Origin of the sequence: Leminorella grimontii ATCC 33999 = DSM 5078, from assembly GCF_000439085.1 — a bacterium.
Taxonomy (GTDB): domain Bacteria; phylum Pseudomonadota; class Gammaproteobacteria; order Enterobacterales; family Enterobacteriaceae; genus Leminorella; species Leminorella grimontii.
On record NZ_AUUA01000005.1, the window covers coordinates 115344 to 173014 of the forward strand.

General features: G+C 56.6%; 51 protein-coding genes and 1 riboswitch (2 of these 52 cut by a window edge). Of the genes, 19 read left to right on the forward strand and 32 right to left on the reverse strand.

The window, feature by feature from the left end; genetic code table 11:
- Positions 1–1931: the 5' portion of a preprotein translocase subunit SecA gene (gene secA, locus G544_RS0111145; RefSeq protein WP_027274678.1), read on the reverse strand. It extends 784 nt beyond the left edge of the window; only the first 1931 of its 2715 coding nucleotides appear in the window; its start codon is at positions 1929–1931; its stop codon lies beyond the left edge, outside the window.
- A gap of 106 nt (positions 1932–2037) precedes the next feature.
- Positions 2038–2556 carry a secA translation cis-regulator SecM gene (gene secM / locus G544_RS0111150; protein ID WP_134389154.1) on the reverse strand — a complete coding sequence of 173 codons (519 nt, stop codon included), beginning with the start codon at positions 2554–2556 and terminating at the stop codon, positions 2038–2040.
- A 35-nt stretch (positions 2557–2591) separates the two neighbouring features.
- On the opposite strand from secM, the gene G544_RS0111155 reads away from it, so the two are divergent.
- Positions 2592–3101, forward strand: coding sequence for a DUF721 domain-containing protein (locus G544_RS0111155; protein WP_027274680.1), 510 nt, complete (start codon positions 2592–2594; stop codon positions 3099–3101).
- 8 nt (positions 3102–3109) lie between these two features.
- Here G544_RS0111155 and lpxC read toward each other — a convergent pair whose 3' ends face one another.
- The 22 genes from lpxC to cybC form a co-directional block, all read right to left on the reverse strand.
- On the reverse strand, positions 3110–4027 hold the full coding sequence (gene lpxC, locus G544_RS0111160; RefSeq protein ID WP_027274681.1) for a UDP-3-O-acyl-N-acetylglucosamine deacetylase: 918 nt from the start codon (positions 4025–4027) through the stop codon (positions 3110–3112).
- 109 nt (positions 4028–4136) lie between these two features.
- The gene (gene ftsZ, locus G544_RS0111165) at positions 4137–5294 is read right to left on the reverse strand and encodes a cell division protein FtsZ (RefSeq protein WP_027274682.1); all 1158 of its coding nucleotides are present in this window, start codon (positions 5292–5294) and stop codon (positions 4137–4139) included.
- Between the two features lie 67 nt (positions 5295–5361).
- On the reverse strand, positions 5362–6618 hold the full coding sequence (gene ftsA / locus G544_RS0111170) for a cell division protein FtsA (RefSeq protein ID WP_027274683.1): 1257 nt from the start codon (positions 6616–6618) through the stop codon (positions 5362–5364).
- Positions 6615–7451 (reverse strand): cell division protein FtsQ, encoded by an 837-nt coding sequence (gene ftsQ, locus G544_RS0111175; RefSeq protein ID WP_027274684.1) that lies wholly within the window; start codon positions 7449–7451, stop codon positions 6615–6617. The genes ftsA and ftsQ overlap by 4 nt, the downstream gene beginning before the upstream one ends.
- A 1-nt stretch (position 7452) precedes the next feature.
- A complete protein-coding gene (locus tag G544_RS0111180) occupies positions 7453–8364 on the reverse strand; it encodes a D-alanine--D-alanine ligase (RefSeq protein WP_027274685.1) in 912 nt (303 codons plus the stop codon).
- Entirely contained in the window at positions 8357–9784 is a 1428-nt protein-coding gene (gene murC / locus G544_RS0111185; protein WP_036023871.1) for a UDP-N-acetylmuramate--L-alanine ligase, read from the reverse strand. Before murC ends, G544_RS0111180 begins: the two co-directional genes overlap by 8 nt.
- A 97-nt stretch (positions 9785–9881) precedes the next feature.
- Positions 9882–10940 carry an undecaprenyldiphospho-muramoylpentapeptide beta-N-acetylglucosaminyltransferase gene (gene murG, locus G544_RS0111190; RefSeq protein ID WP_036023872.1) on the reverse strand — a complete coding sequence of 353 codons (1059 nt, stop codon included), beginning with the start codon at positions 10938–10940 and terminating at the stop codon, positions 9882–9884.
- Positions 10937–12145, reverse strand: a complete 1209-nt coding sequence (gene ftsW / locus G544_RS0111195) for a cell division protein FtsW (protein WP_027274688.1) — start codon at positions 12143–12145, stop codon at positions 10937–10939. The genes murG and ftsW overlap by 4 nt, the downstream gene beginning before the upstream one ends.
- Entirely contained in the window at positions 12146–13465 is a 1320-nt protein-coding gene (gene murD, locus G544_RS0111200) for a UDP-N-acetylmuramoyl-L-alanine--D-glutamate ligase (RefSeq protein WP_036023874.1), read from the reverse strand.
- Between the two features lie 2 nt (positions 13466–13467).
- The gene (mraY, locus tag G544_RS0111205) at positions 13468–14550 is read right to left on the reverse strand and encodes a phospho-N-acetylmuramoyl-pentapeptide-transferase (protein WP_027274690.1); all 1083 of its coding nucleotides are present in this window, start codon (positions 14548–14550) and stop codon (positions 13468–13470) included.
- Complete coding sequence (murF, locus tag G544_RS0111210) at positions 14544–15920, reverse strand: UDP-N-acetylmuramoyl-tripeptide--D-alanyl-D-alanine ligase (protein WP_027274691.1); 1377 nt, start codon at positions 15918–15920, stop codon at positions 14544–14546. Before murF ends, mraY begins: the two co-directional genes overlap by 7 nt.
- Positions 15917–17416, reverse strand: a complete 1500-nt coding sequence (gene murE, locus G544_RS0111215; protein WP_036023877.1) for a UDP-N-acetylmuramoyl-L-alanyl-D-glutamate--2,6-diaminopimelate ligase — start codon at positions 17414–17416, stop codon at positions 15917–15919. Before murE ends, murF begins: the two co-directional genes overlap by 4 nt.
- Positions 17403–19175 (reverse strand): peptidoglycan glycosyltransferase FtsI, encoded by a 1773-nt coding sequence (ftsI, locus tag G544_RS0111220; protein ID WP_027274693.1) that lies wholly within the window; start codon positions 19173–19175, stop codon positions 17403–17405. The genes murE and ftsI overlap by 14 nt, the downstream gene beginning before the upstream one ends.
- Before the next feature lie 65 nt (positions 19176–19240).
- Positions 19241–19561 carry a cell division protein FtsL gene (gene ftsL / locus G544_RS0111225; protein WP_027274694.1) on the reverse strand — a complete coding sequence of 107 codons (321 nt, stop codon included), beginning with the start codon at positions 19559–19561 and terminating at the stop codon, positions 19241–19243.
- Complete coding sequence (gene rsmH, locus G544_RS0111230) at positions 19558–20499, reverse strand: 16S rRNA (cytosine(1402)-N(4))-methyltransferase RsmH (RefSeq protein WP_027274695.1); 942 nt, start codon at positions 20497–20499, stop codon at positions 19558–19560. Before rsmH ends, ftsL begins: the two co-directional genes overlap by 4 nt.
- Before the next feature lie 2 nt (positions 20500–20501).
- Positions 20502–20960, reverse strand: coding sequence for a division/cell wall cluster transcriptional repressor MraZ (gene mraZ, locus G544_RS0111235; protein WP_027274696.1), 459 nt, complete (start codon positions 20958–20960; stop codon positions 20502–20504).
- Positions 20961–21425: 465 nt separating this feature from the next.
- Positions 21426–22430 (reverse strand): catabolite repressor/activator, encoded by a 1005-nt coding sequence (gene cra, locus G544_RS0111240; RefSeq protein ID WP_027274697.1) that lies wholly within the window; start codon positions 22428–22430, stop codon positions 21426–21428.
- A 157-nt stretch (positions 22431–22587) separates the two neighbouring features.
- Entirely contained in the window at positions 22588–23658 is a 1071-nt protein-coding gene (locus G544_RS0111245; RefSeq protein ID WP_027274698.1) for a hypothetical protein, read from the reverse strand.
- A gap of 115 nt (positions 23659–23773) precedes the next feature.
- Positions 23774–24265 carry an acetolactate synthase small subunit gene (gene ilvN, locus G544_RS0111250; RefSeq protein ID WP_036023881.1) on the reverse strand — a complete coding sequence of 164 codons (492 nt, stop codon included), beginning with the start codon at positions 24263–24265 and terminating at the stop codon, positions 23774–23776.
- Between the two features lie 2 nt (positions 24266–24267).
- Complete coding sequence (gene ilvI, locus G544_RS0111255; protein ID WP_027274700.1) at positions 24268–25986, reverse strand: acetolactate synthase 3 large subunit; 1719 nt, start codon at positions 25984–25986, stop codon at positions 24268–24270.
- 199 nt (positions 25987–26185) lie between these two features.
- Positions 26186–26692, reverse strand: coding sequence for a cytochrome b/b6 domain-containing protein (locus G544_RS22180; RefSeq protein WP_027274701.1), 507 nt, complete (start codon positions 26690–26692; stop codon positions 26186–26188).
- Complete coding sequence (cybC, locus tag G544_RS22185; RefSeq protein ID WP_027274702.1) at positions 26693–27079, reverse strand: cytochrome b562; 387 nt, start codon at positions 27077–27079, stop codon at positions 26693–26695.
- A gap of 369 nt (positions 27080–27448) precedes the next feature.
- Here cybC and leuA point away from each other — a divergent pair, with 369 nt between their 5' ends.
- From leuA to thiQ, 9 genes are all read left to right on the forward strand, one after another.
- Positions 27449–28996, forward strand: coding sequence for a 2-isopropylmalate synthase (gene leuA, locus G544_RS0111270; protein ID WP_027274703.1), 1548 nt, complete (start codon positions 27449–27451; stop codon positions 28994–28996).
- A 70-nt stretch (positions 28997–29066) separates the two neighbouring features.
- The gene (gene leuB, locus G544_RS0111275; RefSeq protein ID WP_027274704.1) at positions 29067–30158 is read left to right on the forward strand and encodes a 3-isopropylmalate dehydrogenase; all 1092 of its coding nucleotides are present in this window, start codon (positions 29067–29069) and stop codon (positions 30156–30158) included.
- A 2-nt stretch (positions 30159–30160) separates the two neighbouring features.
- On the forward strand, positions 30161–31573 hold the full coding sequence (gene leuC, locus G544_RS0111280; protein ID WP_134389156.1) for a 3-isopropylmalate dehydratase large subunit: 1413 nt from the start codon (positions 30161–30163) through the stop codon (positions 31571–31573).
- A gap of 12 nt (positions 31574–31585) precedes the next feature.
- Positions 31586–32188, forward strand: coding sequence for a 3-isopropylmalate dehydratase small subunit (gene leuD / locus G544_RS0111285; protein WP_027274706.1), 603 nt, complete (start codon positions 31586–31588; stop codon positions 32186–32188).
- A 690-nt stretch (positions 32189–32878) separates the two neighbouring features.
- Complete coding sequence (locus tag G544_RS21340; RefSeq protein WP_051155704.1) at positions 32879–33610, forward strand: winged helix-turn-helix domain-containing protein; 732 nt, start codon at positions 32879–32881, stop codon at positions 33608–33610.
- A 281-nt stretch (positions 33611–33891) separates the two neighbouring features.
- Entirely contained in the window at positions 33892–34608 is a 717-nt protein-coding gene (locus G544_RS0111295; RefSeq protein WP_027274707.1) for a DUF554 domain-containing protein, read from the forward strand.
- A 67-nt stretch (positions 34609–34675) separates the two neighbouring features.
- Positions 34676–34789, forward strand: a riboswitch (TPP riboswitch).
- A gap of 107 nt (positions 34790–34896) precedes the next feature.
- On the forward strand, positions 34897–35901 hold the full coding sequence (gene thiB / locus G544_RS0111300) for a thiamine ABC transporter substrate binding subunit (protein WP_036023885.1): 1005 nt from the start codon (positions 34897–34899) through the stop codon (positions 35899–35901).
- On the forward strand, positions 35877–37481 hold the full coding sequence (gene thiP / locus G544_RS0111305) for a thiamine/thiamine pyrophosphate ABC transporter permease ThiP (protein ID WP_027274709.1): 1605 nt from the start codon (positions 35877–35879) through the stop codon (positions 37479–37481). Before thiB ends, thiP begins: the two co-directional genes overlap by 25 nt.
- Positions 37468–38163 (forward strand): thiamine ABC transporter ATP-binding protein ThiQ, encoded by a 696-nt coding sequence (gene thiQ, locus G544_RS0111310; protein ID WP_027274710.1) that lies wholly within the window; start codon positions 37468–37470, stop codon positions 38161–38163. Before thiP ends, thiQ begins: the two co-directional genes overlap by 14 nt.
- An 11-nt stretch (positions 38164–38174) precedes the next feature.
- Here the strand turns inward: thiQ and G544_RS20395 are convergent, their stop codons facing one another.
- Together G544_RS20395 and G544_RS0111320 are read right to left on the reverse strand one after the other, a co-directional pair.
- Positions 38175–38864: a DsbA family oxidoreductase gene (locus tag G544_RS20395; protein WP_051155705.1), complete on the reverse strand. Its 690-nt coding sequence runs from the start codon at positions 38862–38864 to the stop codon at positions 38175–38177.
- A 256-nt stretch (positions 38865–39120) separates the two neighbouring features.
- A complete protein-coding gene (locus tag G544_RS0111320; protein ID WP_027274711.1) occupies positions 39121–39699 on the reverse strand; it encodes a hypothetical protein in 579 nt (192 codons plus the stop codon).
- A gap of 203 nt (positions 39700–39902) precedes the next feature.
- On the opposite strand from G544_RS0111320, the gene G544_RS0111325 reads away from it, so the two are divergent.
- From G544_RS0111325 to rluA, 3 genes are all read left to right on the forward strand, one after another.
- A complete protein-coding gene (locus G544_RS0111325; RefSeq protein ID WP_027274712.1) occupies positions 39903–42269 on the forward strand; it encodes a DNA polymerase II in 2367 nt (788 codons plus the stop codon).
- A gap of 116 nt (positions 42270–42385) precedes the next feature.
- Positions 42386–45298, forward strand: a complete 2913-nt coding sequence (gene rapA / locus G544_RS0111330; RefSeq protein WP_027274713.1) for an RNA polymerase-associated protein RapA — start codon at positions 42386–42388, stop codon at positions 45296–45298.
- Positions 45299–45318: 20 nt separating this feature from the next.
- Positions 45319–45972 carry a bifunctional tRNA pseudouridine(32) synthase/23S rRNA pseudouridine(746) synthase RluA gene (gene rluA / locus G544_RS0111335; RefSeq protein WP_027274714.1) on the forward strand — a complete coding sequence of 218 codons (654 nt, stop codon included), beginning with the start codon at positions 45319–45321 and terminating at the stop codon, positions 45970–45972.
- A gap of 5 nt (positions 45973–45977) precedes the next feature.
- On the opposite strand, the gene G544_RS0111340 is transcribed toward rluA, so the two are convergent.
- Both G544_RS0111340 and djlA read right to left on the reverse strand, forming a co-directional pair.
- Positions 45978–46505: a P-loop nucleotide/nucleoside kinase family protein gene (locus G544_RS0111340; protein WP_245614592.1), complete on the reverse strand. Its 528-nt coding sequence runs from the start codon at positions 46503–46505 to the stop codon at positions 45978–45980.
- 35 nt (positions 46506–46540) lie between these two features.
- Entirely contained in the window at positions 46541–47350 is an 810-nt protein-coding gene (gene djlA, locus G544_RS0111345) for a co-chaperone DjlA (protein WP_027274716.1), read from the reverse strand.
- Positions 47351–47640: 290 nt separating this feature from the next.
- Between djlA and lptD the strand changes: the two genes are divergently transcribed.
- From lptD to apaH, 6 genes are all read left to right on the forward strand, one after another.
- Positions 47641–50001, forward strand: a complete 2361-nt coding sequence (gene lptD, locus G544_RS0111350; RefSeq protein WP_027274717.1) for an LPS assembly protein LptD — start codon at positions 47641–47643, stop codon at positions 49999–50001.
- 77 nt (positions 50002–50078) lie between these two features.
- Positions 50079–51416 carry a peptidylprolyl isomerase SurA gene (surA, locus tag G544_RS0111355; protein WP_027274718.1) on the forward strand — a complete coding sequence of 446 codons (1338 nt, stop codon included), beginning with the start codon at positions 50079–50081 and terminating at the stop codon, positions 51414–51416.
- Positions 51406–52401 (forward strand): 4-hydroxythreonine-4-phosphate dehydrogenase PdxA, encoded by a 996-nt coding sequence (gene pdxA, locus G544_RS0111360; RefSeq protein WP_027274719.1) that lies wholly within the window; start codon positions 51406–51408, stop codon positions 52399–52401. The genes surA and pdxA overlap by 11 nt, the downstream gene beginning before the upstream one ends.
- The gene (gene rsmA / locus G544_RS0111365) at positions 52394–53224 is read left to right on the forward strand and encodes a 16S rRNA (adenine(1518)-N(6)/adenine(1519)-N(6))-dimethyltransferase RsmA (protein ID WP_027274720.1); all 831 of its coding nucleotides are present in this window, start codon (positions 52394–52396) and stop codon (positions 53222–53224) included. The genes pdxA and rsmA overlap by 8 nt, the downstream gene beginning before the upstream one ends.
- A gap of 5 nt (positions 53225–53229) precedes the next feature.
- Positions 53230–53607, forward strand: coding sequence for a Co2+/Mg2+ efflux protein ApaG (gene apaG / locus G544_RS0111370; RefSeq protein ID WP_027274721.1), 378 nt, complete (start codon positions 53230–53232; stop codon positions 53605–53607).
- Positions 53608–53655: 48 nt separating this feature from the next.
- A complete protein-coding gene (gene apaH, locus G544_RS0111375) occupies positions 53656–54489 on the forward strand; it encodes a bis(5'-nucleosyl)-tetraphosphatase (symmetrical) ApaH (protein WP_027274722.1) in 834 nt (277 codons plus the stop codon).
- A gap of 47 nt (positions 54490–54536) precedes the next feature.
- Here apaH and folA read toward each other — a convergent pair whose 3' ends face one another.
- From folA to carB, 4 genes are all read right to left on the reverse strand, one after another.
- A complete protein-coding gene (folA, locus tag G544_RS0111380) occupies positions 54537–55022 on the reverse strand; it encodes a type 3 dihydrofolate reductase (RefSeq protein ID WP_027274723.1) in 486 nt (161 codons plus the stop codon).
- A 31-nt stretch (positions 55023–55053) separates the two neighbouring features.
- Positions 55054–55518 carry a threonine/serine exporter family protein gene (locus G544_RS0111385; protein ID WP_036023889.1) on the reverse strand — a complete coding sequence of 155 codons (465 nt, stop codon included), beginning with the start codon at positions 55516–55518 and terminating at the stop codon, positions 55054–55056.
- Positions 55515–56294 (reverse strand): threonine/serine exporter family protein, encoded by a 780-nt coding sequence (locus G544_RS0111390; RefSeq protein ID WP_027274725.1) that lies wholly within the window; start codon positions 56292–56294, stop codon positions 55515–55517. The genes G544_RS0111385 and G544_RS0111390 overlap by 4 nt, the downstream gene beginning before the upstream one ends.
- Positions 56295–56800: 506 nt before the next feature.
- A protein-coding gene (gene carB, locus G544_RS0111400; protein ID WP_027274727.1) for a carbamoyl-phosphate synthase large subunit crosses the window boundary here: on the reverse strand, positions 56801–57671 show its final stretch. 2351 nt of this gene lie beyond the right edge of the window; the window shows 871 of its 3222 coding nt (coding positions 2352–3222); its start codon lies beyond the right edge, outside the window; the stop codon is at positions 56801–56803.

The following is a 57671-nucleotide window of genomic DNA, read 5'->3' on the forward strand; positions in this document are numbered from 1 at the left end:
TGCTTACGAATATCAAAGTTACGGCTTTCCACCTTACGCTGGGCGTTAGCGATAGCCTTGGTTACCCATGGGTGCTCAATGGCTTCTCCCGGCTTCATGCCAAGCTTGCGCATCATGCCCGCGACGCGGTCGGAGGCAAAAATACGCATTAGCGCATCTTCCAAGGAGAGGTAGAAGCGAGATGAGCCCGGGTCGCCCTGACGGCCCGAACGGCCGCGCAGCTGGTTGTCGATACGGCGAGATTCGTGGCGTTCGGTACCGATAATATGCAGGCCGCCCGCCGCCAGAACGCGGTCGTGACGAACCTGCCAGGCGTCTTTAATCGCCTTGATTTGCTCTTCCGTCGGCGACTCCAGCTCGGCGATTTCGCTTTGCCAGCTGCCGCCCAGCACGATGTCGGTACCGCGGCCGGCCATGTTGGTTGCGATAGTCACAGCCCCTTCCTGGCCCGCATTAGCGACGATTTCCGCCTCTTTCGCGTGGAATTTTGCGTTCAACACCTGGTGAGCGATTCCGGCTTTCTTCAGCTCGCGGGAAACCACTTCAGACTTCTCGATAGAGATAGTACCTACCAGCACCGGCTGCCCGCTAGCGCTGCGTTCCTTGATGTCTTCAATAATCGCGTCGATTTTCTCTTTTTCCGTCATATAGACCAGATCGGGCAGGTCTTTACGGATCATCGGACGGTTCGTCGGCACGACGATGGTATCGAGACGATAGATCTGGCGGAATTCGAAAGCTTCCGTATCCGCCGTACCGGTCATACCCGCCAGCTTTTCGTACAGGCGGAAGTAGTTTTGGAAAGTAATGGACGCCAGCGTCTGGTTTTCATTTTGAATGTCGACGCCTTCTTTCGCCTCGACGGCCTGATGCAGGCCGTCTGACCAGCGGCGGCCTTCCATCGTACGGCCGGTGTGTTCGTCAACGATAATGACTTCGCCGTCCTTCACGATGTAGTCCACGTCGCGGGTAAACAGCGCGTGAGCGCGCAGCGCAGCGGTTACGTGGTGCATAAGCACGATGTTGGTCGGAGAATAGAGAGACTCGCCCTCGGTCATCAGGCCGATGTCCATCAGCAGGTTTTCTACCAGCACCAGACCGCGCTCGGTCAGGTTGACCTGGCGGCTCTTTTCATCAACGGAGAAGTGGCCTTCGCCCTGGAAAGTGTCTGAATCTTCTTTTTCCTGGCGCTCTAACTTGGGAATAATTTTATCGACTTTACGATAAAGCTCGGAGCTGTCTTCCGCAGGGCCGGAGATAATCAGCGGCGTACGGGCTTCGTCGATCAGGATGGAGTCCACTTCGTCCACCAGCGCGTAGTGAAGCGGACGCTGTACGCGCTCTTCCGGGCTAAACGCCATGTTGTCGCGCAGGTAGTCGAAGCCGTATTCGTTGTTGGTGCCGTAGGTAATATCGGCCGCGTAGGCCTCGCGCTTGGCGACCGGCGGCATGCCCGGCAGGTTGATGCCGACCGACAGGCCCAGGAATTCAAACAGCGGGCGGTTGTTTTCGGCGTCTCGGCGCGCCAGATAGTCGTTGACGGTTACGACGTGAACGCCGCGGCCGGTGATGGCGTTCAGGTAAGCGGGCAGCGTCGCGGTCAGGGTTTTACCTTCACCGGTACGCATCTCTGCGATGCAGCGATCGTTTAGCACCATGCCACCGATAAGCTGTACGTCAAAGTGGCGCATGCCGAATACGCGCTTGCTGGCCTCGCGGACTACGGCAAACGCTTCAGGGATTAGCGACTCCAGTGATTCGCCTTTTTCAAGACGCTCGCGAAACTCTACGGTCTTCGCCCTAAGCTGCTCGTCGCTCAGCGCTTCGAATTCAGGCTCAAGGCGGTTGATAGCCTCAACGTTTTTGCGCATGCGGCGCAGGGTACGATCGTTGCGGCTACCGAAAATCTTGGTCATCATTTTGGTTAACATGGATATAGAACCTCTTTATTACCGCCCGCTGCGCGGACGTAAAAAACTAAAATCGTTACGTCAAATATTCAAATCGCTCAAAAAAATGAAGCGATTAGATAAGAAATCACGCAAACGAAAGAGGCCCCGCACGAATACCCTGTGCGCGGGATAACCAAGACCTGACGGGATGGGGAGAGTAAAAAATATCTGCGGGCGACAGCCTTGTCAGCGTCTGCGGCAGATAGCGTTTAACCGCTGAAGAAACGGAGAGAAAGTCCAGCAGCGCATAGTGGCTAAGCGTCGTTTCAGCCTTCTGCCCGGCCTTTTCGGCCATCGGATCCGCATCCACCTGCTGGAGAGACCCGCCCAGGCGAGTCAAATAGTTGCGTAGCGCAAAGCGCTGCCAGGAGTTTAAATTCTGTAGAGGGCGAGAGTCGGCGCCGTGAGACAGTACCAGATGCCCTATTCCAGGAACGGCAGTATTAACGGAGTCGAGCCTGGCCAGAGCCGTTGACAGAGAAACCTGCTGGGGAAGACCGTTCAGATTGACGGGCATGCCGACGCTGGCCGCTACCACCCCGAACAGAAGGTGAGGCCAAAAATAACGCCTGCCAAATTGTCGCCAACGATTTAGAATGCCCATTATCAACTAACCGTTTTACTACCGTGGAACTTACTATGCGAGACAGCCGCCCGCTATTATTAGATACGCTGTTTGACGATGCAAATTTATTGCGCGATCTTCAACAACGCGCCATCGCCCTGCTAAAGCTAAACAAAGCGGTCAAGGCTCTGCTGCCTAAAGCTATGCATGAACACTGTCGCGTAGCCAACTATCGCCATAGCGTACTGGTGCTGGAAGTTTCCAACGCCAGCTGGCTTACTCGCCTTCGCTACGAACAGCCCGCCCTTCTTACGGCGCTCAGACATGAAATTTTACCATCATTAGCCTCAATCGACATAAAGATTAATCCATCTCTGAGTACAAAAATTCAGCATCCGGCAGCGCCACGCTCTAATCTGCCTGAAAATAAGCCCGAACCCGTTCGCAGGCTCAGCGAGCAAAGTGCGGAACAAATCAGGGAACTAGCGGCAAGAAGCAAGGGAAAGCTGAAAGAGAAATTAGAACGACTCGCAGCGCTGGCGGAGAGAGGAGCCAGCACGGCGAGCCGTGATGAAAAGCCGTAATCGGCGCGTTAGGCCAGAACGGTTCTTGACGTTTTGAAAGCCAAAGGCATTTCTGCTTCGTCTTCGAAAGTCACGAATTCCCAAGCTTCCTGCTTGGCCAATACGGCCTGCAGCAGCTTGTTGTTCAGCGCATGACCAGACTTAAAGGCGGTAAACGCGCCGATAATGTTGTGGCCGCACATAAACAGGTCGCCGATAGCATCCAGCATCTTGTGGCGAACGAACTCGTCTTCAAAGCGCAGGCCGTCTTCGTTCAGAACGCGATAGTCGTCAACGACGATTGCGCAGTCGAAGCTGCCGCCCAGGCAAAGCCCTTTAGACTGAAGATATTCAATATCGCGCATGAAGCCGAAGGTACGAGCCCGGCTGATCTGACGTACGAACGCGTCCGCCGAGAAGTCCATGCGATAACGCTGTGAACCTGAATCGATAACCGGATGCTTGAAGTCGATAGTAAAGTCAAGGCTGAAGCCGTTGTACGGCGTCAGTTCGGCCCACTTGTCGCCGTCTTCAATGCGCACTGGCTTAGTGATGCGAATAAACTTCTTCGCCACGTTAAGCTCTTCAATGCCCGCATCCAGCAGCAGATAGACAAACGGTGCCGCGCTGCCGTCCATAATCGGAATTTCAGGCGCGTCGACTTCGATAACGATGTTATCAATACCCAGCCCCGCTAAAGCGGCGTTCAGGTGTTCAACCGTCGAGATACGTACGTCATCCTCGTTTACCAGACAGGTACACAGCATGGTATCACGCACGGATTTAGCGTCCGCAGGAAAATCGACCGGCGGAGTCAAGTCAGTACGACGATAGATGACACCCGTATTCGCTGCAGCTGGGCGCAGCGTCAGGGTGACTTTACGGCCGGTATGAAGACCGACGCCAGTCGCCTGAATAATGCGTTTAAGTGTCCGCTGTTTAATCATCGTAATATCTCGCAACGTTAGTTGAATATCCCATAGTATAGGCTATGGTCTCCGCAATACTTTAACATAAAAAGCGGAGAATCAAAATCATTCAGCGCATTTAGCCAAATCAGTCGGCTTGCTTACGCAAAAATGCCGGAATGTCCAAATAGTCTGGTTCTTTACTCGGCTGAACGCTCTGGTCGTTAACCACTTTCGCCGCCGCAGGCTTAGCTTCCTGCTGTTGCAGCGGAGCCAGGCCGTGCTGGCCGTAGCGGTGGTCAACGGTTTGAGCGGCCGGAGACTTGGAAACCAGCGTAATTTCCGGACGCTTGTCCATGCCGATGCCGGTCGCGACCACGGTCACGCGCAGCTCGTCGCTCATATCCGGATCCAGCGACGTACCGATAACTACGGTCGCATTGTCGGATGCAAAAGCGCGGATAGTGTTGCCGACGGTTTCGAACTCATCCAAACGCAGGTCAAAGCCAGCGGTGATGTTAACCAACACGCCGCGCGCGCCGGACAGATCGATATCTTCCAGCAGCGGGCTGGAAATAGCCATTTCGGCCGCTTCTTCCGCACGGTCTTCACCACTCGCAACGCCAGAACCCATCATGGCGTAGCCCATTTCCGACATCACTGTGCGCACGTCGGCAAAGTCTACGTTCATCAGGCCCGGACGCGTAATCAGTTCAGCGATACCCTGAACGGCGCCCTTAAGAACGTCGTTAGCCGCGCCGAAGGCGTCCAGCAGGGAGATACCGCGGCCCAGAACTTTCAGCAGCTTGTCGTTAGGGATGGTAATCAGCGAGTCGACGTGCTTGGAGAGCTCGGCAATGCCCTGCTCTGCAAACGTCATGCGCTTCTTGCCTTCAAAGTTGAACGGTTTGGTGACAACTGCAACCGTCAAAATGCCGAGGTCCTTAGCCACTTCGGCAACAACCGGAGCCGCGCCGGTACCCGTACCGCCGCCCATACCGGCTGCGATAAAGACCATATCGGCCCCTTCCAGCGCGGCGCGGATCTGCTCGCGGTCTTCTTCGGCGGAGTTGCGGCCCACTTCAGGGTTTGCACCGGCGCCAAGACCTTTGGTCACGCCGCTGCCGATTTGAATAGTCTGGCCTACGGCCGTTTTACGCAACGCTTGAGCATCGGTATTGACGGCGAAGAACTCTACGCCCTCAATGTGCTCGCGCACCATATGTTCGACGGCGTTACCGCCGCCGCCGCCAACGCCGATGACTTTAATCACCGCATCGTTGGTTAGCTCCATCGGTTCAAACATAGTTTCTCTCTCCGTTTTAATACTTAGCGGTGAATTATCGCCTAAAATGCACCAATTGCACCACTGATTAAAATTCTTTACGTAGCCAGCCGCTAATGCGCTGCGCCCAGCTGCGTACAGACGTTCTTTTTTCTACTTCAGATTCTCCCCGCAGGTGAGACTCTTTACCGTAGTGCAGAAGGCCTACCGCCGTTGAGTAGTAAGGCTCCTGCGCATAATCCGTTAGTCCCGTGATGTTCAGCGGCTGCCCGATACGCACCTGCGTATGGAACACTCGCTGAGCACACTCCGCCAGGCCGTCGATTTGCGCGGCCCCGCCGGTTAATACGATACCGGCTGCTAAATGATGCTTTACGCCCTGTTGGCGCAGCTGTTCCTGAACCTGCAAAATCTCATCGTTCACCAGGTTGAGCAGTTCGGTATAGCGCGGCTCGATAACGTCGGCCAGGGTCTGACGCTGAAGGCTGCGCGGCGGACGACCGCCAACGCTTGGCACTTCGACCGTTTCGTCTTTGCTGACCAAAGAGCCCAGCGCGCATCCGTGACGCACCTTGATGGCCTCTGCGTCAGTCGGCGGCGTGCCAAAAGCGTAGGCGATATCGCTGGTCACCACGTTGCCCGCATAGGGGATAACTTTAGTATGGCGCAGCGCGCCGCCGGTGTAGATCGCAATATCCATCGTGCCGCCGCCGATGTCGATCACGCAAACGCCCAGTTCTCGCTCGTCTTCGGTAAGCACGGCATAGCTTGCGGCCAGTCCGGCAAATATAAGTTGGTCAACTTTCAAACCGCAGCGTTCCACGGCTTTAACAATATTTTTCGCCATATCATTATGGCAGGTAATCAGATGCACCTTAGCCTGCATCCGAACGCCGGACAGGCCGACCGGATTCTTGATGCCTTCCTGATAGTCGATGGCGTATTCTTGCGGAATAACGTGCAGAATGCGGTGTTCGTCGCGCACGCGGACGGATTTGGCGGTATGTACCACGCTCTCAACGTCTTCCTGCGTTACCTCTTCTTCCGAAATCGGCACCATGCCGATTTCATTTTGGCAGCTGATATGCTTACCGGACAGCGCCAGATAAACCGACGCAATCTGGCAATCCGCCATCAGTTCGGCCTGATCGATAGCTCGCTGGACCGACTTCACCACCGACTCAAGGTCGTTAACGCCGCCCTTGTCCATCCCTCTGGATGGGCAACTGCCGACGCCGATAATATTGACCATACCGTCAGGCAGCACCTCGCCAACCAGCGCCGCGACTTTCGCCGTGCCGATTTCCAGTCCAACCACCAGCTTTCTGTCTGTCGATTTGATCATTGTTGCTCTGCCTGACCCTGTTGTTGTGTCCAATCAGATAAAAAATTCTGACCATCAATAAATGCGGGCGCCCAACCCACCGCCGCGCCGGTGTCGTAACGCATATCCAAAGAGGCGATGCGTTTGTCCGCCGGAGCCTGCTTAAGCAGCGTTGGATAGAGCGCGATAAACCGCGTCAGCCGCTTAGTGCGGTTTTCTCTACCCAGCTCAATTCGGACATCGTTGTCTAACATCAGCTGCCATGAGCGACGTTCGCTCATCGACACCGTCTTTAACTTAAACTTTGCCTCCGCCAGCGCGCTGCTCATGCTGTTATAGCCTTCCAGCACCTCTTTTTCGCTGCCCTCCGGCCCGTACAGCAGCGGAAGGGAGCGATCGCTCACCCGCTCTGCCGGCACGCTGAATACGTTACCTTCTTTATCCATCAGCTGGAGGTCGTTCCAGCGGGCATAGGGCACGTATTCAACGATGTGTATCTTCAGCTCATCCGGCCACTGCTTGCGCACGCTGGCCTGCTTAATCCATCTCAAGTGCAGTATCTGCTGCTGCAGGACGTCGACGTCCTGCGACATAAAGGTTCCCGGCGATCCGGACGACAGCACCGCCTGGCGAATATCGTCATCGGTAGTGATAGCTCGTTCTCCCGTCACCACCAAACGCGACAGCGGTAGCCGCTGTGCGTCATCCATCCACTGAACTACCGCCCAGCATCCCCATACCACGGTGCCTATCACCATCAGTAAGAAGATAATGCCGATAATCTGCGTTCCATTGCTGCGCCCGGAACGCGTTTTCTCCTGCTCTTCCCGGACGTTTCGAGCCGCCTGAGACATACTAATCAGCCAACGCCAAAATCTTTACGACCAATTGAGAAAAACTCAGGCCGCTTTCGCGCGCCGCCATGGGCACAAGGCTATGATTCGTCATACCGGGCGCCGTATTCACTTCCAGCAGATAAAACTGCCCGTCGCTGTCCTGCATGACGTCCACACGCCCCCAGCCCCGGCAGCCGACGGCCCGATAGGCAGACATCGCCAGCGCGCGCAGCGCCTGCTCTTTCTCATCGTTAAGGCCGCTTGGGCAAAAGTATTGCGTCTCATCGGACAGATACTTCGCCTGATAGTCGTAAAACACGCCGGCGGGCTGAATGCGAATCGACGGTAAAACATCTCCGCCCAGAATGGCGACCGTGAATTCCGGGCCGCTCAGCCATTTCTCCACCAGCACGCAGGTATCGTGCAAAAATGCGTTTTCCAGAGCCGGTATCAGCTCTTCTACCGCGTTGACCTTGCTCATGCCGACGCTGGAGCCTTCGCTGCTCGGCTTGACGATCAGCGGCAGGCCGAGACGAGCAACGATCTTCTGAGGATCAACCTGCGTCAGCTCTTCACTTTGCAGCGCGACGTAGGGAGAAACCGGCAGATTCGCACCCTGCCACAGCAGCTTGGTGCGCAATTTGTCCATCGTCAGCGCAGAAGCCATTACGCCGCTGCCGGTATAGGGCAGCCCGAGGAATTCCAGTACGCCCTGTAAGGTGCCGTCTTCACCGCCGCGCCCGTGCAGCGCAATAAATACTTTGTCGAATCCGTCCGCTTTTAATTGAGCAACGGGATACTCTTTCGGATCGATAGGGTGCGCATCGACGCCAGCCTCTTTCAGCCCCGCCAGCACCGCAGCGCCTGAATTAAGCGAGACTTCGCGCTCTGCCGATGTTCCTCCAAAAAGTACCGCTACTTTCTCAGCCATGACTTTCCTCGTTTGTATTTATTGGTTGTAACTTTAATTCCGCTAACCGGCGCGCCATGCGCCCAATGTTGCCGGCGCCCTGCATCAGCACCAGATCGCCGCCGGATATAACCTGCGACAGCATCTGCGGCAGTTCGTCCGCGTTAGTCACTAAAATAGGGTCCAGCTTGCCGCGGCCGCGAATGGTACGGCACAGCGAGCGGCTGTCAGCACCCGGGATCGGCGCTTCGCCGGCCGGATACACGTCAAGCATAAGCAGCACGTCAACCTGCGACAGCACGTTGGCGAAATCGTCGTACAGATCGCGCGTTCTGGTATAGCGATGGGGTTGGAACACCATCACCAGCCGGCGCTCTTTCCAACCGGCCCGCGCGGCCTTGATGGTGACGTCCACCTCGCTGGGATGATGGCCGTAGTCATCAACCAGCATGACGTCTCCGCCCTCGCGCTCAAAGCTTCCCAAAAAGTCGAACCGACGACCGGTTCCCTGGAAGTTGGCCAGTGCGCGAATAATGGCCTCGTCGTCAATGCCTTCTTCCGTCGCCGTGGCAACCGCCGCCGCCGCGTTCAGGGCGTTATGGCGACCGGGCGCGTTCAGCATGACTTTCAGATCGCTGCGATCCTGACGGCAAATAGTAAAGAATCCCTGTGAGCGGACCTGCTCATAGTCCTTCACTCTGACGTCGGCGTCTTCGCTAAAGCCGTAGGTGATTACCTGACGCCCAACTTCAGGGATCAGCTCACGCACAACCGGATCGTCGATACACATCACTGCGCGACCGTAAAACGGCAGGTTGTGCAAGAACGTAATAAACGTCTGCTTTAAGTTTTCGAAGTCGCCCTGGTAGGTATCCATGTGGTCGGCTTCAATGTTGGTCACGATCGCTACCATCGGCTGCAGGTGTAGGAAGGAAGCGTCGCTTTCATCCGCTTCTGCAATCAGGTAGCGGCTACAGCCAAGCGCAGCGTGCGTTCCCGCCGCCTTCACCAGGCCCCCGTTAACGAAGGTCGGATCGAGCCCGGCCTGTGCGTAGATCCCCGTCACCATCGCCGTAGTGGTCGTTTTGCCATGCGTGCCGGCAATCGCAATGCCGTGACGAAAGCGCATGATCTCCGCCAGCATCTCCGCGCGGCGAATAACCGGAATGCGGGCTTCGCGGGCGGCAACCACCTCTACGTTGTCGGCCGGGATCGCCGTAGAAACGACGACGACGCTTGCGCCCTGCACGTTCTCCGGGCGGTGGTTAAAATGAATTTCAGCCCCCAGCTCGCTGAGCTGCTGCGTGACGGCGTTCGGCGCCAGATCGGATCCGCTGATGTGATATCCTTCGTTGGCCAGCACCTCTGCAATCCCGCCCATGCCCGCGCCGCCGATGCCGACAAAGTGGATATGTCGGACGCGATGCATCTCGGGCACCATGGTGCGAAGCTTTGTCAGTCGCTGTCTGTCTACACACTCGTTCACTGTATTCTTTTTACTCTCGTTAAACCGCGGGTTCTGCCCGCTAAAATCTCATTTATTTAGCGACGCTTTTAACCACGTCGGCCACCCTCTTGGTGGCATCGGGGATCGCCGTTGTTTTCGCCTGCATCGCCATCGCCAAAAGGCCGGAACGATTAAGATCTTCCAGCGCGGCCGTCAGCGTTTCGACGTTAAACTGAGGCTGTTCAATAATCTTCGCTGCGCCGGCTTTCTCCAACGGCAGCGCGTTCCAGTACTGCTGGCGGTCTTTGTGCATAAAGGGCACGAAGATAGCCGGCAAGCCCGCCGCCGCAATTTCGCTAACGGTCAGCGCGCCGGAACGGCAAACGACGACATCAGCCCACGCATAGGCGTTAGCCATGTCGTCAATAAATTCCGTCACTTTATGGTGGGCCATCCCACGCTGTTCATAATCCTTTTGCACGCTTTCCTGCGCGCCTTTACCCACCTGGTGCCAAATAACCACCCGATCGCCCAGCCGTTCAGCCGCCTGGGGAACCGTTTGGTTCAACACTCTGGCGCCCTGACTTCCGCCGACGACCAAAACGCGGATCGGCCCGCTACGCTCGGACAGGCGAACTTCCGGCGCGGGCAGATCCAAAACGTCGGTACGAACCGGGTTCCCTACCACTTGGGCATTGGGGAACGCACCGGGAAACGCCTGCAGCACGCGGGTCGCGATTTTAGCCAGCCAGCGGTTAGTCAGGCCGGCAATGCCGTTTTGCTCATGCAGCACGACGGGGATGCCGCAGCGCCACGCCGCCAGCCCGCCGGGGCCGGAAACGTAGCCGCCCATGCCGAGCACGACGTCGGGCTGATAGCTGCGCATGATGGCTTTGGCCTGACGCACGGCGCGAAAAATGCGAAACGGTGCGCATAATAGCGCAATTACGCCCTTACCGCGAAGGCCTGAGATCGTAATGAAGTCAATATCGATTCCGTGCTTAGGCACCAAATCCGCTTCCATTCTGTCCGCCGTACCCAACCAGCGAACCTCCCAGCCCTGCGCCATCAGGTCATGAGCGACGGCCAGCCCGGGGAATACGTGCCCGCCAGTGCCTCCCGCCATAACCATTAAACGCTTCTGCTTCATCGTGAACCCCTTACGTGCGCCTGACAGTTGGCCAAGCGCGTCTCATAATCTATCCGCAGCAGCAGCACCAGCGCGGTCGACATGACCAGAAGGCTTGAACCACCGTAGCTAATTAGCGGCAGAGTAAGCCCCTTAGTCGGCAGAATTCCCGCCGCGGCGCCGACGTTAACCAGCGTTTGAAAGCTAAACCACAGTCCGATTTCACAGGCTAAAAATCCGGCAAAGCGCTGGTTGGCTTCCAGAGCGCGTCGGCCAATCTGCATGGCCCTAAAAGCGACGAAGAATACCATTAAGAGCACTAAAACCACACCAAAATAGCCCAATTCTTCACCGATAATGGCAAAAATAAAGTCGGTATGCGCTTCGGGCAGATACTCCAGCTTCTGAATCGAATTGCCTAGCCCCTGCCCCCAGATATCTCCACGGCCAAACGCCATCAGGGATTGCGTCAGCTGATAGCCTGCGCCAAACGGGTCGTCCCACGGTTTCCAGAACGACGCGACGCGCTTCATTCGGTAAGGTTCAGTAATAATCAACAGAGTGACCGCGAATATGCCGGTGCCGATAATCGCCAAAAATTGCCACAGCTTCGCCCCGGCTAAAAACAGCACGCCCAGCGTGGTGACAAACAGCACGACTACCGTTCCCAGGTCAGGCTGAGCCAGAAGCAGAACGGCCAGCACCACCATCACGCCCATCGGTTTGCAGAAGCCCCAAAAGTTATTTCGAACCTCGTCAACCTTGCGCACCAGATAGCTGGCCAGATAGAAAAACAGCGCCAGCTTCGACAGCTCCGCCGGCTGAATTCTTATCGGACCAAGCGCAATCCAGCGCGACGCACCGTTTACCGAGCTGCCGACAACCAGCACGAGCAGCAGCATGACGATCGCAACCATCAAAATAATCGGACTGTATTTTTGCCAAAACGACAGAGGAATACGAATAGAAACCAGCGCAGCGGCAAATGCTAGCCCAATATAAATCGCATCGCGCTTGGCGAACAAAAACGGGTCTTCCGTATAGCGCTGCGCAATGGGCATCGACGCTGAGGTCACCATCACAAAACCGATAATCGCTAAACCGAACGTCAGCCACAGCAGCGTACGATCGTACATGACGTCGTAGTCCGATGCGCCGTTTTGGCGGCTGCCGCTTACCCACTGGGTAAAGCGCGCCAGCGGCTGGTTAAGGTTTAGCAGACTCATTTAGCCTAACTCCTGAGCCAACCGGGCGAATTCGTGCCCCCGCTGCTCGTAATTCTTAAACTGGTCCAAACTGGCGCAGGCGGGCGACAGTAGCACCGTATCGCCGCGCTTCACGCGACCGGCAACCTTCGCCATCGCTTCCGCCATCGTTTCCGTCATTTCGGCGATCTCCGGACGCAGGTTAAACAGCGCCTCGCGGTCCCTGCCGAAGCAGTAAATCCGCACGTTATCGCCCATCAGGTGCGCGCGCAGGGACGAGAAATCGGCCGATTTGCCGTCTCCCCCCAAAAGCAGGTGCAGCACACCGTCAACGTGAATGCCGTTGAGCGCCGCCTCGGTGCTGCCGACGTTAGTCGCCTTGGAATCGTTAATCCAACGCACGCCGTCGTTCTCCCAAACCAGCTGGAAGCGGTGCTCCAGCCCGCGAAACTCGGTTATCGCCTGAAGGCTGGACGCACGAGGCAGAGAAACCGCATCAGCCAGCGCCAGCGCGGCTAAGGCGTTAAGATAATTATGCTGGCCAACGACGTTCATTTCTGCCGTATTCAGCACCTTTTCACCGCGAACACGCAGCCAGATTTCTCCCTGCTGGCGGCTAAGGTGATAGTCGCCGATATCCGCGCCAAAGCTGACGCAGCGCTCGTCCGCGCCGTGCAGCGGCATAGTCAGGGCATCGTCGGCATTAACGACGCAGACTTTAGCGCCGTTGTAGATGCGAAGCTTAGCGTCGCGATACTGGCTCATGCCATGCGGATAGCGGTCCATATGGTCTTCGGTGACGTTGAGGATCGTTGCCGCCGCAGCCTGCAGGCTAAAGGTGGTCTCCAACTGGAAGCTGGACAGCTCCAGCACATACAGCTGACATTCGTCATTCAGCAGCGAAAGGGCAACCTGCCCTAAATTACCGCCTACGCCGACGTGCAAACCGGCCGCCTTTGCCATGTCGCCAACCAGCGTGGTCACCGTACTTTTACCGTTTGAACCGGTAATCGCGACGATCGGCGCCTGCGCTTCACGGCAGAACAGCTCAATATCGCCAACGATTTCAATGCCGGCCTCGGCCGCTTCTTTCAAAACCGGCGTCGCCAGCGCGATGCCGGGGCTGACGACCAGCAGGTCCGCCCCCAGGATCCAATCGCGGTTAAGGCTGCCCGCGTGGCATTCAACGCCTTCGGGAAGCTTGTCCATTCCCGGCGGCGTCGCTCGGGTGTCCACTACGCGAGGCATTACGCCGCGCGCCGTAAAATAATCGACACAGGATAAACCCGTGAGGCCTAATCCGATGATAACAACCTGCTTACCCTGATAGTCGATTGCCATAATTAACGCACCTTAAGCGTGGCTAAGCCAATGAGCACCAGCATTAATGAAATGATCCAAAAGCGCACGATAACGCGCGGTTCCGGCCAGCCCTTGAGCTCATAGTGGTGGTGAATCGGCGCCATGCGGAAAATGCGCTGACCGCGCAGCTTAAACGAGCCGACCTGCAAAATAACCGACAGGGTCTCCACCACGAACACGCCGCCCATAATGACCAGCAGGAACTCCTGACGCAGCAGTACGGCCAAAATACCCAGCGCGCCGCCGAGCGCCAAGGAGCCCACGTCGCCCATAAACACCTGCGCCGGGTAGGTGTTAAACCACAAAAAGCCTAAACCTGCGCCGACGATGGCGGTACAGAAAATCACAAGCTCCCCGGCGTGGCGAATGTAGGGAATGTGCAAATAGGCGGCAAAATTGACGTTGCCCGTGGCCCACGCCACCAGCCCGAAGCCTGCAGCGACAAACACCGTCGGCATAATCGCCAGCCCGTCCAGGCCGTCCGTTAGGTTGACGGCGTTGCTGGTGCCGACGATAACAAAGTAGGCCAGCAGAATATAAAAGGCCCCCAGCTGCGGCATAACGTCCTTAAAGAACGGAACGACCAGCTGAGTCGCCGCGGTGTCTTTACCCGATGCGTACATCACAAACGCCACGATAAGCGCGATCACCGACTGCCAGAAATATTTCCAGCGGGCAATCAGCCCCTTGGTGTCTTTACGCACCACCTTGCGATAGTCGTCAACAAAGCCTACGGCGCCGTAGCCCAACAGCACGAACAGCGCGCACCAGATGTACGGGTTGCTCAAGTTGGCCCACAGCAGCACGGACACGGTTATAGAAGCCAGGATCATGATGCCGCCCATGGTGGGCGTGCCGCGCTTGCTGAAGTGCGACTCTGGACCATCGTTACGCACGACCTGCCCTATTTGCAGCTTTTGCAAATAGGCAATCAGGCGCGGCCCCATCCATAAGGAGAGAAACAGAGCGGTCAGCAGGCTGACGATGGCGCGAAACGTCAAATAAGAAAAGACGTTGAAGCCTGAATAAAGGGAAGCCAAAAGATCGGCCAGCCATACTAACATTGAACTGTCTCCTGTACTCGATGCACGACCTGCTCCATTGCGGAGCTGCGTGAACCCTTAACTAAAATCGTGATAACTGCGTGCTCAGACAACAACTGCTTCAAACGTTCGGCAACCGCTTCTTTATCATGAAAGTGTTCACCACGCCCGCTGGCCGTACTTATCGTTTCGCTTAACGCGCCAACGCTCAGCACCTTGTCAACGCCGGCAAGGCGGGCAGCCTCACCGACCTGACGATGGCAATCCACCGCGTCGTCGCCTAATTCGCCCATATCGCCCACTACCATAACCCGGTAGCCGGGCATCGCCGCCAGCGTATGCGCCGCGGCCGTCATCGATCCCACGTTGGCGTTATAGCTGTCGTCCAGCAGCAGCTTGCCTTCACCCAAAGGAATGGGAAACAGCCTGCCGGGCACCGCGCCAAGGGTTGCCAGCCCCGCCCTCACCGCGTCCAACGTTGCCCCGACGGACAGCGCCAGCGCGGCAGCGGCGAGCGCATTCGCTACGTTGTGCGGCCCCGGCAGAGGCAGAGTTACCGCAACGTTGCCCAAAGGCGTATGCATTAAAAACTGCGAGCCCAGTGGGTTAGCGACGACGTTTGTTGCATAAAAATCGATGCCTTCGGTTTGCTTTGCCGAAAACAGCCACACGCGCTTATCCGCTAATGCGTTTTGCCAACCTTTTAGGTCGTTGCTGTCCGCATTGACGATGGCGACGCCTTCAGGAGGCAGCCCGCCAAAAATTTCGCCCTTGGCCTTCGCCACGCCCGCCAGGGAACCAAATCCCTCGAGGTGAGCGGCGGCCAGGTTATTTACCAGCGCCGTTTCGGGCTGCGCCAGATTGACGGTATAGGCGATTTCGCCCGCGTGGTTCGCGCCCAGCTCAATCACCGCAAAGCGATGAGACTTCGTCAGGCGCAGGAGCGTCAGCGGCGCGCCGATGTCGTTATTTAAGTTCCCTGCCGTATAGAGCACTTCGCCGCACTGCTGCAAAATCGCCGCACTCATCTCTTTCACGCTGGTTTTCCCCGAAGAACCGGTCAGCGCCACCACTCTGGCAGGCACCTGCTGCCTGACCCAAGCGCCTAAACGCCCCAGCGCAATGCGGGTGTCCTGTACCACTATCTGGGCCACGTCCAGCGGTAAATGGCGGTCAACCACCAGCGCCGCCGCGCCGCCCTTTATCGCCTCAGCGGCAAAATCATGCGCGTCAAAACGCTCGCCTTTGAGCGCAATGAACAGGCAACCGTCTTCAACCTTTCTCGTATCGGTCGTTACCGCCGTAAACTGGCGGCCGATAATGTCCTGCGTCCCGGCAATCAGCCTGCCGTCAACGGCCTGGGCCAGCTGAGTCAGCGTTGCGGGGATCATGCCAAAACTCCTTTTGCCATGCCCAACAGGCTGGCGACGGTCTCGCGGTCGGAATAGTCGAGGCGGCGAGAGCCGATAATCTGATAGTCTTCGTGGCCTTTACCGGCGATCAGCACGACGTCATCCGCACCGGCCTGCATGATAGTGCTGGCTACCGCTTCGGCGCGGCCTGAAATGGCCTGAGCGCGACCGGCGTCGACAAACCCGGTTAAGATATCGGCCACGATAGCCTGCGGCTCTTCGCTGCGCGGGTTGTCGTCGGTCACGACTACGCGGTCGGCCAGCCGTTCGGCGACGCCGCCCATCAGCGGGCGCTTGCCTCGGTCGCGATCGCCGCCGCAGCCGAATACGCACCAAAGCTGGCCCTTACAGTGCAGGCGAGCGGCCTCAAGGGCTTTTTCCAGCGCGTCCGGCGTGTGGGCATAGTCAACCACTACCGTTGGGCGGCCCGGTGCGCTAAAGACTTCCATACGACCACAAACCGGCTGCAGCTTCGAAGACGCTTCAACCAGTTCGGAAAGTTCATATCCCAGCGACAGCATGACGCCAAAAGCGACCAGCAGGTTGCTGACGTTAAACGCCCCCATCAGGCGGCTTTCCAATACGCCGGTTCCCCAGCTTGAATCAAACGCTACCGTCGCGCCGTTATCGTGATAGCTGACGCTGGTGGCTTTCAGCCAGCGCCCGTTCCAGCCTTCCGGCAGGTTATCTTCCATCGTAACGGCGACGGCGTTCGGGATCTCAACGATGCGGCGATGCCCTACCGGGTCATCAACGTTAATCACCGCTTGGCCAACCTGATGTTCGGTAAACAGCCGCCACTTGGCCGCTTCGTACTCTTCCATGCTGCCGTGGTAGTCCAGATGGTCGCGGCTCAGGTTGGTAAACGCGGCGGCGGCAAAGCGCAGCGCCGCTACGCGGGCCTGTACCAGGCCGTGGGAAGAGACTTCCATTGCAGTAAAGGTCGCCTTAGCGCTCGCCAGTTCGTCAAGTTCGCGCTGTATGTCTACCGCAGAGCCGGTCGTATTTTCGCTGGGGATAACCTGCCCCAGCAGGCCGTTGCCGACGGTGCCCATGACCGCGCTGCGCTCGCCCAGAAGCTGCCCCCACTGGGCCAACAGCTGGGTCGTCGTGGTTTTGCCGTTAGTGCCGGTTACGCCAACCAGCCGCATGCGGGCGGAAGGTTCGTCGTAAAAACGCCCAGCGATTTTAGACAGCTGCTGGTTAAGCCCCTGTAGGTATACGACGGGAATGCCGTGAGAAAGAACGACGCTGCCGTTTTCCGCTTCGCCTTCCGCTTCGGCAAGCACTGCCGAAACGCCCTGCGCGATCGCTTGGGCGATATAGCGTCGGCCGTCGGTCTGATGACCTTTTACCGCCAGAAACAGATCGCCTGCAGCCGCCTGACGGCTGTCGAGCGTCATTTCTTTTAAGCGGCACTCTGGGACGTCAATACGCCACGGAGCAAGCAGATCTTTCAAACTAAGACTCTCCACCGGCAGCTCCTTTCTGATTTATCACAAGTTGGGTCTTTTCATCTTCGGGCAGGGCATCGGGCTTCACGTTCATCGTTCTCAGCACGCCGCCCATAATGGCGCCGAATACCGGCGCGGAAACCGCACCGCCGTAATATTGACCGGCTGAGGGATCGTTGATAACGACCACCAGCGCATAGCGCGGGTTGCTGGCCGGCGCGACGCCTGCAGTATAGGCGATGTATTTGTTAACATAGCCGCCGTTTGGCCCGACCTTCTTGGCCGTACCTGTCTTGATGGCGATACGATAGCCTTTTACTGCCGCCTTAGTGCCGCCGCCGCCCGGCAGCGCAACGGATTCCATCATGTGCACTACGGTGCGCACCGTGCTTTCCGGGAACACGCGCTTACCCTGTACCGGCGGGTCTATCTTGGTAATCGACAGCGGTCGATAAATACCGCCGCTGCCAAGCGTTGCGTAGGCACGCGCTAACTGTAACGGAGTCACCATTAGCCCATACCCAAATGAAAGGGTGGCCCGCTCTATGTCGGCCCACCGTTTTCTTTCTTTATGAAATATGCCACTACTTTCTCCAACCAGCCCTAAATTGGTCGGCTGCCCCAGTCCAAAACGCGTGTAGGTGTCTACCAACGCTTCAGGAGGCATATCCAGCGCCAGGTGAGAAACCCCGACGTTGCTGGATTTTTGTAGAATACCCGTAATCGAAAGCTCGGGATAAAGGGCCACGTCCTTGATTTCGTGACCGTTTACCCGATAAGGACGAGTATTCAAAACGCTGTTTTCTTTGATGATGCCGCGATCGAGCGCCGTCAGCACTACCAGCGGCTTAACGGTAGAACCCGGTTCAAAAATGTCAGTAATCGCACGGTTACGGAAGAAGTCGGCCGGCGTACCTACGCGGTTATTGGGGTTATAGGAGGGACTGTTGACCATCGCAAGCACTTCGCCGGTATTCACGTCCACCAGCACTGCGCTGCCGGATTCCGCCTTGTTCGTCGCGACGGCGTTGCTCAGCTCGCGATAAACCAGCGCCTGCAGGCGTTCGTCGATGCTCAGCGTCAGGTTGTGGGCCGCCTGGCTGTCTACGGAAGAAATGTCCTCAATAACGCGGCCATAGCGATCTTTGCGCACGGTGCGCTCGCCGGATTTGCCCACCAGGTTGCTTTCAAAGCTCTTTTCAATGCCCTCGGTGCCCCGATCGTCGATGTCGGTAAAGCCGACAATGTGGGCGGTGACGGAACCGGCGGGATAGAAGCGGCGGGATTCGCGCTTAAGGTAGATGCCGGGCAGCTTAAGCTGGCGGACGTAGTCCGCCGTTTCAGAACTAACCTGACGCGCCAAATAGACAAAACGCCCCTTGGGATTGGCGTTAATGCGTTCAGACAGTTTTTCCAGCGGCATGCCGGCGACGTCGGCCAGCGCTTTCCACTTCATATCGGAAGAGACGCCGCCGCGCTCGTTCAGCTCTTTGGGGTCGGCCCAGATGGCGTTAACCGGCACGCTGACCGCCAGCGGCCGCCCTTGGCGATCGGTGATCATGCCGCGCGCTGTAGGCACTTCCTGCACGCGCAGAGAGCGCATATCGCCCTCTTTTACCAGCATCTCCGGCTCAATGACCTGTAGCCAGGCCGCGCGCGCCATCAGACCAACCATAGCCAATAAAATGAACAGGCTGAGCAAACCAAAACGCCAGCTTACAAAGCCGGCCTCGTTTTCGGGTCGCTTGACCTTAATTTTATTGGTACGCGCTGCTTTCATCGTATTTTTAGCCAAAGTTGTTTTTCATTCCGTTAACTTTCTAATTCGCACTCCGTGCGCGTTTTTTATTTCTGGATAACAATCTGTTCCTGATCGGGCGTCACGTGCTGCATGTGCAGTTTTTCCGCAGCAAGCCGTTCAATGCGGCTGTGGTCGGCCAGAGCGTTCTCTTCCAGAATCAGATTGCGCCACTCAATTTCTAACGAATCACGTTCTAAAATCATCTGTTCCCGCTCGGCGGTCAAAAGCCTGGTTCGGTGGCTGGACAGCACAACCGCAATGGCGGAAGCCAGAACGAGCACGGTCAGCAGCATCGGCAGCTTGGCGTGAAGCAGGAGGTCGTCCTTAACGATCGCCGCCAGACTGTGGCGCTCGTTGGGGATCATTCCGCCGTCCTCTGCGCAATGCGCAGTACCGAACTGCGCGCCCGCGCGTTGTCGCCGATTTCCCGCTCGGAGGGCATCATTTTGCCCAACGCTTTGAGCTTTCTACCGCCGTGCTGTCTTAGCTGTTCTTCCGTAAGCGGGATGCCGGCGGGTACTTTAGGCCCCTGGCTGTGCTGACGGATAAAACGCTTCACGATGCGGTCTTCCAGCGAATGGAAGCTGATGACCGACAGGCGACCGCCTTCGGCCAGCGCCGTAAGGGAGCCGTCCAGCGCGCGTTCAATCTCTTCCAGCTCGCTGTTGATATAAATGCGAATCGCCTGAAAGCTGCGGGTCGCCGGATGCTTGTGCCGGTCTTTAATCGGCGTCGCGGCGGCGATAAGCTCCGCCAGCTCCCTGGTGCGCGTCAGCGGCTGTTCCCGGTTGCGCTCCACAATGGCGCGAGCGATGCGTTTAGCAAAGCGCTCTTCGCCGAACGTCTTCAATACCCAGGCGATGTCCTCTTCTTCCGCTTTCAGCAGCCATTCCGAAGCCGACAGCCCGCGCGTAGGATCCATGCGCATGTCCAGCGGACCGTCGCGCATGAAAGAAAATCCCCTTTCGGCGTCGTCCAACTGTGGGGAAGAAACGCCGAGATCCAGCAAGACGCCGTCAATTTTGCCGGTTAATCCCAGCTCGTCAACGTAGCTGGCCAGCTCGGAGAAAGGCCCATGAACGATGGAAAAGCGGGGATCGGAAATTGAGGCCGCGGCGGCGATAGCCTGCGGGTCGCGGTCGATAGCGATAAGGCGCCCTTCCTCTCCCAGTTGGGAAAGAATGAGGCGCGAATGTCCCCCACGGCCAAACGTACCGTCAATGTAGATGCCGTTTTGCCGGACGTTCAGCGCGTTAACCGCTTCGTCCAGCAGCACAGTGGTGTGCTGAAATTCTGTCGACATATCTATAGTGACAAATCCTGTAACCGTTCAGAAAGAGGAGAATCGGCAAGCTGAGCCGCTTCGATGTCTTCCTTAACCTGTTGATACCATGCTTCTTCATTCCACAGTTCAAACTTGTTGAACTGCCCAACCAGCATCACTTCCTTCGTTAAGGACGCGTGGCTGCGAAGCGTCGGAGCGATCAATAAACGCCCTGCGCTATCCATCTGGCATTCGCTTGCATGCCCCAGCAGCAGTCGTTGAACCCGGCGTTCAACCGGATTCATACTGGACAATTTGGCCAGCTTTTCTTCAATTTTTTCCCATTCGGGCAGGGGGTAAAGCAACAGGCACGGCTGATGGAGGTCAATGGTACACACCAATTGCCCTTCACATTCATCCACTAATGAATCCCGATAGCGAGTCGGCACGGCGAGCCGGCCTTTGCTGTCGAGATTTACCGTCGTTGCTCCACGAAACATGGGCGGGTTACTCCTTCGCGACAAGATTTACCACTTTACCCCACAAAATCCCACTTGGATAGAGTTTAAGGAGGGTATCAAAAGCTTGTCAAGACGAAGCTAAGCCTCTTTTCAACGCGCACGCGGCTTCTCACGCCTGTCCCATAAGAAACGAGCGAGCAATAACGTGAATACAAGTAAATTAATAACATGAATAATAACAATATTTCTTATATACGGATTTACGATACGGCTAAGTACGCACCGCGTTTATCGACAAATAAAAAATCTGCCAATATCAAAAAAATCTCTGCCGCTATACCAACTCATTCAGGAAGTGAATCGTGAGGGAGGAAAGGAAAGAAGGCGGGATGCGATTTTACTCGTCGCCTTACGTTTACTTTAGCGTTTAAAAGTAACATAACGTAACGAATAAAAACGCGTCGGGCCCCGTTACGGAGCCCGAATAAGAGGATAGGAGACGGACTAAGCCCGGCTCAGGCAGCCTCGGCGGCAAAGGTTACGGCGGATGCGAGTCAGCCCCGGCTTCGGCCGCTGCGGTTCATCGATACTGGCTAACACCAGCTCAAGCACGCGCTCGGCGACCTCCCGGTGGCGCTGTGCGACAGACAGCACCGGGCACTCCAGAAAATCGAGCAGCTCATTGTCGCCAAAGGTAGCGATGGCCAGATTTGCCGGCAGGTGCCCCTGCTTTTGCAAAATCACATCCATCACGCCCTGAAGCAGTGAGAAAGAGGTCGTATAAATCGCCTGAGGAATGGAATTGGACTGCAGCCAGTGGCCAAACACTTCGGCCGCAGACTCTCGCTCATAGCTGTTGGCGTAGAGATAGTTAACCGGACGCTTGTCCTCTTTCCAAGCCTGACGGAAGCCCTGTTCACGCAGTTGGCTAACCGACAGTTCAGGCAGCGCGCCAAGATACATGACCGACTGAGCGTCAAACCGACGCAGCTCGCCCGCCAGCATCTCGGCGTCTTCGTAGTCTGCGCCGACCACGCTGATGAAGTGCTCGCGATCCAGCGCGCGGTCAAGCGCAATGATGGGGAAATTGCCGTTGGTCCAGCGCTGATAGAACGGGTGCTCCGGCGGCAGCGCGGTGGAAACGATAAGCGCATCGACCTTGCGCTGAAGCAGGTGCTCCACGCAGCGCATTTCGTTGTCCGGCTGGTCTTCCGAACAGGCGATCAGCAGCTGGTAGCCGCGCTGGCGCGCCTGACGCTCAAGGTAGTTGGCGATTCGGGTATAGCTGGTGTTTTCCAAATCGGGGATCACAAGCCCGATAGAACGGGTTCGGCCAGCGCGAAGCCCGGCCGCCACGGCGTTGGGTTGATAATTATGTTCCCGGACTACCGCCATGACCTTCTCGACCGTTTTATCGCTCACCCGATACTGCTTCGCCTTTCCGTTTATGACGTAGCTGGCCGTGGTGCGCGATACGCCCGCAAGACGCGCAATTTCATCCAGTTTCACATTAGCCCCTTAAGTATTTATTTAAGTCCCATAGAGGGTTGCACTTGTTCATATTAATACAGATAACCGGGCAATATGAAGATTTAATCTGATGCCGGTCAATGTGGTGTTGGCTTAATGCATTCAGCCTGAATGGAGAACCAGAACGATAAAACAATTAAAGCATCGCCTCATTCAGGTCTATCAACAGGCTGCTCTCCTCCGCCGTCAGCGGTATTTCCTCCCTCCGCCACGACGTTTTTATTCCATGACGCAAAACGGCGCGATGGGTTTGCAGCAGCGCTTCAACTTCAGGATAAAGGCCGTGCTTAACGCTAAAGCGAAATTTCCCCTGCCCCAGGCTTTGCGGGGATTCCAGCGACGCGCAGTAGAAGCGGTCGCCGACGTCAAACGTCGCAAACGGCTGGTCAATGACAAACCAGCGCCCCCGAAAGTAGAGATGAAAAATCTTGTTCGCGTTCTCGTCCGGCGAAACGCCTTCAACGCAGCACTCCTCTGCATCCGCGCTGATAAAATAGCCTCGTTCGGGCGCTCGCATAAAGATATCGAGCGGGCGGCCGTTCATACACAGCTGGTAGAACTTATTTCTTATAAAAAACAGCGGCTCTTTCATCATAAAGAGATCGTCCGGCATGACTCTCTTTGCCGACATCTCGTTATTTGAAAGCGACGGGAGGATAACCTCGGGCTCGTCAACGTGACGCTGCGTCAAATAGACGCCGTGATACTCATACAGCGCCACTTCATGCGCACCGCTCTCAAGCAGCTTGCGTAGTTCAGCGACGATAGCGCGCTCATCGGCGTGCGCTTTAAGCAGCGGTATAACGCCTTTCATCGCCTCTGGGGGAAACTGAAAGAGCCGGTTCGCTTGCTTATCATAGAGATGATAGAGGTCTGGCCCACGGCAGGCCTCTCGGGCCAAACGCAGGTTTCCGCCGTCAAAGTCCATTATCCCGTCGCAAACGCCGCCGAAATAAACGCGCTCCTTAAGCAGGTAATATTCAATGTTCGGCCCCCCCATGCCAAGTTCCCCCCATTCAACGAGGCGATCTGACGCAGGCGGCGTCGAGTGGCGCTCAAACCATGACGACGTTTTCCTGAAAACGCGACTGGCGGCACCGCCGCTACTGCGCGAGGCTACCGCGCCACCCCGCTTCTTGCGCATGCGATTGCGCCATAGAAGAAAAGCCACAAACAGAATGAGAAGGCAGAAGATTAGCTTGGTCATGGTTTTCCTGAGGCCCGCGTAAAAACGTCAATATGACCTAAATAACCCAAAGAAAAAAGCCTGCAACCGTTGTTTGCAGTTGCAGGCTCTCGCTTTAAACCTATAAAAACGCGACTCAGCGCATAATCCGCTCGCCGCGCCCTACTCCCACCAGGCCCGAGCGGGCGACTTCCACTATCTCGCCCGCGTCGCGCATCGCCGCTAAGAAGGCGTCCAGCTTGCCGCTGTTGCCCACCAGCTGAACGGTGTAAAGGGATGAGGTTACGTCGACCACCTGACCGCGGAAGATGTCCGCGCAGCGCTTGACCTCTTCACGGCCTTCGCCGGACGCTCTGATTTTTACCAGCATGATCTCACGCTCGACGCAGTCGCCGTCCGTCAGTTCAGTCACCCGCAGCACGTCAACCAGCTTGTGCAGCTGCTTTTCGATCTGCTCAAGCACCTTGGCGTCGCCCTTGGTTTGGATGGTCATGCGCGACAGCGTCGGATCGTCCGTCGGCGCCACCGTCAGGCTTTCAATGTTGTAGCCGCGCTGAGAAAACAGGCCAATCACGCGGGACAGCGCGCCGGACTCGTTTTCCAGCAGTACCGATAAAATACGACGCATAATCAGCTCCTCTCCGTTCTGCTTAACCACATTTCGTCCATAGCCCCGCCGCGGATCTGCATCGGATAGACGTGCTCTCTTTCATCGACGGAGACGTCGACGAACACCAGGCGATTTTTCACCGCCAGCGCTTGCGCCAGCTTGGTTTCAAGCTCTTCCGGCCTGGAGATGGAGATGCCGACGTGGCCGTAGGCCTCCGCCAGTTTGACGAAGTCCGGCAGCGAATCCATGTAGGAATGAGAGTGGCGGCCGGCGTAAATCAGATCCTGCCACTGCTTCACCATGCCGAGGAACTTGTTGTTCAGGTTTACCACCACCACCGGCAAGTCGTACTGCAGCGCGGTCGAAAGCTCCTGAATGTTCATCTGGATGCTGCCGTCCCCGGTGACGCACACCACGGTCTCCTTCGGCAGCGCCAGCTTCACGCCAAGCGCGGCGGGCAGGCCGAAGCCCATGGTGCCGAGGCCGCCGGAGTTAATCCAATGCCTGGGTTTATCAAACGGGTAGTAAAGCGCCGCGAACATCTGGTGCTGGCCCACGTCAGAGGCAATATAAGCCTTGCCCTCCGTCAGGCGATAGAGCGTTTCAATCACCGCCTGGGGCTTGATGCGATCGCCGCCCTTGTCGTAGGCCAGAGATTTTTTACCACGCCATCCGTCAATCTGACACCACCAGTCGCTGAGATCTTCAAAGCCCTTTTCCGCATCGCGCTGCCCAAGCAGCTCAATCATCTGGCTCAACACCTGCTTGGCGTCGCCGACGATCGGCACATCGGCGTTGACGGTCTTGGAAATTGACGTCGGATCGATATCAATATGCAGCACGGTGGCGTTCGGGCAGTACTTCGCCAGATTGTTGGTCGTGCGGTCGTCAAAGCGCACCCCGACGGCGAAAATCGTGTCGGAGTTGTGCATCGCCATGTTGGCCTCATAGGTGCCGTGCATACCCAACATGCCGATAAAGCGTTTGTCCGTCGACGGAAACGCGCCGAGCCCCATCAGCGAGCTGGTCACCGGCAGGTTCAGCGTTTCCGCCAGCGCCTTCAGTTCAGCGTCGCAGCCGGACGCAATCGCACCGCCGCCGACGTAAACCACCGGCCTTTTCGCCGCCAAGAGCGCTGAAAGCGCACGCTTAATCTGCCCGCGGTGGCCGTGCGTCGTCGGGTTATAGGAACGCATTGAGATCTGGTCGGGATAAGAATAGGGGATCTTGACGGCCGGGTTGAGAATATCCTTCGGCAAATCCACGACGACCGGACCGGGGCGGCCGGTGCTGGCGACGTAGAACGCCTTTTTCAGCACCACGGGAATATCCTCTACGTGCTTAACCAAAAAGCTGTGCTTCACCACCGGGCGAGAGATGCCCACCATGTCGCATTCCTGGAAGGCATCGTTGCCGATCAGCGAAGTCGCCACCTGGCCGGACAGCACGACCAGAGGAATAGAATCCATATAGGCTGTCGCGATGCCGGTAATGGCGTTCGTCGCTCCCGGTCCCGATGTCACCAGCACCACACCCACTTCACCGGTCGCACGGGCAAAGCCGTCCGCCATGTGAACTGCCGCCTGCTCGTGGCGCACCAGCACGTGATCGATCCCCCCGACCGTATGAAGCGCGTCGTAAATATCGAGCACCGCGCCTCCCGGATAGCCGAATACGTGCTTCACGCCCTGATCGATAAGCGATCGAACGACGATTTCAGCGCCTGATAACGTCTCCATTAAACTCCTCCTCGAAATGCTGGTTTGCCGCCAGATGTTTGTCATTATTATTTGAAGCTATATCCATCATACTTCAGGCCGCTTCATAAGGAAGCGGCCTGAAGGTTTAAATAAAATAGCCAACCGATTACCTACCTATTACCACAGCGCTCATCGGTTGACAAAGGGGTTTTGTGGGTAGAAAGAGAAAGATGAGCGCTCAGCGCCTTCCCGGCAGCATGGCCGCAATCAGGTTTTTCTTAAGCCAAAGGGACATTGTGACCACGGCCAAAACGTGGAGGCAGACCAGCGCGGTGACCGCGTTAACCAGCCAATAGTGCCACACTTCAACCGGCCAACGGTCGATAAGATCGGTCCCCTGCGCCCAGCCGGTGAGCGCAACCAGCGGCAGCAGCAGCCAGAACAGCCAAATGGCCATCGCGCCCAGCGGATTGTGCCCTAAGGCCTTAGGAGTACGGCGCTCGGCGATATCGCAAAAGTGCTCCGCCAGCGACGCTCTGGTGGGAATAATCGCGGACAGCCTTGCCGGACCGCGCGCACCCGTCACGCCCCATACGAGGCGGACGATAACCAATACCGCAACGAGCAGCCCGACGCTCCGATGCCATACGCCGCCCGGCTCCGTCAGATGAAGCCGGTTAGCGAGAAAGCCCAGCGCGACGCACCAGTGCGTCAGCCGCACGACGCGATCCCAGCGCTCAATCATCTACTTGTACTTCTTATGGTATTCATCACGAGTGGCCTTAAACTGCTCGGCGGCCTGCTTGGCCTGATCCAGCTTACCCGCGTCCGCCAGCGCCTGCGCGGCGTCGATTTCGCCAATCAGCTCATCCAATCCGTGACGGAAATCTTTCATTTCCGGGCTGTCCGGCGATTTTCCTTCAAGCTTGTCCGGCACGCCCTTTTGCGCCAGCTGCGCCTCCTGCTTCATCGTCGTCAGGCCCTGCTTAAGGGCTTCCGGGGAATCCGCGTTTAGCACCGTGCGATAACTTTTAGCGATGGCTTTCATATGCTCATCGACGCCTTGTGCATGCGCCAAGCTGCCTGCCGTTAAGGCGCACGCCGCCAGCGCGCTGACTAACCATTTATTCATAGGCTCACCTATCCGTTTAATAAAGTTATAAAAACGAGACTGCTCACGACGCTTTTAAGTGTAGTAGCCATGAGGAATAACGGCGAATGTGCATCTTTTAAACGCGATGAAAAACAATCGTTGACAACAATCCGCCAATCCAGTATCTATATTCGCCTAAACCGTTTTATCAAGGTACCGTATTCATGTTCATAGAAGTTCGCCTCCTTAGCCTCCTCCTCCTCGCATCGTCTTGCGCGGATGACTTGTGGGCAGCGAACTGAGCTGAATCGAAAAGAACACAAGAACCCGCGCGACCTGCGCGGGTTTTTTTTTGACCTCGCAGGGAGTCTGAACCGACAAACCGTTACACAGTTAAAGGAACACGCTATGAGCCAACAAGTCATTATCTTCGATACGACCCTGCGAGACGGCGAACAGGCGCTGCAGGCCAGCCTGAACGTCAAAGAAAAAATGCAGATTGCCCTGGCGCTGGAGCGCATGGGCGTTGACGTCATGGAAGTCGGTTTCCCGGTTTCCTCCCCTGGCGACTTTGAGTCCGTACAGGCCATCGCCCGCCAAATTAAAAACAGCCGCGTCTGCGCCCTGGCTCGCTGCGTGGATAAAGACATCGACGTCGCGGCAGAAGCGCTGCGCGTCGCCGAAGCCTTTCGCATCCACGTCTTCCTGGCCACTTCCACGCTGCACGTCGAGTCCAAGCTGAAGCGCTCTTTTGAAGAAGTGATGGAAATGGCGGTTCGCTCCGTCAAGCGCGCGCGCAACTACAGCGACGACGTCGAGTTCTCCTGTGAAGACGCCGGACGTACGCCGATAGACAACCTGTGCCGCATCGTCGAGGCCGCCATTGGCGCCGGGGCCACCACCATCAACATTCCTGACACCGTCGGCTACACCGTTCCTCGCCAGTTCGGCGGCATCATCGAAACCCTGTACCAGCGCGTCCCAAACATCGACAAAGCGGTTATTTCCGTCCACTGCCACGACGATCTGGGCATGTCGGTCGCTAACTCCATCACCGCCGTACAGGCCGGCGCTCGCCAGATTGAAGGCGCGATGAACGGCATCGGCGAACGCGCGGGCAACTGCGCGTTGGAAGAAGTCATTATGGCGATTAAAGTGCGTCAGGACATTCTGGGTGTACACACCAACATCAACCATCAGGAAATCTATCGCACCAGCCAGTTGGTCAGCCAGCTGTGCAACATGCCGGTCCCCGGCAACAAGGCGGTAGTAGGCTCTAACGCCTATGCGCACTCCTCCGGCATTCATCAGGACGGCGTGCTGAAAAACCGCCAAACCTACGAAATCATGACGCCGGAATCCATCGGCTTTAGCCAGGTACAGCTGAACCTGACCTCACGCTCCGGGCGCGCCGCGGTGAAACACCGCATGGAGGCCATGGGCTACAGTGAAGACGACTACTCGCTGGACGAACTGTACGCCAACTTCCTGAAGCTGGCGGACAAGAAAGGCCAGGTGTTTGACTACGATTTGGAAGCGCTGGTGTTTATCAGCAAGCAGCAGGAAGAGCAGGATCACTTCTCGCTGGATTATTTCAGCGTACAGTCAGGCACCAACCTGATGGCGACCGCGTCCGTACGCCTGACCTGCGGTGGTGAAATGAAGTCGGAAGCCGCTACCGGCAACGGCCCCGTTGACGCCGTCTACCAGGCCATCAACCGCATTGCGGACTACCCGATTTCTATCGTCAAATACCAGTTGACCGCCAAGGGCCAGGGTAAAGACGCGCTGGGTCAGGTGGACATCGTCGCGGAATACGAAGGCCGCCGCTTCCACGGCATGGGATTGGCGACCGACATCGTCGAATCGTCGGCGTTGGCGCTGGTGCACGTGCTGAACCACGTATGGCGCGCCCAGCAGGTGGAAGCGCAAAAGCAAAAATTGGCGCACGCTTAAAGCAAAACGACATCGGCATAAGAATTAGTATTAGAACATTAAAAATAAACAACAGAGGTAAAGAGCAACTATGACGCGTTCCTATCACATTGCCGTTCTGCCCGGAGACGGCATCGGCCCCGAAGTCATGCAGCAGGCGATGAAGGTGCTAGACGCCGTGCGCCAACGTTTCGATATGGACATCACGACGCAGGAGTATGACGTCGGCGGCGCGGCCATCGACCGCCACGGCATGCCGCTACCGCCGCAAACCGTTGCCGGCTGCGAAAAGGCCGACGCTGTGCTGTTCGGTTCGGTCGGCGGCCCCAAGTGGGAGCACCTGCCGCCTAACGAGCAGCCGGAACGCGGCGCTCTGCTGCCCCTGCGTAAACATTTCCAGCTTTTTTCCAACCTGCGCCCGGCTAGCCTGTATAAGGGGCTGGAAGACTTCAGCCCGTTAAGAAGCGACATCGCCCATAAGGGGTTCGACATTCTTTGCGTACGCGAGCTGACCGGCGGCATTTACTTCGGCCAACCCAAAGGCCGCGAAGGCAGCGGCCCGCAGGAAAAGGCGTTTGATACCGAGGTGTATCACCGCTATGAGATTGAACGCATCGCCCATATCGCCTTTGAAGCCGCGCGCAAGCGCCGCTCAAAGGTGACGTCTATCGACAAATCGAACGTGCTGCAAACCTCCATTCTGTGGCGTGAAGTCGTAACGGAAGTCGCGAAGCAGTATCCGGACGTCAGCCTGAACCACATGTATATCGACAACGCCACCATGCAGATGGTGAAAGAGCCGTCTCAGTTCGACGTGGTGCTATGCTCCAACCTGTTTGGCGATATTTTGTCCGACGAATGCGCAATGATCACCGGCTCCATGGGCATGCTGCCGTCAGCCAGTCTGAACGACAAAGGATTCGGCCTGTACGAACCGGCCGGCGGTTCCGCGCCGGACATCGCCGGCAAAAACATCGCCAACCCGATCGCCCAAATTCTGTCGCTGTCGCTTCTGCTGCGCTACAGCCTGAACGCCAATGACGCCGCCGACGCGATTGAAAACGCCGTCAACAAGGCGCTGGCGCAGGGATACCGCACCGGTGATTTAGCGGGCAACGGTCCGTCCGTTTCTACCAGCCAAATGGGCGATGCTATCGCTCAGTTCGTCGCACAAGGAGCATAACGATGTCTCAGAGCATGTCGAAAACACTGTATCAAAAATTATACGACGCACACGTTGTGTACGAAGCGCCGAACGAAACGCCGCTGCTGTATATCGATCGCCATCTGGTGCACGAAGTCACCTCTCCCCAGGCGTTTGACGGCCTGCGCGCCATGAAGCGCCCGGTTCGCCAACCGGAGAAAACCTTCGCCACCATGGACCACAACGTTTCAACTCAGACTAAAGACATCAACGCCTGCGGCGAGATGGCCCGCATCCAGATGCAGGAGCTGATTAAGAACTGTAAAGAGTTCAACGTCTCCCTGTACGATCTGAACCACCCTTATCAGGGCATCGTACACGTTATCGGGCCAGAACAGGGCATGACCCTGCCGGGTATGACTATCGTATGCGGCGACTCCCACACCGCCACTCACGGCGCGTTCGGCTCGCTGGCTTTTGGCATCGGCACTTCTGAAGTTGAGCACGTGCTGGCAACCCAAACCCTGAAGCAGGCCCGCGCCAAGACGATGAAAATCGAAGTGAACGGCGCTACCGCACCGGGCATTACGGCGAAAGACATCGTGCTGGCCATTATCGGTAAAATCGGCCACGCCGGCGGCACCGGCCACGTAGTGGAATTCTGTGGCGAAGCCATTGAAGCGCTGTCGATGGAAGGCCGCATGACCCTGTGCAACATGGCGATCGAAATGGGCGCCAAGGCCGGGCTGGTCGCGCCGGACGACGTTACCTTTAGCTACGTGAAGGGCCGCCAGTTCGCACCCAAGCCGGAACAGTGGGACGAAGCTGTCGCCTACTGGCGCACGCTGAAGTCCGATCCGGGCGCGTCGTTTGACGCCGTAGTGACGCTCAACGCCGCCGACATCGCCCCGCAGGTAACCTGGGGCACCAACCCGGGCCAAGTAATGGCGGTCGATCAGGCAATCCCTGCCCCCGAATCGTTCAGCGATCCGGTTGAACGCGCCTCGGCGGAAAAGGCGCTGGCCTATATGGATCTGAAAGCGGGCCAGAAGATGACCGACGTCGCCATCGACAAAGTGTTCATCGGCTCCTGCACCAACTCCCGAATTGAGGACCTGCGCGCCGCAGCCGCCGTCGCCAAGGGGCGCAAAGTCGCACCCGGCGTCGTCGCCATGGTAGTGCCGGGCTCCGGCCCGGTGAAAGCGCAGGCGGAAGAAGAAGGCCTAGACAAAATCTTTATCGAAGCCGGCTTTGAATGGCGCCTGCCGGGCTGTTCAATGTGTCTGGCGATGAACAACGACCGGTTAGAGCCGGGCGAACGCTGCGCGTCGACCAGCAACCGTAACTTTGAAGGCCGTCAGGGCCGGGGTGGGCGTACTCACCTGGTTAGCCCCGCGATGGCCGCCGCCGCAGCCATCAGCGGCCACTTTGCCGACATCCGTTTGCTGGCTTAAGGAGACAACAGCATGACGAAGTTTACTCAACATACCGGCATCGTAGTGCCGTTAGACGCCGCCAACGTAGATACGGACGCCATTATTCCCAAGCAGTTTCTACAAAAGGTCACCCGCACCGGCTTTGGCCAGCATCTGTTCAACGACTGGCGCTTTCTGGACGACGCGGGGCAAAAGCCCAATCCGGACTTCGTGCTGAACAAGCCGCGCTATAAGGGCGCGTCCATTCTGCTAGCGCGCGAAAACTTCGGCTGCGGCTCCTCTCGCGAGCACGCGCCCTGGGCGTTGACAGACTACGGCTTCAAAGTGGTGATCGCGCCAAGCTTTGCCGATATCTTTTACGGTAACTCCTTTAACAACCAGCTGCTGCCGGTCACGTTGGCCGAAGCGGAAATCGACGAACTGTTCGCGCTGGTAGCGGCACAGGAAGGCGTCACCTTTACCGTCGATTTAGAAAATCAAAAGGTGATTGCGGGCGATAAGGCCTACGCCTTTACCATCGACCCTTTCCGCAAGCATTGCATGATTAACGGATTGGACAGTATAGGCCTGACGCTGCAACACGACGATGCGATCGGCGCCTATGAAGCGAAGCAGCCAGCGTTCTTGCGATAGGCCGTCATTTTGATTGGTAAGCCCCGGCAAGGGGCTTACCTCATTAAAAACCCAATGTGTTTTCCACACACTTTTAAGCCATAATATAATTCATCCCCCACCCTACCAGCCCTTTAATATAATCATCTTTATAGAAAATACTTTCTCAAATTAGAAAGCCATCACCGCCCCTTAAAGGCCATAATATTAAAAAGGTTTTTACCCTATATTATTCTATAGAGTTAAAGAGATTTATTCTTATTAACATCTTTCCATTAACTAATAACAACCAAATAAAAACATAGTTACAACAAAACAAAAACAATAGTAAGAACTTGATAAATTTAATAATTAAAATAAATTATCATAATGAAACAAATTCTTACCTAATTACCCATAAAAACATAACCTCACTTAAAACAATAAGATACGATAATTATTATTTAAAATAACTATTATTTGATTATTGATTATTTTAACTGCTTAACGTATTAATATATCCACGTCTGACATACAAAACCCAGGCAGGCAACACATTAATCAAGAAATAATTTTTATATTATTTTAAAACCCCATTTTGACCGATAGTAACGCTGCGCCCCGCTATAATCATCTTCGCGCAAATCAGACTGCCGTATTCAGGAAGAAAACACCGCGTCATCAACCGTCGTTCTATCGATCAAAATGCCGTTTATAAGGCTTGTTCTTTCTATGAAAAAAGATAGCAAAAACACGCATTGCGTCATTAACGGTTGGCTAATCGATAGCGCAACTGATTCCATCATTCATCAAGAGACAAAAGAAGTTAAACGCCTCGGTGAATTTCAATTCAAGCTGTTGCTAATCTTAAGCGAGCACGCCGGCGCCATACTTTCCAAAGAACGCCTGAACTCTCTGGTCTGGGAAAAGAGAGTCATTGGGCAAAATAGCCTCCCCAACGCAATACACGCGCTGCGGGCCGCGTTGGAAGACTCGGGAAAAGATCAGAAGGTCATTATCACCGTTCCACGAAAAGGCTATCTGCTGGAAAAAGCCTACTGCGTTTTGCAAACGCCTGCCGAAGGCGGAGATAAAGCAGCGGCAGAGATAGAAACGACACGGGTCGCGCCCCCTACCTTCACGATTGCCGAATCCAGCGAATCGCTTCCTCAAAACGAAAGCGCTTACCTTCAGGACATCGCATCGATGCGGACAGCCTGGGTGACAGGCCCCTCGGCCATCAAAGCCAAACGTCAAGGCCGTGGGCTTTACCTCAGCCTGTTTATGATGGTCGTTAGCGCCTTCACACTGGGCGTTTATGCCTTTACGCCCTCTCAGGCGTTTTCTGACGAAGAAAACGTACAAGAGTGCCAGAGCCCTTACAGGCTCACTCAGCTCAGCCAACCGGATACAAATGACCTGGCGTTGACAAAGATGCTCCATCTGTTGAAAGAAAATGGGTAGGGGAAAGGCTCGTAAAAGGATCGTATAAGAAAAATTCTTACTCGATCCCGCGCCGCCCTATTTACTGTTGCGCCTTATTTCGCCAAAATGAGGGCCGCTTTTTAGCTTCCCAACGCGTTATCATCAGTTTCTCTAAAATTGTCCATCGAACTTCTGCGGACAGCGAATTCTGTAAACGCTTATGTCATCGCCAGGAACGGCGCCTGCGCTAAATCCTTCGATTTAACCGCGCGGACGTTAATCCTTGCGTCAGAGTTTGATTGATTAATTCAGGAAAATACATGCTCGGTCCATATCTTAACGGCGCCGCAATCTTTTTTGGTGGCGCTCTCGGCCTTCTACTCGCGCCCATCATTCCTCTGCGCCTGCGCGAAGGGCTTCCCGCCGCGTTTGCTATGACCTCCATCGCGATGGGCGTCGTCATGACGATCAAAGTACATCAGCTGCCCGCCGTCGCGCTGGCGCTGATTCTGGGCGTCGCCATCGGCGAACTTTGCTATATGGAAAAAGGCGTTCAGAAGTTCGGTTCTTTTATTCAACGCGCGCTGGCTCATATTGTTCCAACTCGCCATCACGGCATGACGCCGGAAGCCTATAGTCAGAATTTTACCGCTCTTATCGTGCTGTTTTGCGCCAGCGGCACCGGCGTCGTCGGCTCTTTGACGGAAGGCATGACCGGCGACTATCAGCTTTTACTGGTAAAATCGCTGCTCGACGTCTTCACCGCAGCTATTTTCGCAACGACTCTCGGCGTCGGCGTTATGACCATCGCCCTTCCCCAGTTAGCCATTCAGGCCGCCCTGTTCTGTTCCGCTCGCCTTATCATGCCCTTTATGGACGACGTTACGCTGGGCGACTTCTCTGCCTGCGGTGGAATTTTGATGATTGCCGTAGGGCTTCGCATCGCCCAAATAAAAACCTTCGCCGTGGTTAACTTCCTTCCGGCACTGGTTCTGATTGTTCCCATATCGCTCTATTGGCATAAGTTTATGGGATAAGCCCTCTTCTCGCCGCAGCCTTAAAATAAATCCGCTTCCTCCCCGCGGCGAGAGCAACTACAATATATTCACCTCAACGGGGTGCTTGCTTAAAAGCTGAGAATGCGTTCGGTCGCCTGAACCTTACCCGTAGAACCTGATCCGGTTAATGCCGGCGGAGGGATTTGAGAACGCGTATAGCCTAAGCCTACCGCTCAACGCGCCGTTGACTCAAAGACCTTTGTTTCCTTTTGTTTTATGACTTTTTTATAGCTTTTTATAGCTATTTATAAAAACCAGGAGCGCAAAGTGTTAAGAAAAGCCGTCGTTACTACGCTGCTGCTTATCGCCGCCAGCCCTATCTTGGCTGCTGACACAAAGCCGGTTCTGACCGTCTACACCTATGACTCCTTTGCCTCCGAATGGGGCCCGGGGCCCAAGATCAAGCAGGCTTTTGAGGCCGAATGCGGATGTACGCTCAATCTCATTCCCCTGTCCGACGGCGTTTCTCTGCTCAACCGCCTGCGGATGGAAGGTAAAAACAGCCCTGTCGACGTCGTTCTGGGGTTAGACAACAACCTTACCGCTGCGGCTAAAAAAACCGGCCTGTTCGCCCCCCACGGCCAAGATGAGGACATGAAAAAACTCACCGTCCCCGGCGGCTGGCAGGACGACACCTTTATTCCCTACGACTACGGCTACTTCGCTTTTGTTTACAACAAAGAGGCGCTAAAAAACCCGCCGAAAAGCCTGAAAGAGCTGCTAGAGGGCGAACAAAAGTGGCGCGTTATCTACCAGGATCCGCGCACCAGTACGCCCGGCCAAGGGCTGATGCTGTGGATGCAGAAAGTCTACGGCGATGAGGCAGCACAAGCCTGGCAAAAACTGTCAAAAAAAACCGTTACCGTGACCAAGGGCTGGAGCGAGTCCTACAAGCTGTTCTTAAAAGGCGAGGCCGATCTGGTGCTGAGCTACACCACCTCGCCCGCCTATCACATGATTGAAGAAAAAATCGACCGCTACGTCAGCGCGCCGTTTGAGGAAGGGCACTACCTGCAGGTTGAGGTCGCAGGGCGCCTCAAGGCAAGCCAACAGCCGGAGCTGGCGGATAAATTTATGGCGTTTATGACAACGCCAGCCTTCCAAAGCCAAATCCCCACCGCTAACTGGATGTATCCGGTTATCGACATCCCGCTGCCGGAGGCATTCTCACGCTTAGCCAAGCCGACCAAAGCGCTTCAGTTCAGCGCAGAGGACGTTGACGCCAACCGCGCATCTTGGATTCGGACGTGGCAAAGCGCCGTCAGCCGCTGATAGCGCCCTGGCTTTGGCCGGGCCTCCTGTCTGCGGGCCTTATTGTCAGCGTTGCTCTGGCCGCATTTATCGCCCTGTGGCTATACGCGCCGCCGGGCAATCTGCGCGCTTTGGCGAGCGACGCCTATCTATGGCACGTCGTACGCTTTACCTTCTGGCAGGCATTCTTATCCGCCGTCATCGCCGTGACGCCCGCGGTATTTATCGCCGGGGCGCTGTTTCGCCGAGAGTTTATCGGCAAAACGCTGCTGCTTCGCCTGTGCGCCATGACGCTGGTGCTGCCGGTGCTGGTGGCGGTATTTGGACTTCTGAGCGTTTACGGGCAGCAGGGCTGGCTTTCTCAGCTGCTGCGGCTGATGGGCTTCACGCCGGAGTTTTCTATCTATGGCCTGACGGGCATCCTGCTGGCCCACGCCTTTTTCAACCTGCCGCTGGCGACCCGACTGCTGCTACAGGCGCTGGAAGGCGTGGCCGTTGAACAGCGCATGCTTGCCGCACAGCTGGGAATGAACGCCCGACAGCGCTTTCGCTTCGTCGAATGGCCTGCCTTGCGGCGCCAACTTCTTCCCACTCTGGCTTTGGTATTTATGCTGTGTTTCGCCAGCTTCGCCACCGTGCTCACCCTCGGCGGCGGCCCCCGGGCGACGACCATTGAGCTGGCCATCTACCAAGCGCTTTATTACGACTTCGACTTGCAACGCGCCGCGCTGCTCGGCCTGATCCAACTTTTCTGCTGTATCGTCGTGGTGCTCGTCAGCCAACGCCTCAACGCCGCGCCGCCGGTTGGCGCGACCTACGGCCTGCGCTGGCGCGATCCTCGAGACTCACGCCTGCGTAAAGCCGTCGACGCCATGCTTATTGTTGGCACTATGCTGTTTTTGATTCCGCCGCTGCTGTCGGTCATCATCGATGGCGTAAACGCCGCTGCCCCAAACGTTTTACGCCAGAGCGCACTTTGGCAGGCGCTGTCGACATCGCTGCGCATCGCGGCCGCTTCCGGCCTGCTTTGCCTCGCGCTTACCGTGATGCTGCTGTGGAGCAGCAGAGAGCTTAAGCTTCGCTACAGCCCTTGGGGAGGCCGACTTGAGGCCTGCGGCATGATGATACTGGCCATGCCGGCTATCGTGCTGGCCACCGGCTTTTTCCTGCTGCTTAGCCACAGCGTCGGCCTGCCTAAATCCGCCGACGGGCTGGTTATTTTCACTAACGCGCTGATGGCTATCCCCTATGCGCTCAAAGTGCTGGAAAACCCGATGCGGGATCTGGCGGAACGCTATACGCTGCTGGCCCAGTCACTCGGAATGAACGGCTATAGTCGCCTGAAATGGATCGAGCTTCGCGCGCTCAAGCGCCCTATGGCTCAGGCGCTGGCCTTTGCCAGCGTGCTGTCTATCGGCGACTTCGGCGTTATCGCCCTGTTTGGCAATGACGAATTTCGCACCTTACCCTATTATCTTTACCAGCAGTTAGGCAACTACCGCAGCGCGTCTGCGGCCGTTACTTCGCTACTGCTGCTGCTGGTAAGCTTCGCCCTGTTTACACTGATTGAACGGTTACCCGGACGCCATGATCGCACTTGATGACCTCTGCTATCCCTATCCGCCGCTTGTCCTGCGCTTTACTCTTAAGGCCAAGTCGGGCGAGCGCATCGCTATTCTCGGCCCCAGCGGCGCGGGTAAAAGCACGCTTTTGCACCTTATCGCCGGCTTTGTTTTTGCACACAGCGGAGAGCTTAAGCTTAACGGGCAAGATCACCGAGACACGCCGCCGTCCGAGCGCCCGGTTTCCATTTTGTTTCAGGAAAATAATCTGTTCGCGCATCTTACCGTCGAGCAAAATATCGGTCTGGGCCTGGATCCCGGGCTTCGCCTGTCGGAAGAACAAAAGCAAAAAAGGCGGGATATTGCCAGTAGGGTTGGTCTGACCGACTACATGGACCGCCTGCCGTCGCAGCTGTCCGGCGGTCAGCGTCAGCGGGTCGCGCTGGCTCGCTGCCTGGTGAGAGACCGGCCTATCCTGCTTCTGGATGAGCCCTTTTCGGCGCTGGATCCGGCACTGCGAAGCGATATGCTCACGCTGTTGGAAGAAGTCTGCGATGAGCAAGCGCTCACCTTGCTGATGGTGTCGCACAATCTGGACGATGCGGCCCGCATCGCCGACAGAACGCTGCTGGTGAATGAAGGCTGTATCGTTTATGACGGGCCGACGGCCGCGCTGCTGAGCGGCGGCTCGGAAGCAGCGGCAATTCTCGGAGTTCGCTAACGGCCACGCCGTTAGCCAAAAGCGTCCTCCTGATGGGAAGAGCCGCCGTTCAGGCGGCCAAGCCTTTGCGCCTCCTGCTCCACCTTCACCAGCACGTCGCTAAAAACGTCTACCGGTTGAGCGCCCGACACCGCATATTTATTATCAAAAATGAAGAAAGGCACCGACGTGATTTTCAGCTGGCGGGCAAGCCCTTCATCGGCGCGCACCGCCTCGCCATAGCGATCGCTCACTAACATTTCTCTCGCTACGTCGACGTTCAACCCTGCTTTCTGGCCAAGCTCAACCAGCGTGCGCCGGTCAGACAGATTTCGCCCCTCGGTAAACGACGCGTAAAACAACGCCTCGCCGACGGCATCGGCAGAACCGCTGCCCGCTGCGAAATGCAGCAGCCGATGCGCATCAAACGTATTGGTAGGAATGAGCCTGTCGAAGCGAAAGCTCAGGCCGGCAATGGCCCCCTGGCGCGCAATCTGTTCGGTCATCTCTTTTACTTCCATGATGCCCATATCGTACTTTTCCGACAGGTGACGATAGATATCTCCGCTTTGTAGCGAAACGGCGCGAGGATCCAGCTCGAAGCTTCGAAAAACGATCTCTGCACGCTCGATAAGCCCGCATGCGGACAGCGCTTTCTTAAGGTGCTGCTTGCCGATATAGCAAAACGGACAGGAAAAGTCTGACCACATCTGTATCTTCATCGTTCGTTACCCCTACCTATTGAGGCGGCGCAAAAAGCCATCGGCGTCCGTTACGACGCACAGGCAGCTTAAAGAATGGCGGATATCTCTCCTAAAAAGCGTGTTTTCAGGCTGTGGCGCACAGTTAACCGACCACCTGATTTAAGGGTAGAACACGCTTTCATGAAAATAGCAGTCTAAACGTCAACCAAAACGCAAGGATGTGACCACGATCGAAGATCCCGCCGGACCCGGCGGGATTGTAAAGCCTAATGCATCACGGAAAGGACTGGCTCGACGTCAGCATCAGCCGGTCATTCTTGAAGGTAAAATAATGATTCGTCAGCCCAACGCAGCCTTCGGCCTGCTCATCCGTTGCGCTATCCAGCGCGTCAACCTCAATGCGAACCAGCATCCCCGGCGCGTAATCGCCAAGCTCTTTGGCGGAAAAGCTGCCGCTGAAGGTGGTGACGCAGCCGTTCTCCTTGTCTTCCGTTTTATGCGTCTTAAAGCCCCGCCCGTCGGCGCTTAGCGCGATCTGACGGATAGACTGAAGGTTTCGCAGCACGTTGGCGCCGCAGGCCTCGATATCCTTTTGCTCCATAACGATGGAACCATCGCCGGCCGAGCACATCTCAGGCCCGCTTTCCCCTGCGGCCAGATGGTCAAGCTGGAACACTTCCGGTTCGATAAATCGGCTCACCGCGCCGATGTCTTTGTTCGCGACGGCGGTCTGAAGTTGTTCAAACTGGAGCAGCGCCTGAGCGCGCTGGGCATCGTTTAATTCGGATGCTTGAACCGAAGCCGCAGAGCACAGCGCGGCGGCGGTCAAAAAGGCGAGAAGTTTCCCCTTCATCGGATGACTGTCCTTATTAGCTATGTTGATAAAAATGACGCTCGATAAGCTCAATGTATACACTATGCGGCAGTTTGCAACGGATTTTCCGCTTGAAATCGGCGACGGTATCGGACGCGTCCAAAAGCGTTAACGCCTGTATGGATATACATGTTAGGCTTTATTCGCATAAGCATATTTTACGACGATAAAAGGCATAGGGCGTGAGCACGGCGCAACGGGGTTTTATTCTTACTCGACACTGGCGGGACACCCCCGCGGGGATTGAGATTGACTACTGGCTGGCGACCGACAGCGGGCCGGTTCGACTGCGCCTGCCGCTCCAGCAGGCCGTTGCCTTCGTTCCCACAGACAGGCGTTCCGCCGTTGAGGCTCTTATAGCCAGCGAGCGCGGCTGCCGGATAAGGCCGCTCACGATGCGGGACTTCCAGCGTCGTCCGGTCGACGGATTATACTGTAGCCAATACCGTCAGCTGCAAAGGTTGGAAAAGCAGCTGGAGGAAGCCGGTATTTCCGTGTACGAAGCCGACGTTCGCCCGCACGAACGCTACCTGATGGAGCGCTTTATTACCGCTCCCGTCTCGTTTCAGGGCGACAAAGCCGCCGACGGCAGCCTTCGCTGCGCCCGCCTTAAGCCCGCGCCCGACTATCGCCCCGCCCTTCGCTTTGTTTCGCTGGATATCGAAACCTCCGAGCGCGGAGAACTTTACTCCATAGGGCTCTACGGCTGCGGGCAAAGCCAGGTCTACATGCTGGGGCCGCAAAGCGACGAGCGGCAGCCGGAGGGCGTTAGCCTGGAATACGTCGCCAGCCGCCCGCTGATGCTGCAAAAGCTCAATCAGTGGCTAGCGGAGCACGATCCCGACGCCATTATCGGCTGGAATCTGGTGCAGTTCGATCTTCAGGTGCTGCAAAAGCACGCCGAGCGCTATCGCGTTCCGCTGCTTTTTGGCCGAGGAGCAAGCGCGCTTGAGTGGCGCGAGCACGGCTTCAAACAGGGCCACTTTTTTGCCTCAGCCAGCGGCAGGCTTATCATCGACGGCATCGAGGCGCTAAAAAGCGCGACCTGGAACTTCCCCTCGTTCAGCCTGGAAAACGTCTCCCGCGAACTGCTCAATGAAGGCAAGGCGATTGATAATCCCTATCAGCGCATGGACGAAATCAACCGCATGTTTCGGGAGGACAAGCCGGCTCTCGCCTACTACAACCTGATGGACTGCGTGCTGGTGGCGCGCATCTTTGAAAAAACCCAAATGTTTCCTTTTTTGCTGGAGCGCGCAACCGTCACCGGGCTTGCCGCCGACCGCAGCGGCGGCTCCGTCGCCGCCTTCAGCCACCTCTATCTGCCGCGCATGCACCGCATCGGCTTCGTGGCGCCGAGCCTGGGCCGCCTGCCGGAAGAACACAGCCCCGGCGGCTACGTCATGTCGTCCACGCCCGGCCTGTACGACTCGGTGTTAGTGCTGGACTACAAGAGCCTGTATCCATCCATCATCCGCACCTTTCTTATCGATCCGGTCGGGCTGATTGAGGGCACGCTCAATCCGGACGATGTCGACACCGTCGCCGGCTTCAGGCAGGCGCGCTTTTCCCGCAGCGTACACTGCCTGCCCGATATCGTTAAAGGGATTTGGCAGGGGCGGGAAGAGGCCAAGCGGCAAAACAACAGGCCGCTTTCTCAAGCGCTGAAAATCATCATGAACGCCTTCTACGGCGTGCTGGGCTCCAGCGGCTGCCGCTTTTTCGACCCTCGCCTGGCATCGTCAATTACCCTGCGGGGTCATGAAATTATGTTAAAAACGCGCGAACTGATTGAGGAACGGGGCTTTGACGTCATCTACGGCGATACCGATTCAACCTTTGTCTGGCTTAAGGAAAAGCACGACAACGCACGGGCGCAAAAGATTGGCCGAGAGCTCGTCGCCCACGTCAACCAGTGGTGGGCCAGAACGCTCAAAGAGAACATGGGGCTAGACTCAGCGCTGGAGCTTGAATTTGAAACCCACTTCAACCGATTCCTGATGCCCACCATCCGCGGCGCCGAAGAGGGCAGCAAAAAGCGCTACGCCGGGCTCATCGTTCATGACGACGGCAGCGATGAAATCGTCTATAAGGGAATGGAAACGGTTCGCACCGACTGGACCCCGCTGGCGCAGCATTTTCAGCAGGAGCTCTATTCGCGCATTTTCCACGGGCTTCCCTATCAATCGTTCGTTCGCGACTACGTGGCGAAAACGCTCGCCGGCGAGTTCGACGATCGGCTGATTTACAGCAAGCGCCTGCGCCGTCGGCTGGCCGACTATCAGAAAAACGTGCCGCCGCACGCGCGCGCGGCCCGGCTGGCGGACGACTACAATCAGGCGCACGGCAGGCCGCTGCAATACCAAAACGGCGGCGTCATTCGTTACCTGATAACCCTACAGGGCCCTGAACCGCTGGAAATCCTGCGCTCCCCCATCGACTATCAACACTATATTTCGCGCCAGCTTGCGCCGATTGCGGATGCAATCCTGCCGTTTATGCACGATAATTTTGATTCGCTGATTACCGGGCAAATGGGCTTGTTTTAACGACTTCCGATCATTACCATAGCGCCCTTATTTTTATACGCCTCGCCTTGCCGCCAATTTGTGCGGCGGCCTCCCCGATGGCGAGAGTCAACCACCATTAAGAAGCCGATAGATATATGCCTTTTACTGTAGGTCAACGCTGGATTAGTGACACGGAAAGTGATTTAGGACTGGGAACGGTCGTCGCAACAGACGCGCGCACGGTTACCCTGCTGTTCCCCGCCATTGGCGAAAACCGCCTCTACGCTCGTAAAGATGCCCCCATCACTCGCGTCATGTTCAACCCAGGCGACCGCGTGACCAGCCATGAAGGCTGGCAGCTTATCGTTGACGAGGTCAAAGAGACGGACGGCGTTCTGACCTATCTGGGCCGCAGAACGGACGGGGATGAGGACGTCGTATCCCTGCGGGAAATCATGCTCGACAGCAAGCTGACCTTCAGTAAACCGCAGGACAGGCTGTTTGCCGGTCAGATTGACCGCATGGACCGCTTTTGCCTGCGCTATCGCGCCAGAAGGTATCAAAGCGAACAGTTTCGCATGCCGTGGAGCGGCCTGTGCGGCGTTCGCGCAAGCCTTATCCCCCATCAGCTGCATATCGCACACGAAGTGGGACGCCGCCACGCGCCGCGCGTTTTGCTGGCCGATGAGGTTGGTCTGGGGAAAACCATCGAGGCCGGTATGATTATTCACCAGCAGCTGCTGGTGGGTCGCGTCGATCGCGTTCTGATCGTGGTGCCGGAGACTCTCCAGCACCAGTGGCTTATCGAAATGCTCAGGCGCTTCAACCTGCACTTTTCGCTGTTTGACCACTCTCGCATTTATGACGAAACGCGGCAGGAATCAGAAAACCCGTTTGAATCGGAACAGCTGGTCATCTGCTCGCTGGACTTCCTTTGCCAGCTCGACGCAAAACAGCAGGCGCAGCTGGTTGACGCCGGCTGGGACATGCTTATCGTCGACGAAGCGCACCACCTTGAGTGGAACGAGGCCGAGCCCAGCGTTCAGTATCAAATCATCGAGCGACTGGCGCAGCAGATCCCTTCAGTGCTGTTGTTAACCGCCACGCCGGAACAGCTTGGTCAGGAGAGCCACTTTGCGCGCCTGCGCCTGCTGGACTCAAACCGTTTCCACGACTACCGGGAGTTCGTCGCCGAGCAGCAAAAGTATAAGCCGGTCGCTGACGCCGTTAGCCTGCTGGTCAGCGGCGAAACGCTGAACAATGACGCCCTCAACGCGCTCGGCGAGCTGATAAGCGAGCAGGACATCGAACCGCTGCTCAAGGCGGCGAATCTGAAAGGCGACGAAGGCGAAAGCGCCCGCCAGGAGCTGGTGACCATGCTGATGGACAGGCACGGCACCAGCCGCGTGCTGTTTCGCAATACCCGCCAGGGCGTGAAAGGCTTTCCTCTGCGCTACCTGCACCAAATCAAGCTGCCGCTCCCGGCGCAGTACCAGACCGCCTTCAAGGTCGCCCGCATGATGAACGGCTCGGCGTCGCTCTCTTCTCGCGCGCACGACATGCTTTATCCGGAGCAAATTTTTCAGTCGCTGGAAGGCGACGGCATCAGTTGGCTGAACTTTGACCCGCGCGCGCAGTGGCTTATCGACTATTTAAAGCAGAACCGTCAGGAAAAGGTGCTGGTTATCTGCGCCAAGGCCGCAACGGCCCTACAGTTGGAGCAGGTGCTGCGCGAGCGAGAAGGCATCTACGCGGCGGTCTTCCACGAAGGGTTGTCTCTGGTTGAGCGCGATCGCGCCGCCGCCTGGTTCGCCGAACGGGACAACGGCGCTCAGGTGCTGCTGTGCTCTGAAATCGGCTCTGAAGGCCGTAACTTCCAGTTCGCCAACCGGCTGGTGATGTTTGACCTGCCGTTTAACCCTGACCTGCTGGAACAGCGCATCGGTCGTCTGGACCGCATAGGCCAAAGCCGCGACATTCAAATCATGGTGCCCTATCTGGAAAATACCGCGCAGGCCATTCTTATCCGCTGGTTCCACGAAGGGCTGGACGCCTTTGAACACACCTGCCCGACCGGCCGCCCTGTGTATGACGCCGTGCGCGACGAACTGATGGGCTATCTGGCGGAGCCGTCAGTACAGGAAGGCTTTGACGACTTCATCGCCCGCAGCCGCGAAAAGCACCTGAGCCTGAAGGCCCAGTTGGAAAACGGCCGCGACCGCCTGCTCGAAATGAACTCTAACGGCGGCGAGAAGGCGCAGACGCTGGCCGGCGCCATCGGCGAGCAGGACAACAACGTCGACCTGGTCGGCTTTACGCTCAACCTGTTCGACATCATCGGCATCAATCAGGACGACGACGGCGACAATCTGATGATCCTGACGCCGTCTGACCACATGCTGGTGCCGGACTTCCCCGGCCTGCCGCAGGACGGCTGTACGATTACCTTCGACAGAGACATCGCGCTGTCCCGCGAGGATGCCCAGTTTATCAGCTGGGAACACCCGATCGTTCGCAACGGCCTCGACCTTATCCTGTCCGGCGATACCGGCAGCTGTGCCGTTTCTCTGTTGAAAAACAAGGCGCTGCCGGTCGGCACCATGCTGATGGAGCTGATTTACGTGGTGGAGGCGCAGGCGCCCAAGAACCTGCAGCTTACCCGCTTCCTGCCGCCGACGCCGGTCCGCCTGCTGCTTGACCGCAAGGGCAACAATCTGGCCGACAGCGTCGAGTTTGAAAGCTTCAACCGTCAGCTTAACGCCGTTAATCGCCACACCGGCAGCAAGCTGGTTAACGCCGTTCAAAAGGACATTTATGAAGTTTTGCAGCTCGGAGAAAGCGCGATAGCAGAGCGTGCGGCAGCGCTTATCGAAGCAGCTCGCCGCGAAGCCGACGACACGCTGACGCAGGAGCTCAGCCGCCTGAACGCCCTGAAGGCGGTTAACCCGACCATTCGGGACGATGAGCTTGAGGCGATTGAGCAAACTCGCCAGCAGAGCCTGCTCTGCCTGGAACAGGCGACCTGGCGGCTCGACGCGCTGCGCATGATTGTCGTCACGCACCAGTAACCAGAGAGACTTGCGCCATGATGGAACACTACGCTCCGCCAACCGAACCCTGGCTTCACATTCTGTACCGGGACGACCACATCATCGTGGTCAACAAGCCGAGCGGTTTACTGTCGGTGCCGGGCAAGGCCCCGGAGCACCGCGACAGCGTCATGGCGCGCGTTCAGCGCGACTTCCCCGCCGCTGAGTCCGTCCACCGGCTGGACATGGCCACCAGCGGCGTGATGGCCGTCGCGCTCACTAAGGCCGCGGAGCGCGAGCTTAAACGCCAGTTCCGCGAACGGGAACCGAAAAAAAGCTATCTGGCCCGCGTGTGGGGCCATTTGGAAAAAGATGAAGGGCTGGTTGACCTGCCGCTGATCTGTGACTGGCCTAATAGGCCGAAGCAAAAGGTCTGTTTTGAAACCGGCAAAAGCGCGCAAACCGAGTATCGCGTGCTGAGCCGGGACGCCGACGGCACCACGCGCGTCCTGCTTATGCCCATCACCGGCCGCTCTCACCAGCTGAGGGTGCATATGCTGGCGCTGGGCCATCCTATTCTGGGAGACAAGTTCTACGCCCATCCGGAAGCCAAAGCCATGGCGCCCCGACTGCTGCTGCACGCCCGCGAGCTGTGGATTACCCACCCGAAGTTCGGCGGGTCGATGCATTTTACGTGCGAGGCGGAGTTTTAAGGCCGTCAGTCACAGGCCTTCAGGTGAGTTAAAAGTTCATCAATACACGCGTCAACGCCCTTACCTGCGGTATCAATAACAATGCGAGGCTCTTTCCAGGGCCAATATTCTCTTTCGTGCATAATCTGTCGCCAGGTCGGCAACACCAGCCCGGGCACTTCCGACCGACGGGCTTCAACCCGCTGGCGGTGCTCATCTTCGTCACTACAGACAAACTCCACGTCCAACGACACAACGCCCGCCTCTTGGGCAATTTCCCGCCAGCGCATGCGGGACCAGTCAACGGGGTTGACGCAGTCTGCGATCACGCAGTGGCCTAACGCCAGATTATCCTTCGCCAGCGCACAGCAAACCTCATATCCGGCAATGCCCACGTCGTTTCTGAGCACGTCCGAGCGGCGAATCGCCTGCTCCGCAGAGTCAATTCGTAAATAGACCGCCTGCGTGCGGGCCGCCAGCGCCTTGGCTATCGTACTTTTTCCTACGCCCGGCAGCCCGCTGAAGATAAGTAACAGATTTTCTCGCGTCATCATGTCGATAAAGGCTCCTCAACGTAGGGCTGGACTTACTATTTAAACCCCTTCTCCCGCTTGATGAGATCGTAAGCGGCCTGAATTTCCTGCGCCTTCTGCTTGGCGATTTCCATCATCTCAGGCGGCAGCCCTTTGGCAACCAGCTTATCGGGGTGGTGTTCCGTCATCAGCTTGCGGTAAGCGCGCTTGATGGTGGCCGCATCGTCTTCCGGCTTAACGCCCAGCACGCTGCAGGCATCCTCCAGCGTCGGGCCGGAATGGGCGCTATAGCCGCCCTGCTGCCCCTGCCAGCCGCCGCCGAACTGCCGACCGCTTTGGATCATATCCAACAGCCTGTCGAGCTGTACCCGGGAAATGCCAAGCTCTTCGGCGATAACGTGCAGCACCTGACGCTCGTTGGGGTGCAGCACGCCGTCGGCAAAAGCCGCCTGCAGCTGAATCTCTAAAAACATGCGCAACAGGTCTGCACGCCCAAAGCAAACGGTTCGAAATTCCTTAAGCTTTGCCCGCAGCGGGTAGCTGCTTTGTTTACCCTCGCGAAACGCCTGTTGGGCGTCTTCTCTGCGTGAGCCAAACAGCTGCATTCTGTTCATGATGATCGAGGCGTTTTTAATATCCACTTCCGTCACTCGCCCCTTGGACTTGGTCAAGTGCCCCATGACCTGGAACGTCGTTCGGAAAAACAGCGCCTGCCGCGCCTGCTGGTTAGCAAAAAAACCTCCACGGCGGACATTTCTGGCATTATCAATCATATGGCCAACGATAAGGCCTAAAAGAATCGCCCAAAATCCGCCGCCGGAGACGATCCCCAGCAGAACGCCCAGAATTTTACCCCAATACTGCATATCACCCTCAATTGACCATGCTGCAAACTGCAAATTGCATTATCATACTCGTCAAAGATTGAACCGCCTAACGGTGATGATAAGATTTAACGCTGGAGTAACAGCGGGGAGTAGGCTACTCTCACGAGATTTGCTTCTGCTAATATTTATACTTGGAAGTGTTCGAGCTACTTTTTCGGGCGGTTTTTGCTGTCCCTATGCCGAATAAAACAGGTAGAATTCGCTAATACCGCGTAGCTCGAAGGACTATCGGGTACAGCCGCAACAGATGGAATATCAAGACGAAACGCATGAAAAAACGTTACCCTACTCTGCTGGCCTCCACCATTTGGATGGCTTTATACAGCCAGAACGCCTTGGCCGACACCAACCCGCTAGCCGAACAGTGTATGCTCGGCGTTCCTATGTACGAGCGCCCTCTGGTTTCAGGGGATCCGAACAGCCTGCCGGTTCATATTGAATCCGACGACAGTCAGGTAAACTACCCCGCCAGCGCCGTCTTTACGGGTAACGTCATTATTGAGCAGGGTAACCGCCTGATGACGTCCGATCAGGCTGAAGTGCACCAGACGCCTCAGGAAGGGCAGCCCGATCCGCTTCGTACCGTCACGGCTACCGGCAACGTCAAGTATGACGACAACATGATCAAGCTGAGCGGCCCCAAGGCGTGGTCGAACCTGAATACCAAAGATACCGACCTCTATGAGGGGCAGTATCAAATGGTAGGCCGCCAGGGGCGCGGACAGGCCGACGTGATGAAAGTGCGGGAAGCGAACCGCTACGCGATCCTTGAAAACGGCACCTTTACCTCCTGCCTTCCCGGCGATAACAGCTGGAGCCTCGTCGGTTCGGAAATCATCCACGACAACGAAGAAGAGCTGGCGGAAATCTGGAACGCCCGATTTAAAATAGGGCCGGTCCCCGTTTTCTATAGCCCCTATTTACAGTTCCCGACCGGCAACAAGCGCCGCTCCGGCTTCCTGTTGCCCAACGCAAAGTTCAGCAACAACAGCGGCTTTGAGTTCGCACTGCCGTACTACTGGAACATTGCGCCCAACTTCGATGCCACCATTACGCCCCACTACATCGCCGAACGCGGCATGCAGTACCAAAACGAATTCCGCTACCTGCTGGCGCCGGGCGCCGGCCTGATGGAGTTCGACTGGCTTAAGGGCGACAATAAGTTCTCATCCGATTATCCCAATGAAGACAACAGCGACCGCTGGCTATTCTACTGGGCGCACTCTGGCGTCATGGACCAGCACTGGCGCTTTAACGTCGACTATACCAAGCTGAGCGACTACCGCTATCTGAGCGATTTCGATAGCGAATACGGTTCCAGCACCGACGGCTACGCTACGCAAAAATACAGCGTCGGCTACGCCGCCCAAAGCTGGAACGTGACCGCTGCGATGAAGAAGTTCCAAATTTTCGACCAAGGGGGCAACGCTAACGCCTACCGCGCCGAGCCTCAGGTAGACTTTAACCAGTATATGTACGATCTGGGTGGATTAGATCTTCATACCTATGCGCAGGTCGCCAAATTTACCAGCGAAAACGCCAGCAATCCGAAAGCGGTGCGCGCCCACCTCGAGCCGACGCTCAGCCTGCCGCTGGCCAACCGCTGGGGCAGCATCGACAGCGAAGTCAAGCTGATGGCGACCCATTACGATCAGGATATTCCCGACAGCAACACGAATACCAAGCTTAAGGATTCCGTTAACCGCGTGCTGCCGCAGTACAAAGTCTCCGGCAAGGTGGTTTTCGACAGGCCTATCGACATGTGGCAGGACTATACTCAAACGCTAGAGCCTCGCGTTCAGTATCTATACGTCCCGTATAAAGACCAAAGCGACATCAATATTTACGACTCGACGCTGCTGCAGTTCGACTATACCGGCCTGTTCCGCGATCGCGCCTACAGCGGGCTTGACCGCATATCCTCCGCCAATCAGGTTACTACGGGGTTAACGACCCGGGTTTACGATGAAGGGCAAAACGAGCGTTTTAACGCCTCTATCGGCCAGATTTATTATTTTGAAAAACCACGCATTGGTGATGATACAAACACTAACAGCACCAGCATGGACAAGGACAGCGATACGGGCAGCGTTATCTGGGCCGGCGACACGTTTTGGAAAATCAGTCCGACTACGGGGCTGCGCGGCGGCGTTCAGTACGATACGCGCCTCGATACCATTTCGGTTGCCAACGCCGTCGCTGAATACCGCAAAGACAGCGAACGCGTTCTACAGATAAGCTATCGCTATGCCAGTAAAGAATACGTTTCCGCCATGACCACCAACCTGTCTACGGGAAGCTCGGCCTATAATCAGGACATTTCCCAAATCGGCGCCATCGGCACTTGGCCGATTGCCGACCGCTGGTCGATGACGAGCGGTTATTACTATGATACGAAACTAAAACAGACTGCTGATGGTCTAATTGGCGTTCAGTACAACACGTGCTGTTGGGCCGTAGGCGTTCGCTATGAAAGAAAGATCGTCGGCTGGGACAACACCAAGTTCAACAGTGACTACGACAACAAGGTTTCGTTCAACGTTGAGCTTCGCGGCCTGAGCCGCAATTACAACCGCGGCGGAACCAAGATGCTGAGCAGGGGCATTCTCCCTTATCAGCAGGCCTTCTAAGGGTTCACGGCACGCTGAAGACAGCCTTACATTTTTACGATAAACCGCTAAAAGCGAATGATGAAATGAAAAAAGTAATGAAAAACTGGAAATCGCTGGCTACAGGCTTGGCGCTGTGTACGTCGGTGGCATCCATGTCGTTGGCATCGTTGAATGCGATCGCCGCTCCTCAGGGGCAGCACGTCGATCGCGTTGCGGTCGTCGTTAATAACGGCGTTATTCTGGAAAGCGACATCAACACCATGATGGCGTCGGTCAAAAACGGCGCTCGCCGCGCTGGCCAACAGCTTCCCGACGACAGAACCTTACGTTCTCAGATTACCGAACGGCTGATTATGGACACCATCATCGCTCAGTTGGGCGACAAGATGGGGATCAAAATTGACGACGCCCAGCTCGACCGCGCCATTGCCGACATCGCTCGCCAAAACCGCATGACCGCGGCGCAGTTGAAAAGCCGCCTCGGCGCGGAAGGCATCAACTACGGGAAGTACCGTGAGCAAATCCGTAAAGAGATGCTGATGAGCGAAGTCAGAAACAACGAAGTCCGCCGCCGCGTCACCGTGCTGCCGCAGGAAGTCGACGCGTTGGCAAACCAGATTTCCAAACAAATCAGCGGCAGCGCCGAGCTGAATCTGAGCCACATTCTTATCGCAATGCCGGAAAACCCGAACTCCGAGCAGGTGGCTAAAGCCAGCGAGCTGGCCAACAGCCTGGTCGAACAGCTAAACGCCGGTGCCGACTTCGGCAAGCTGGCGGCCTCCTACTCCGCCGATCCTCAAGCGCTTAAGGGCGGCAAAATGGGCTGGGCCAAAATGGAAGAGCTGCCTTCCGTTTTCTCCAGCGAGCTGCAAAATTCCAAAAAGGGCGGCATCGTCGGCCCTATCCGCTCAAACGTCGGCTTCCATATCCTGAAAGTCAACGACATTCGCGGTGAGCAGAAGGCCATTTCCATACTGGAAGTCCACGCTCGTCATATTCTCATCAAGCCTTCTATCGTCATGACGGACGATCAGGCCCGCGCCAAGATTGCTTCTATCGCAGACGACATCAAGAGCGGCAAGGCGACGTTCCAGGAAATGGCCCGTAAGTACTCAGAAGATCCGGGCTCGGCTCAACAGGGCGGCGATCTCGGCTGGTCTTCTCCTGAATCTTACGATCCGGCCTTCCGAGACGCGCTGATGCGCCTGCAGAAAAACGAAATCAGTCAACCGATTCGCTCTTCCTTCGGCTGGCACCTGATCCAGTTCCTGGACTCTCGTCAGGTCGACAAAACCGACGTGGCGCAAAAAGATCGCGCTTACCGCATGCTGTTCAACCGTAAGTTCTCAGAAGAAGTACCAAGCTGGATGCAGGAAGTCCGCGCCGGCGCCTACGTGAAAATTATGGATAACGGCAGTAGCGATGCACAGTAATCCTCGAAGGGTCGTCATTACGCCGGGGGAACCTGCCGGCGTAGGCCCAGACCTCACCGTTCAACTGGCCCAGCAAAGCTGGCCGGTTGAACTGGTCGTCTGCGCCGATCCGGACCTTTTACAGCAGCGGGCAGCCCTCTTGGGGCTGCCTTTGCAATTACGCGCCTATGAGCCTTCAGCTGAGCCAAGGCCGCAGGAAGCGGGAACGCTTACCCTGCTGCCAATAGGCCTAAAGGCGCCAAGCGCGCCGGGCCAGCTTTGCGTCGCCAACGGCCAGTACGTGGTGGAAACCCTTGCGCGCGCCTGTGACGGCTGCCTGAGCGGCGAGTTTGCCGCGCTTATTACGGGTCCGGTACACAAAGGCGTCATTAACGATGCCGGCGTTCCTTTTACTGGCCACACTGAGTTTTTCGCCGAGAGGAGCCACCGGCCGCGCGTCGTCATGATGCTGGCAACGGAAGAGCTTCGCGTTGCGCTAGTCACTACCCACCTTCCCCTGTCGCAGGTATCTGGCGCCGTGACCGCGCAAAGCCTGACGGAAACGATTGAAATCCTTCAGCACGACCTGCAAACCAAGTTCGGCATCGATAGCCCCCGCATTTACGTTTGCGGCCTGAATCCCCACGCGGGCGAAGGCGGACACATGGGACGGGAAGAAATCGACGTGATTATTCCTACCCTTGACGCCCTGTGCGAGCGCGGAATGAACCTTGTCGGCCCGCTGCCCGCCGATACGCTGTTTCAGCCCAAGTATTTACAGCACGCCGACGCCGTTTTAGCCATGTATCACGACCAGGGCCTGCCGGTTCTGAAGTACCAAGGTTTTGGCAGAGCGGTCAATATTACGCTGGGCCTCCCTTTTATCCGCACGTCGGTCGATCACGGCACTGCGCTGGATCTGGCCGCTACCGGACAGGCGGACGTTGGCAGCTTTACCGTTGCCCTTAATCTCGCAATAAAGATGATAAATAACCGTAATGAATAATCGAGTCCATCAAGGCCACTTCGCCCGTAAACGCTTTGGGCAAAACTTTTTAAGCGATCCTTACGTCATTGACAGCATCGTCTCGGCTATACACCCGCTTCCGGGCCAGGCCATGCTTGAAATCGGCCCCGGCCTTGCCGCACTGACCGAGCCGGTCGCAGAGCGGATAGACCACCTAAGCGTCGTCGAACTCGATAGGGATTTGGCCGCCAGGCTGGCGGTCAATCCAAAGCTTAAAGACAAGCTGACCATCTATCAGCAGGACGCCATGACCTTCGACTTCGCCGCCCTCGCTAAAGAACTCGGCCAGCCGCTCAGGGTCTTCGGCAACCTGCCCTATAACATCTCGACGCCGCTGATGTTCCACCTTTTCAGCTATACTGGTGCTATCAGCGATATGCACTTTATGCTGCAAAAAGAGGTGGTCAATCGGCTGGTATCGAGTGAAAACAGTAAAGCCTATGGCAGGCTCAGCGTTATGGCGCAATACTATTGCCGGGTGATCCCGGTTCTGGAAGTGCCGCCTTCCGCCTTTAAGCCCGCGCCGAAGGTTGATTCTGCCGTGGTACGCCTCATTCCGCACGACGTTCTCCCCTATCCGGTAAAAGACGTTCGCGTGCTCGGTCGCTTGACCACTGAAGCTTTCAACCAGCGCAGAAAGACTGTCCGCAACAGCCTGGGGCACCTGTTTACCCCAGAGCAGCTGGTCGAACTGGGGCTGGACTTAAACATGCGGGCGGAAAACATCTCCGTAGAGCTGTTCTGCAAAATGGCTAATAGCCTATCGCAGAGAAGCGAACTGCCGCAGGCCGCACAGGAGTAATCACCATGATCGACAAACCCCGGATTTTTATTCAAGCGCAAAGCTTCTACGTTGAGGCCCAGTCCTCGCCGGAAGAAGGACGTTTTGTTTTCGCGTATACGATGACAGTACGCAATCTGGGGCGCGAACAGGTGCAGCTGATGGGCCGCTACTGGCTCATTACCAACGCTAACGGCAAGCAAACCGAAGTACAGGGAGAAGGCGTCGTTGGCGAACAGCCTCTCATTCTCCCTGGCGGTGAATATCAGTACACCAGCGGCGCCGTACTGGAAACGCCGCTGGGTACAATGGAAGGCCACTACAAGATGGTAGACTGCGACGGGCAGCCTTTTGAGATTATCATTCCGGTCTTCCGCCTCGCGATTCCGTCCCTGATCCATTAACGAAGCCTTCTCACGGGCTCCAAAACAACGAAAGGCTGATTTCTGTCTATGGCAACACTGTTAGTGGGCGACGTTCACGGCTGTTTTCGTGAACTTAAGGCGCTTTTAGCACAGGCCGACTTTAATCCGAAGCAGGATACGCTGTGGTTAACCGGCGATCTGGTCGCTCGCGGCCCCGACTCTTTAGAGGTGCTGCGCTACGTGCGTTCGCTGGGTGACTCCGTACGCCTGGTGCTTGGCAATCACGATCTTCACCTGCTGGCTATTTACGCCGGTATCAGCCGCAACAAGCCAAAAGACAACCTGACGCCGCTGCTGGAAGCGCCGGACTGCGACGTCCTGATCAACTGGCTTCGCCGCCAGCCGGTATTGCAGGTCGATGAAGAACTCAAAATAGCGATGGGCCATGCCGGCATTAGCCCGCAGTGGGACCTGGCTACGGCCAAGCGCTGCGCGCGTGAAGTTGAGGCGATTCTTGCAAGCGACAGCTACCCGCTGTTTCTCGACGCCATGTACGGCGACCTGCCAAACTGTTGGAACGATGACCTGTCGGGGCTTCCCCGCCTGCGCTACAGCACCAATGCTCTGACGCGCATGCGTTACTGCTATCCAAACGGCTGTCTGGACATGATCTGCAAAGACGTACCCCAGAAAGCGCCCGCGCCGCTTAAGCCCTGGTTCGATCTCAACGGGCCGGTGGCGCAGGAATATTCCATCGTTTTCGGCCACTGGGCGTCGCTGGAGGGGAAAGGCACGCCGGAAGGCGTTTATGCGCTCGACACCGGCTGCTGCTGGGGAGGCCAGCTCACCGGGCTGCGCTGGGAAGACAAGCGCTATTTCTATCAGCCCTCGCTGTCTAAAGAGCGCGTTCACCACGGCTGAAAATCACGTCTAAACGCCGGACCAAAAGGCCCGGCGTTCGGGCTTGCTTAACGCGCTCTCTCTAAAATCTCAAAGCGGTAGGCGTGGCCGTTCTTTTCATCCGCTTCATGCCGCTCACTGAAGCTTTGTTTCCAGGCGTAGCGCTGATAGTCAGGGAAATGGGTATCACCGGAAAGCGACGCCTCGATGTGGGTCAGATAGAGCCTGTCCGCCCTTTCTAACGCCTGCTGATAAACGTTTCCACCGCCTATCACCATCACTTCATCTACCGCCCCGGCCTCAGAGAACGCCTGTTCCAACGTCGAAACCCAAACCACGCGCTCATCGCTGTGCTTCTGGCGGCTAATGACGATATTTTTCCGACCGGGCAGCGGCCTGCCGATAGACTCATAGGTCTTTCGCCCCATAATGACCGGCTTATTAAGCGTGTTTTGCTTAAACCAGGCCAGATCGGCCGGCAAGTGCCACGGCATGGCGTTGTCGGCGCCGATGGTGCGGTTCTCCGCCATGGCGGCGATAAGGCTAACGATCATGCAAGTATCCCTTCATTGTAAATAGTTTGCGCTACACGCTCGGGCGACGGCGGTAAATCCACAGCGCCGGCAGCGAAAGGCCGATAGAAAGCGCGCCGACGATAAACGACGCTTTCAAAAAATAGGTGATCAGCGTTTCAAACAGCTCAGGCGTGTAGCCCTTATGGGAAAGCTCTACCAGAGCAATCATCGCCTTATAGGCGAACACCCCGGGGAACATCGGGATCACCGCCGCGACGGTGAACACCTTAGGGTGAGCCAGAAAACGGCGCGACCAGCGAATGCCGATAGATCCTATCAGCATGCTGGTAAGCAGCGTACTCCACTCCAACGGCAGCTGATAGTACATCAGCACCGTACGAAAGCCGTATCCAACGGCGCCCAAAAGCGCGCAGTACTTCAGCGCCTTAACCGGCACGTTAAACACCAGCGCAAAGCCGATGGCGGGCACTGACGCCAGAAGCATATTTTCAAACAGCGTAAGAATCAGATTCATACCCAGCTCCGAAATCCCCAGATTGCCATAGCGACCACAACGCCGATACAGGTTGCCAGCGTCAGCAGGCTCGCCATCATCCAGCGGGCCATACCGGTGTTGATATGGCCCTTAAACATATCGGCAACGGCGTTAATAAGCGGAAAACCGGGCACCAGCAACAAAACGCAGGAGGCCATTGCGATAGGCGCTTTGGAAATGTCCAGCCAGTTCACCAGCCAGCCCGAGGCGCTGGTAGCGACAAACGCGGTGGCAAAAAAGTTTATCAGCGGGTTTATCTGCAGCGACGTCAGCACCTGACGAGCGTACATTGCCAGGGCGCTGGCGAAGAACGTGGCGGTGACCGTGTCCAGGTTTCCCCCAGCCAGTCGGCAAAAGCAGGCGCAGGAAAGCCCGACCATCACGACCATAAGCCAGCGCGGATAGCGCAGCGGCTTGATGTGGTCCAGGCGCTTTTGCACTTCCTCAATGTCCAGCAGGCGGTGCTCGGTTAAAATAACGATGCGCTGAACTTCCGTCACTACGTGCATATTTATGCCGCGATCGACGTTTTTACGGGTAGAAGTCACGCAGTGCCCCTGATGGATAGTGCTTAACACCACTGCGTTGGCGGAAATAGAGCTTTCCACCTCTTCCACGCCCAGCGCTTTTCCAAGCCGGCTGGAAAGCTGTTCAACCAGCATACTTTCTGCGCCGTGCTGCAAAAGCAGTAAAGCGCTTTGAATGCACAGGCGGGTAATTTCCCGCTGGCGTTGTGCAATAAGGTCAGACTCCACGTGTTTCACCTGACAGAAAAAGGGTAATAAAGGGAAGGAGCGTAAGCATAGCACCGACGCTCTCACGGCTTCAAATAGCGTAGCATTCGTTGTGCATTTTTTATTTTAGAAAAAAAAAGGAAAACCCGCGAATATGTGTCAGGTTGTTGACAACAATTCTAATCAGCCTCAGAGGATATTCCGGCCGAAACTACAACCTACTGATATTACCATCGTGCTCGGCCGGAAGAGCGCTTGTATTAGCCTTGGGAGAGCGTCGGGCATAGCCTTCCTAGGGGCCGTTATGAAGCCTTTCGGCTTCACCCTAACGGGCCAGCGCAAGCGCTGTTCAAATCAGCTTGCGCTGGTTTGTCGTTGGCTTACGCCAAGTCGCCCCCAACGGAAGACTCTCCCTCCGATTGACTTTGTAGGCTTTATTCAAGACCTTTGTCATCAATCTCAATCCGCGAATTGAACTGGCCACTTAAAGTTGGACAGTTTTCTTAACGGGCTATTTCAGGTATCGGCTACTTCAGAAGCTGGTGCATTTCCTGTACGGAAATGACCTTTTCCGTTGCATCGGCGTTCATGGCCATGGTGGTGGCGAAGCCGCCGTTCAGCGTCGTGTCGTAGTGAACCTTATACTGAAGCGCGCTGCGGCGGATAAGCTTCGAGTCCTCAATCGCCTGACGCCCTTCGGTGGTGTTGACGATATAGGCGTACTCGCCGTTTTTAGTTCTGTCCTGAATGTGCGGACGGCCTTCGTGCACCTTGTTTACCAGACGTGGATTGATGCCCGCTTCGCCCAGCACGACCGCCGTGCCGTGAGTCGCATCCAGCTCGAAGCCCTGCTTGAGCAATTTGGCCGCAAGGTCAACCACGCGAGCCTTGTCCCCTTCGCGCACCGACAGCAGCGCACGCCCCTTCGGGATAAGCCGCGAGCTGCTGCCCAGCATGGCCTTGGCGAACGCCTCGGCGAAGCTGCGGCCTACGCCCATCACTTCGCCGGTCGAACGCATTTCCGGCCCGAGGATCGGGTCCACGCCGGGGAACTTGTTAAATGGCAGCACCACCTCTTTTACCGAGTAGTACGGAGGAATAACCTCTTTGGTCACACCCTGTTCAGCCAGCGATTTGCCGGCCATGACGCGAGCGGCCACCTTCGCCAGCGGAACGCCGGTCGCCTTGGAGACAAACGGCACCGTACGCGCGGCTCGCGGGTTTACTTCAATCAGGTAAACGTCGCTGCCCTTCACGGCAAACTGGACGTTCATCAGGCCACGAACGCACAGCTCAAACGCCAGCTTCTCGACCTGGCGACGCATTTCGTCCTGTATGTCCTGGCTGAGGGTATAGGCCGGCAGCGAACAGGCCGAATCGCCGGAGTGCACGCCCGCC

Excerpts from the sequence above, each read along its gene's own strand:
- leuC (WP_134389156.1), top strand. The coding sequence starts at position 30,161 with ATGTCTCAGAGCATGTCGAAAACACTGTATCAAAAATTATACGACGCA.
- G544_RS20395 (WP_051155705.1), bottom strand. The coding sequence starts at position 38,864 with ATGAAGATACAGATGTGGTCAGACTTTTCCTGTCCGTTTTGCTATATC.
- apaG (WP_027274721.1), top strand. The coding sequence starts at position 53,230 with ATGATCGACAAACCCCGGATTTTTATTCAAGCGCAAAGCTTCTACGTT.
- G544_RS0111245 (WP_027274698.1), bottom strand. The coding sequence starts at position 23,658 with ATGACCAAGCTAATCTTCTGCCTTCTCATTCTGTTTGTGGCTTTTCTT.
- ftsI (WP_027274693.1), bottom strand. The coding sequence starts at position 19,175 with ATGAAAGCAGCGCGTACCAATAAAATTAAGGTCAAGCGACCCGAAAAC.
- lptD (WP_027274717.1), top strand. The coding sequence starts at position 47,641 with ATGAAAAAACGTTACCCTACTCTGCTGGCCTCCACCATTTGGATGGCT.
- ilvI (WP_027274700.1), bottom strand. The coding sequence starts at position 25,986 with ATGGAGACGTTATCAGGCGCTGAAATCGTCGTTCGATCGCTTATCGAT.
- lpxC (WP_027274681.1), bottom strand. The coding sequence starts at position 4,027 with ATGATTAAACAGCGGACACTTAAACGCATTATTCAGGCGACTGGCGTC.
- rapA (WP_027274713.1), top strand. The coding sequence starts at position 42,386 with ATGCCTTTTACTGTAGGTCAACGCTGGATTAGTGACACGGAAAGTGAT.
- murF (WP_027274691.1), bottom strand. The coding sequence starts at position 15,920 with ATGATCCCCGCAACGCTGACTCAGCTGGCCCAGGCCGTTGACGGCAGG.
- G544_RS0111295 (WP_027274707.1), top strand. The coding sequence starts at position 33,892 with ATGCTCGGTCCATATCTTAACGGCGCCGCAATCTTTTTTGGTGGCGCT.
- G544_RS0111155 (WP_027274680.1), top strand. The coding sequence starts at position 2,592 with ATGCGAGACAGCCGCCCGCTATTATTAGATACGCTGTTTGACGATGCA.
- mraY (WP_027274690.1), bottom strand. The coding sequence starts at position 14,550 with ATGTTAGTATGGCTGGCCGATCTTTTGGCTTCCCTTTATTCAGGCTTC.
- ftsW (WP_027274688.1), bottom strand. The coding sequence starts at position 12,145 with ATGAGTCTGCTAAACCTTAACCAGCCGCTGGCGCGCTTTACCCAGTGG.
- leuA (WP_027274703.1), top strand. The coding sequence starts at position 27,449 with ATGAGCCAACAAGTCATTATCTTCGATACGACCCTGCGAGACGGCGAA.
- murD (WP_036023874.1), bottom strand. The coding sequence starts at position 13,465 with ATGGCAATCGACTATCAGGGTAAGCAGGTTGTTATCATCGGATTAGGC.
- rluA (WP_027274714.1), top strand. The coding sequence starts at position 45,319 with ATGGAACACTACGCTCCGCCAACCGAACCCTGGCTTCACATTCTGTAC.
- apaH (WP_027274722.1), top strand. The coding sequence starts at position 53,656 with ATGGCAACACTGTTAGTGGGCGACGTTCACGGCTGTTTTCGTGAACTT.
- ftsL (WP_027274694.1), bottom strand. The coding sequence starts at position 19,561 with ATGATCCCCAACGAGCGCCACAGTCTGGCGGCGATCGTTAAGGACGAC.
- djlA (WP_027274716.1), bottom strand. The coding sequence starts at position 47,350 with ATGCAGTATTGGGGTAAAATTCTGGGCGTTCTGCTGGGGATCGTCTCC.
- G544_RS22180 (WP_027274701.1), bottom strand. The coding sequence starts at position 26,692 with ATGATTGAGCGCTGGGATCGCGTCGTGCGGCTGACGCACTGGTGCGTC.
- cybC (WP_027274702.1), bottom strand. The coding sequence starts at position 27,079 with ATGAATAAATGGTTAGTCAGCGCGCTGGCGGCGTGCGCCTTAACGGCA.
- G544_RS0111340 (WP_245614592.1), bottom strand. The coding sequence starts at position 46,505 with ATGATGACGCGAGAAAATCTGTTACTTATCTTCAGCGGGCTGCCGGGC.
- rsmA (WP_027274720.1), top strand. The coding sequence starts at position 52,394 with ATGAATAATCGAGTCCATCAAGGCCACTTCGCCCGTAAACGCTTTGGG.
- ilvN (WP_036023881.1), bottom strand. The coding sequence starts at position 24,265 with ATGCGTCGTATTTTATCGGTACTGCTGGAAAACGAGTCCGGCGCGCTG.
- ftsQ (WP_027274684.1), bottom strand. The coding sequence starts at position 7,451 with ATGTCTCAGGCGGCTCGAAACGTCCGGGAAGAGCAGGAGAAAACGCGT.
- G544_RS0111320 (WP_027274711.1), bottom strand. The coding sequence starts at position 39,699 with ATGAAGGGGAAACTTCTCGCCTTTTTGACCGCCGCCGCGCTGTGCTCT.
- pdxA (WP_027274719.1), top strand. The coding sequence starts at position 51,406 with ATGCACAGTAATCCTCGAAGGGTCGTCATTACGCCGGGGGAACCTGCC.
- secM (WP_134389154.1), bottom strand. The coding sequence starts at position 2,556 with ATGGGCATTCTAAATCGTTGGCGACAATTTGGCAGGCGTTATTTTTGG.
- folA (WP_027274723.1), bottom strand. The coding sequence starts at position 55,022 with ATGATCGTTAGCCTTATCGCCGCCATGGCGGAGAACCGCACCATCGGC.
- G544_RS0111385 (WP_036023889.1), bottom strand. The coding sequence starts at position 55,518 with ATGAATCTGATTCTTACGCTGTTTGAAAATATGCTTCTGGCGTCAGTG.
- thiQ (WP_027274710.1), top strand. The coding sequence starts at position 37,468 with ATGATCGCACTTGATGACCTCTGCTATCCCTATCCGCCGCTTGTCCTG.
- murG (WP_036023872.1), bottom strand. The coding sequence starts at position 10,940 with ATGAAGCAGAAGCGTTTAATGGTTATGGCGGGAGGCACTGGCGGGCAC.
- ftsZ (WP_027274682.1), bottom strand. The coding sequence starts at position 5,294 with ATGTTTGAACCGATGGAGCTAACCAACGATGCGGTGATTAAAGTCATC.
- leuD (WP_027274706.1), top strand. The coding sequence starts at position 31,586 with ATGACGAAGTTTACTCAACATACCGGCATCGTAGTGCCGTTAGACGCC.
- rsmH (WP_027274695.1), bottom strand. The coding sequence starts at position 20,499 with ATGTCGACAGAATTTCAGCACACCACTGTGCTGCTGGACGAAGCGGTT.
- G544_RS21340 (WP_051155704.1), top strand. The coding sequence starts at position 32,879 with ATGAAAAAAGATAGCAAAAACACGCATTGCGTCATTAACGGTTGGCTA.
- surA (WP_027274718.1), top strand. The coding sequence starts at position 50,079 with ATGAAAAACTGGAAATCGCTGGCTACAGGCTTGGCGCTGTGTACGTCG.
- ftsA (WP_027274683.1), bottom strand. The coding sequence starts at position 6,618 with ATGATCAAATCGACAGACAGAAAGCTGGTGGTTGGACTGGAAATCGGC.
- leuB (WP_027274704.1), top strand. The coding sequence starts at position 29,067 with ATGACGCGTTCCTATCACATTGCCGTTCTGCCCGGAGACGGCATCGGC.
- G544_RS0111180 (WP_027274685.1), bottom strand. The coding sequence starts at position 8,364 with ATGGCTGAGAAAGTAGCGGTACTTTTTGGAGGAACATCGGCAGAGCGC.
- mraZ (WP_027274696.1), bottom strand. The coding sequence starts at position 20,960 with ATGTTTCGTGGAGCAACGACGGTAAATCTCGACAGCAAAGGCCGGCTC.
- murC (WP_036023871.1), bottom strand. The coding sequence starts at position 9,784 with ATGGTGCCCGAGATGCATCGCGTCCGACATATCCACTTTGTCGGCATC.